The organism is Bradyrhizobium sp. S3.2.6 (assembly GCF_040546885.1).
Classification (GTDB): Bacteria; Pseudomonadota; Alphaproteobacteria; order Rhizobiales; family Xanthobacteraceae; genus Bradyrhizobium; species Bradyrhizobium cytisi.
The window spans coordinates 1-41231 of sequence record NZ_JBEPOS010000038.1 but is presented as its reverse complement, the minus strand read 5'-3'; the positions used below and the strand labels follow the sequence as shown (position 1 = coordinate 41231).

Below are 41231 nucleotides of genomic sequence, written 5' to 3'. Positions count from 1 at the left end.
GCGCACGACAATCATCGCGGCAATCATCACCTCGCCGCGACACCGACTCGCCATCCTGATTGTCGCGCGCTTCCCACCCAGATTGTCGCGCTATACATGGCGCCCCGACGGCCCTTCAAGAACCTCGAGCCGGCTCACCGCCCCCGCCGATGAGCCGTCCAAATGGACGTCCTTTTTGCTGTCCAATCCCATCCCGACCTCCCGACCTCCGTCCAAGCGTGACGCTTCTCGCACAGCTATCCAGATCCCGAAGCAAGGGTTCCGGCTAAGCGCTTACCGACATGATCGTTGTCGAGTGCTACGAGCCGGCTGTTGGCGATCGCGACGCGATGGGTGTAGCGGCCGAGATAGGCCAGCACCTGCGCGGGTCCGCCGAAGGGCCGCTTGGCGTAAACAATCCAGTTGACGCGCTGCATTGCGACCAGCGGATGACGCGGGTGCTGTCGATGTGATCCGCAGTCCCGCGACCTCGGAGGCTCTGAGCCTGACCGCATAGGCGGTGGTGAGCGCGGCGCGGCTCTTCAGGCTCGACACCGCCTCGAGGAACTGCACCACTTCGTCGGCGCTGAGAACGACCGGCAGCTTGCGGGGCTCTCGCGCATGGGGATGAGCGCCTCGCCGAGCGTGACGCCGTAGAAAAACCGTAGCGCACAGACAATCTGGTTCAGCGCCGGCCATGAGATGCCGGTCGAGACCAGATGCACCTGGAAGGCCCGGACGTCTTCCAGCTCTAACCGGTCAGGCGATCGGCCGAAATAGCGGCTGAACTTCGAAACCGCGCTGATGTAGGATCGCTGCGTCGCTGGCGACAGATTGCGGACTGTCATGTCCTCGATCATGCGGCGGCGAAGAGGGCTCAAATCGGCCATCTCAATACTCCTGTCTGAGGGGGGATCCAACACCCCCATCCTCTCAGCCAGGAGGCGATCTACGCCACCTCGCCACGCACGCCGCCACAGCGGCTTCGTTCAATCCAAAAGCGAAATTGCTGGGTTTGGCGGCCTCAACTCCCATTCCCTGCAATTTCAAACCGCCTCGAATCCGAAAAACAGACTCTTGCTCAATCGCTTATAACCTTGTTCACGGACGACTACCCGGCGTGAGTATGGCACCGCGTAGCACTCATCTGATGACGTTCAGGTAAGTCGTTTCGTGGCCGAATGGTAGAATTTAGCAATCACTGAGGCAGTTTGCGTCGTATCGTCAACCATTGGCCAATGACTGGCACCATAAAACTTTCGGTTCGCTATCCGATTTTCTGAGATCCATCTTGCCGTTTCCGTAGAGGTGTTTTCCGGGTTCCAGTAGAAAAGATAAGGATGCTCAAGCGCCAGAAGGGACAGCCCTGGATTGTCACCCTCGCTCGATCGGACGACATACTTCGCGAGATGCCATAGACTGTAAGCGTCGGCCTTCATAACAGCTTGCATATATCGACCTGTAACAGGATTGTCTTTGTGCATCTCGCTGAGTTCGCGCAAGAACGCGATCTTGGATTGTTCCGGATCACTACGGGCGGCCACCTTGCTGGTTAAGAATAGGTCGTACCGCGTCAGATTGCCTTCAATTGAGAATAAGCCGGAAAAGCAGTCACCTAGCCACCTGATTGCATCAATCGCGATAATCGATCCTACAGAGTGAGCAACAACACCGATCTGGCAACCAGAAAATAGCTCCCTAGCCAACTTCGTCAAATAGGCTCCATACTGCGCCGGTGGCAGAACCAGATTGCCAGTCGTGTTGGATCCGAAGCCTGGCAAATCAAAAAATACGAGCCTGAAATACTCCGCAAGTTGTGTCTCCACAAGATTCGAAAATGCCGTACTATCGTCACCAAATTCATGAACAAACAATGGTATCTTCGAGCCGGTTCCATAGATGTTGATGCCGGACTTCGAGTTGGACAAGCGCTTACCTCCGCGCAGCGAGTTCGGCTTTATACTCAGAACGAATGATCTGTGTGCCGTCGACCAGAGCTTTCATTTTAGCGAAGGCAACATCTTTCTGAACATGCCAGAACCCACCATCATTGGTTGGATGAAGGCGCTCTAAAGGAACAAACTTCAATGCGTCGCGAATGCGGGCGGCAATGTGCTCGGGAGTCTCGATCTCCGTCTTACCGAGGTTTAGCAGGCCCAAAACCACGTGCTTGTCACCGCAGGCAGTCAACATTTCGCCAGTGTATCCCGGCTCCTCATATTCGAGACTGATCGCATCAATGCCAACGATCTTCGACATGATGCTGAGGACTTGGCGATACCCATCATGTGGCCTCTTTTCAACCGAACCGTATGACGATCCATAATTCGTGTTGAGAATCAGTGGCACCGATATCCCGTCGGCCAGTTCCTCAATTGCCGCCATCCCAATCTTTTCGGCCTTCTCAGGAAAGAAGTGAAAGATCGGCTCGTCTACATGTAAAACTGAGGTACCTGCATCCTGAAGAGCTCGCAGTTCCTTGTTGAGTGCGCTTGCGAGCGCGTGAATCAGGCGCTTTTCGTCGCCATAGTATTCGTCGAGAATGCGCGACATGATTGTCAGAGGGCCAACGATCGTAGCCTTGAGCGGCCTAGATGTAAGTTTCTTGGCAAACTCCAGGTCACCAACTGTAATCGGCTCACGCCATTTCACCGGTGCTACCACGCGCGGTAGTTCAGTTTGTACCTTATTACGTTCCTCGACGGTATTGGCTCTCGTAGCCCGCCACACAGGATTCAGTGCCTGCGGCATCTCGCGTCGTCCTAAACTCTTAGAATCGATGCCGTCAAGTTTCGCATAAATATAACGATCATAAGCGACACGCCTGGCTTCCCCGTCCGTCAGCAGATCCAGCCCAGCCCGTTCCTGGTCAAAGACTGCCAGGCACACGGCGTCATCAAGAGCTTGGTCGCGAGCATCTCTTTCGACCCGCCATGCGGATTCATCGAATCGGAAAGCACGTTCATAGCGGATCAGCCATTTTGGCTTAGTGTAGCTGCCAACAATTTGCGTTGTGAGTGGAGCGAGCATGCTTATCTTCCAATTCAAGAGAGAGTCTAAATGTCAAAAGGGAATTCTTCCGCTCATTTGGCCAACAACTCGTTGGTCTCGGCGGCCATCGAAGAGAGCGCTTCATCCGGGCTCTTCCGCAACGTAACGACAGCCTGCAGATCCGTTTTGACGGCTTCTACTATCTTGGATGCATTCGGGCTGGCAAATGACTGCCATGCCGTCATTTTATCTATCTGATTGACACGTGTAATTTGCGCAAGCCGTTCCCGGCGGGCAGGATCGACGGATTTCATCGCCTGCTCATCCTGGAAGATTCTCGGGTCAATCGGCGCATTTCCAGTTTTATTGAGAACGATCAGCTGCCCCTCTTTACCCGTCGCAAACCGTATGAATCGCCATGTCGCATCCTGCTTTTTAAGATCCTTGGTAAGCATCACGATGCCTACGCCTCCAGCTGGCAACCGCCCGTCGGGTGAAGAAATAGGTGTGATCCCCAAAGCCAATTCAAATCTTCCCTTCGATTGGCTTGCGAAGGAATCATATAAAGAGTCGACACCCAAGTGAATGCCCACATTCCCGGCCGCGAAGTTCTGCCGAGCCTGATCCCGGGTCATATCAATCATACCGGCGTTTCCGAACTCCCGAAGGATCTCCAGGGCACGCAGGCCCTTGTCGTTATTGAATTCTACCGTGTTTCGGTCATCGTTCATCATTGAGCCACCAAAACTATCGATCAATGTTTGGTAGGTATAATTGCCTGATGAATCGTATTCGATGTGGCATCCGGCGATTTTTGGCTTGATATTGGCGATCTTGTTGCACAAGGCCAATAGATCTTTCCAACTGTTAGGAAGCTTCTGCGGATCGCCTCCCGCATCCTTGACTAAATCGACATTATAATAGGCGATGGGCATACTTACCGTAAACGGCAAGCCTACCGTTTGTCCGTTATAGGTCACCATGGAGCTTACCGATGGAAGAAGCTGATCGGGGCCCTTAAGTTCGGAGATGAATTTATTGAGTGGGACGGCCAAGCCTCTTTCAGCGAGGGTTGGAATGTTTTGCAAGCCTTGAAATGAAACATCTACAGTGTCACCGATGATTGCGCTTCGAAGGGTGTTTTGCAACAGTTCGGCGTGCTCACGAATTGGCGCATCTATCTTTAATCTTATGTCCGGGTTCTTCTGCATGAATGCTTCGGATATTGCTTCAACGGCTTTTTGATTAGTGCTTGGATCAGAGTAGCTAAGCCTAAGCGTTGTAATATCCGCAGAATACAGGGCAGCTGTCATCGGTAATAATGAGGCCGTCGCCCAGCACAATATTTTCAAGTGGTTCCTCATCGTAACTACTCCACGTTTAGGCGAGCCATGTCCAAACCTTGGATGGCAGGCAGTTTTCACGGTTGATGATTTATAGACAGCCGCATTGAGTGATTGTTCCAGCGGCATTCTTACTTGCACGGGAGGTGATCCATTTAACTCACGCACACCCACCCGCCTTCCAAGTATGTCGTACGCCCGACGCTTATTCGCCGCAGCTGTTGGCGATAGCCGTTTAGCCCCGTTTCAAACCGTTCAGGTGCTGCTAATGGGGATGATCGGCTTGTTTCGGAGTCGACCAACAATTCACGCAGAACCCGTCCAGTCATCCCACTTGGCGCAGGCAGTCCCATTAGTGAGAGAATGGTCGGGACAATGTCACAAACGCCTGAGGGGGTCAGGGAGGTATAATTACTTGTGTGGAAGGCGGACCCTGCCAGTATCCCGACAGAAGATAACTCTTTGGGATGCAAACCACCGTGGACTCCGAGCCCTGGACGCCGATCGTTGTCGTAGAATGTGCCGCCGACCAATCCGAATTCATCGATACTGTCGTCAGCGCGGAAACAGAAATACACATCAGGTGCGCGAGCGTGATCGGCAAAAACGATACTGCTGGCAAAACTTCCGGGAGCTACCCCTTCCACCTCGTTTCTACCCATCGTGAAGATTGGACCAACCCAAGAGTGCTCGATCAGCGCTTCAACAATTCGTTTTAGCTGCGTTGTGGATCGTTCACTCAGATACAACGCCCCAACCTGTCCTGGCACCACGACGACGTCCACACCTGATCCAGGAGCCGTTGCCGGGTTGAAGCCTACGCACTTCAAACTATCGGCGACCGAAACTCGCGTATGGGCGGTGATATGACCGTGATCCGAAAGCGCGACGATCTGCACGCCCGCAGCCCTGCCTTCGGCCTCCCACCAGTCGAGGACGCGCCCGAACTCCGCATCGCAATAGGCGATCGCCAGACGGGTCTTCGCACCGCCGGTCCCGTTGAAATGCGAGGCAGTGTCCGGCTCGCCATAGGACAGCACTGTGACGTCCGGCGCACACTTCGGCCAGATGTGCTCGAGGAAGACGGATGTAATGAGTGTCTGCGCTTCGATGTCCGGTTCACCCTGAGGGGGCACCGGGGGTAGAGGGCCGAAGCGATTTGTGATTTCCAAAAGGGCCGTTTCGGGGGTGCAAGCTTCCGGGAAGTGTCCGGAGATGCGGATATGGCCAAAGTCCTCCGCCTTGTGGTGGAAGAGGCGAGTTGTGCCCGGAGTGTTGGTCGCTAAAACCGCCACACTCTTGCCTGCACGGCCAAGGATTTCACCGAGGGTAGGAGCGGTCATCAGCATGCCGCCGCTGTCGCGATTTAGCCGGTCGAGAAGCGTGGCGTCCGCAGTGTCCACATAACGCTGTGGGTCGATGGCCCGGTCGACATACTTGTTGCCGACCATTCCGTGCCGGCTCGAAGTGGCACCGGCCACCAAGCTCGGGAAAGCCACCCGTGTTTCACTTGGATAGATCGTCCGCTGCGCGGCTAACGTTGATCCGAGCCTTTGCAACCGGGCTAGATTTGGTGTTTGGACGTCGTCAATCAAATCGGGGCGGAGGCCGTCGAAGCTGACAATCAAGAACTTATACTCGGGCAATGTCATCAAAGCCTTCCAAATCTGATGGCACGAAGCGGTTTGGATCAAGCAGGCTGATATCGCGCGGGGTGCGTTCCGATAGTGAAATTGTCGTCCCCGGCCTTTCCCGAAAAGCAGGCAGCAAACCGGGACGCCCCTTTGCCGCGAAGCGATGAGACCAGCTGCCCCATAAAATTAACCAGGCTCTCGACCTCGCCAAGCAGGGCCGCTCTTTCGAGATTATTTGGATCGCAGCTATTCCTGCAATTGAAGGCCATTTTAATGGCGTCTCACCGTTCAAGAATAGGAAAAGCATTGGCCGTCCTTCCTCCGTTATCTTCCAGCACCCACCGCGAATGGTGTTTGACTGAAAAGGCTGCAATCTGGTCATCTGGTTTCACCCAGACCTGGAACAGGCGCTCAGCTTTGATCGGAATCGTTTCCCCAGTGGAGGCTTCAACACCGTTTGACGTTGCTTCCAAGACATGATGGGCATATCGAAATGAAGCTCCGCCCCGTGCCGGACCGCCATCTCGATATGGGTGGCGACGGTTTTTCCAGTGGCATGATGGATTGGCTTTGCTCGAAGAAGTTCGCAGTGCCGGCTGGCGGGTACATGGTCGGCCAGCGCCTCGTTACCTCTGCCGGTCCAACACTTCATGGGATATTCCGTATCTCGTCGCGGTCGCAATTGAACTGCTCAGGGTTCGCTCGCCTGCCGCCGCGACGACGAGGCCGCCGATGTCGCGAAGCAGCTCGGCGCCGCTGTCCTTCTCCGGGCGACGACAGAGCTCATAAGAGTCCAGCACGAGCGGAGCATATTGCTCCTCCCGCACATAGGCCTTGCGGATCGCGCGTGTGTCTCCGTGGCTCGCCCCCCGATTATGGGCTCGCCAGTACTGTTCGAAGCCGATCACCCTGCAGCCGCGTCGCGCCAGAGTCGCCGCAGCAGCACTCCCCATGGCACGGAGACCAAGCACCGCTACGGTCATCTGGTTCATTGTCATTCCGATTATTCCTTCTCGTTGATCTCGATGACGGGGTCCTTTCCTTGGCTCCCTCTCAGCGCGTTGCGTTAACTATGTCGTCATGGCACTCGGCAATGATCCGTGTGGCGTTTTCGAGCTCTTCTTGGGACTTCGCGTGACCTATACCAATACGAATGGCTTGCGGGACGACTTCGCCGGGCAGCACGTAAGGATCGGCAGTCCCTACATTGACGCCCTGCGCACGGATGGCGGCGGCCAGCTCGGAGGCGTATGCCGATTGCGGTAGTCTGATCCAAACATGCAATGCGCCGTCTTTTGTCACGAAATCTGTTTTCGACAACAACGGCCGGACGATCTGGTGACGCGTGACCATCTCCTGACGAACCGCATCGATGATCCGCTTCGCTCCGCCAGTTTCAATCATTTGCGTCGAGACTGCCGCGCTGATCGGCGCAGCCATCCAGAATGTCGCGCGAACGCCGGGCCAGAACTGAGCTTCGCCCAAGGCCGCACTTGGGGCAACCAGATAGGCGATCTTCATACCCGCCGCTATTGTCTTGGCGACGCCCAGCATGTACCACGAACGCTCAGGCGCCAGCGCTGAGATCGGGGGCGGTAAATCTTGCGGCAAGAGGCTATAGATATCGTCTTCGAGGATCTGCAGGTCGTAACGGCGCGCTACATCGACGATGGCCTGACGACGGCCGAGCGACATTGTCGCAGTCGTCGGGTTCTGAAGCGTCGGGAGCAAATAAAGTGCCTTGGGGCGATCGCTGCGGCACAGCGCTTCGAGAGCTTCAGGAATGACTCCCTCTTCGTCCATCTCGACTCCTTTCGGTGTAAAACCGAAACGTTGTGCCAGAACAAGTATTGGCGGGTAGGTCAGGCTTTCGACGGCCAGCACATTACCTTGCCCCACCAGTCCGCCTAGCAGCATGTTAAAAGCACTCTGGGTCCCGTTGGTTACGATGACGCGGCCCGCATCTGGAATGCTTCCCAGCCGGTGACCGGTAACTACACCACCCGCCCGCCGATCTGCGTCGGTCCCCATCCAGCGATGCGCGCCTACCATTTCGCTGGGCGTATAACGCGAAAGCACACTCTGCATTGCGGAACGATATTCGGTGTCGAAAACCGCAGACACGAGCGGCGGGTGGGTTCGGCTCATCTCGATGATGGGACTGGCTGACTGGGTCATGACGGGGATTCACTTTCTCTTGCCTACCTGCGCTGACGCGATCGAATGCGGTCAAGCAGGTTCGCTGCAACTGGTTTTCTATGGTCAGCAATTAATCTGGCTCTGTCCAAGCATGGAGAAATTCGTCACATCCGCGACCACAGAAGCTGGAGGCCGTAGACCCTGTGCGAAAAGCGTCGGATCGACCCGACCGATGGCGATAGCGCGGGGCGGCGATCTCGGCATTGAGGGCGTCAGTGAGATCGACGGCCATACCGCGGTCCACGTAAAACCGGAGCGTGTTGTTGCCTTGGATGGAGATATCCGCCAGTTGGCCCGTGAGACTGTCCCGGAGCGTCGCTCGAATCAAAGCATTGCAATCTCGCTGGCTAGCGTCGATCTTGACGGAAACGCCAGGGTGCTTTGCCTCGAAAGCGCTAGCTAGCAGGCGGTACATGTCGGCCTCGGTCGAGGGTGACGCTGTCACGCGGAGTGCGATCCTGTCCTCGGCTCGAGCCGGCAATCGAGCGAAAGCGGCCGCAGAAGTCGCGGCGGCGCCCAGGAAAAGCCGGCGAGTGAAATTAGTCATGGGCCTACGTTCTTTAGAACTTGACGGCGGAACGGCGGCGTTTCACTTCACTGCCCCTCCGGTCATTCCCTCGACGAACCATTTCTGAGCGGCCAGGAAGGCGATGACGAGGGGCAGCACGACGAGGGTGGATGCGGCCATGAGGGGGCCGTAGTCGTTGCCGGCCTCCTCGGTCTTGAAGGCCATGATGCCGAGCGGGGGTGGCATGAGAGACTGGTCGCGCACCGCGATCAGCGGCCAGAAAAGATCGTTCCAGTGGCCAACCACGGAGAAAATTGAGAAAGCGATGACGGCCGGCAGCGCCATCGGCACCATGATCTTCCACACGACCGCGATTTCTGAGAGACCGTCGAGCCGCGCGGCATGGACCACGTCATCGGGAATGGTCTTGAAGAACTGGCGGAACAGGAAGATGCCGAAGGGCGAGACCACATAAGGGAAGATAAGCGCAGCATACGTGTTGAGAATGCCAAGCTGGTAACCGAGGACGAAGAGCGGCAGCGAGAGCACCTGGTGCGGCAGCAACAGACCGATCAACACCATGGCGAAGAGCAGGTCGCGGCCGGGAAAGCGAATCTTGGCGAGCGCATAGGCGCAAGGGGCGCAGACGAGGATCTGAAGGCCGAGGATTAGAGCACAAACGATCAGGCCATTGCCCATATAGCGCGGCAGCGGCGCTTCTGTGAGCGCCTTGGTGTAGTTCTCGACGCCATAGAATTGCGCCGGCCAGAAGGAGAAGGAGGCGCGGAAGATCTCGCCGGGTGGCTTGATCGACAGCGACACCATCCAGACGACAGGTACAAGAATGAGCGCGCCGGTGGTGAGTAGAACCGCATGGCGGACGATGGCGGACGGCTGCAACAAGCGGTTGGGGTGCATGTTGATGCTCATTGGTAATGCACCTTCCTATCCATGAGCCGGGCTTGAGCGAGGGTGAGGGTCACGACGATGGCGAGAAAGACGACCGCAACGGCGGCGCCATATCCGGTGCGCAGATACTCAAAGCTCTCCCGATATAGCGTGTAGAGCAGCATTTCAGATGCGTGGCCGGGCCCGCCTTGGGTAAGCACTTTCACGGTGTCGAAAGACTCGAATGCCCTCAGCGCCACGACGATGACAACGAACATCGAGACCGGCCCGAGCAGCGGCAAGGTGACGGTGCGAAATCGGTCGAGCCAAAGGTCAGCACCGTCGATATCGGCAGCATCGTAGAGATCCTGCGGGATGCTCTTCAGGCCCGCCAGAAACAGCACCATGGCGTAGCCGAGGTTCTGCCAGATACCGATGACGGCCAGCACCGGGAGGGCCCTATTCTCGTCGCGCAGCCAGTTGGCGGTCGGCAGGCCGATGGCGGCGAGCGTCTGGTTGACGAGGCCGATCGTGGGATGCAGCAATGCCTCCCAAGCGACCGCCATGGCCGTGAGCGTCGCCATGAAGGGCAGGAAGTGGATGGCGCGGTAAAAGGAGCGGCAGGACTTTCCGCTTTCGATCAGAAGCGCAATCAGAAGGCCAAAGACGAGGGTGCCCGGCACGACGATCAGAACGTAGACGATTGTGTTGACGAGCGAGGCCCTAAAACCATCGTCAGCGAAGACCTCGCGGAAGTTGGCGAGGCCGACAAAGGCGAGCGTCAGCGCGCCGAACTGCCAGTCGGTGAGCGCGATGACAAGGACGCCGATCACCGGCAGGAAGAACAGGGCGAGCAGAAAGAAGACCGCCGGCCCGGCCAGCGCCCAACCCGCCAGCGCTTCTGTAAAGGCCCGCCTGCGGGCCGGAGCCACGGCGGGGAATGGGAGTGCTCGAACGCTGCCCGTCGCAGATGGCTCGTTGGGAGCGCCGGTAAGAGCAAGAGGCTCGCTCATCGGGCTACCTCCCGGATCGGCGTGACCGATGCCCGGCCGGATTCGACTTCTTGGCGCAAACGCCGCCCATCATGATCAAACAGAAGCACGCGGTCTGGCCCGACGCCGACGTGTAGGGTCTGGCCGGGGGCGACATGAGGCGCCCGTTCGGCCAGCAGCCTTGCGATCAACGGATGATCGCCGCCCGCCAGATCGAGATGGACGAAGAGATCGGAGCCCATATGCTCGATCATGCGCACGGAACCGGTCAGTGCGCCCTGCCCGCCGCGTTCGGCGAGATGAAAAGCCTCGGGGCGAATGCCGAGGGTGAGATGCGCTCCGGCAAGCGCATCGGCCCCGATCGCAAGCGTCGATCCGGCCACATCGATCAGGCCACGTTCGCGCACCACACCGTCGAGCATGTTGATCTTGGGCGAACCGATGAATTCGGCGACGCGCCGGTCGTCCGGATCGGCATAGATCTCCTGCGGCGGAGCGACCTGCAACAACTCGCCGTCGAGCATCACAGCCACGCGGTCCGACAGCGTCATGGCCTCGGCTTGGTCATGAGTGACATAGACGAAGGTGACCCCGAGCCGCTGGTGCAGTTCCTTGATTTCGGCGCGCATCTGTACACGGAGCTTGGCGTCGAGGTTGGACAGCGGCTCGTCCATCAGGAAAACAGCCGGATGGCGCACCATCGCCCGGCCGACCGCCACACGCTGGCGCTGGCCGCCGGAGAGCTGCCCCGGTTTGCGAGCCAGGAGGTGGCCGATGCCGAGGGACTTGGCCGTACGGATGACTTCCGCGTCGATCTCGGCAGCGATCCGCGCCGTTCCCGGCAGCAGGCGGCCCAGAAGAGGAAGCCTCTGGAAGGTCGAGAGCCGGCGCATTCGAAGCGGCAGGCCCATGTTGGAGGCAACCGTCATATGGGGATAGAGCGCGTAAGACTGGAACACCATCGCTACGTCCCGGCACTTCGGCCTCAGGTTGTCGACCGCCCGCTCGCCGATCGAGAGCGAACCTGCATCCTGCACCTCGAGTCCCGCCAGGACACGCAGCAGCGTCGACTTCCCACACCCCGATGGTCCCAACAAGGTCAGGAACTCGCCATTCGCTATCGACAGCGAAACACCACGCAAGACGGACGTCGCGCCGTAATTCTTATGGATGCTGTCAATCGATACGGATGCCATTGCCGTTACCTCCACATCGTCATGAAAACTCCTGCGGAGCACGGCACCGAGATTATCCCGTTTGGACGTGTACGCTGGCGTGCCAGACCTTAGAAACTCGTACTGCTACAGTCGGATGACGCTCATCGAATACTTCGATATGTACATCCGCAGATGCGATGACGTGTTCCGCTCTTTGGAGAGCGACGGAAAGTAAGCGCAATCGGTGAGTGCGGTGCGCAACTTTCGTGGAAAGGTCTCGTGGGCGACGCGGGTGGCAAAGGCTCGGTATCAGCCGGAGTTTCGGCCAGCATCCTCGCTGTCGGGAAAACTATCTTGAGTCAAAGGTCGCCGAGTTGGGCAGCCGAACAGCGAATTGTCGGCCTCTGCCGACGCCCTCGCTAAGCGAGCGATCCTGTTAACTGCGGAGCGCATGCATCGGTGCGACAAAACGGAAGCGAACCGCACCGGCGTGCGCACCTATCACAATGTTTTTTCTAGGCGCGCTTGTTCAAATCTTCAGTCTCACTTGTCCGAGATGGGACGAGCCGTGACCAAAGTCATCAGTGTTCTGATCTTGCTCGCGGCTTCGACCGCTGGATGGCGCGCCTGCGAGAAAGGCATGTCGATGCGACAGGCGTAAAGGATCGTAGTTATCGATGCCTTCATTTGAAAACGCGATGGTCTGATTGGTTAACCCGTCAAGGAACGAGTAGAAGTCGTCGGGAATTTTTGCTTTGAACTTCGCAGGTATCCTATCTTGTCTCTCGTTGCAGAACGGCTCAATGCCGTCCGTCCCTCCGAAACCAAGGCCATGACGGCCCGCGCCGCCGAACTGAAAGATCAGGGCGCCGATGTGATCACGCTCAGCCAGGGCGAACCGGATTTCGACACGCCGTCTGCTGTCTGCGAAGCCGGTATCCGGGCGATCCGCGATGGGCGGACGAAATACACCGCGGTCGCCGGTATCAAGCCGCTGCGCAAAGTGATCCGCGAGAGCTTCCGCCGCGATCACGGGCTCGACTACGACATCGACCAAATTACGGTCGGCTGTGGGGCCAAGCAGGTCGTATTCAACGCACTGTTCGCCACCCTCGACCCGGGCGACGAGGTGGTGATCCCGACACCCTGCTGGGTCTCCTATCCCGATATGGTGGCGCTGGCTGGCGGCAAGCCGGTTCTCGTCGCCAGCGATGAATTCCGTGGCTTCAAGCTTCGCCCCGAGGCGCTGGAAGCTGCGATCACGCCGCGCACCAAGTGGCTCATGCTGAACTCGCCGTCCAATCCGACCGGTGCGGTGTACAGCGGAGGCGAATTGCTCGCGCTCGCTGCGGTGTTGCGCCGCCATGGCCATGTCCATGTGCTCTCCGACGATATTTATGAAAAGCTCACCTACAACGCCGACTTTGCTACCATGGCGGCGGTCGCGCCGGACCTCCACGAGCGCACGCTGACGGTCAACGGCGTGTCCAAGGCCGACGCGATGACTGGCTGGCGCGTCGGTTATGGCGCGGGGCCTCTGGCGCTGATCAAGGCCATGAACCTCATCCAGGGCCAGACCTCCTCGCACACCAGTTCGATTTCCCAATATGCCGCCATCGAGGCGCTGTCCGGCGGGCGGAAGCATATCCAGGAATTCGCGAGCGCCTTTCTGCAGCGCCGCGACCTCGTCGTTGCCAAGCTGAACCAGGCCACGGGGCTTTCATGTCGCGTGCCGGACGGCGCCTTCTACGTTTTTCCCTCTTGCGCGGGTGCTATCGGCAAGCGCACACCGGGCGGCAAGGTGATCGAAACCGACACCGATTTTGCCATGTACCTGCTCGAAGCATTCGCCGTAGCCGTCGTGCCCGGAAGCGGATTTATGGCCTCGCCCTATATCCGCATTTCCTACGCCTCATCGCTCGAGGACCTCACCCGCGCCTGCGACCGCATCATCGCCGCCTGCGCAGCCCTGTCCTGAAAGATCTCCAGATGTCCCCTGCCAAACGCCTTCGCGCTCGCATGGCCGAGACCAGCCTTGTCCACATCATGGCCGCCCACAGCCCGCTTTCGGCGATCGTCGCCGAAGAAGCCGGATTCGATGGCCTGTGGGCCTCCGGCTTCGAGTTGTCGGCGCTTTACGGCCTGCCGGACATGAGCCTGATCTCGATGACCCAGCATCTCGACATGCTGCGGGCGATCGCCGGACGCACGACGCTGCCGATCGTCGCCGATATCGATACCGGCTACGGCAACGCAATCAATGTCATCCATGCGATCGGCGAATACGAGCGGGCCGGTGCGAGTGCCGTCGTCATCGAAGACAAGACCTTTCCGAAAGTGACGAGCCTCGTTGCCGGTGGGCGCCAGGAACTGCTGCGCATTGAGGAGTTCAAGGGCAAAATCGCGGCCGCCGTCACGACAAGACGGGATCCGGATTTTCTCGTGATCGCCCGCACCGAAGCGCTGATCGCAGGCCTCGGCGAAACCGAAGCCCTGCAGCGTGCGCAAGCCTATGTGGATGCTGGCGCCGACATGATCTTGATCCATTCGAAAAAGAGGGATCCTTCCGAGATCGAAAGCTTTTCGCGCGCCTGGACCGGATCGGTGCCGCTGGCGATCGTGCCGAACGCGTACCCGGAACTTAATGCCGAGCGCGTCAAGGCGCTCGGCAATATTCGCATGACGATCTACGGCAACTACGGGATCCGCGCTGCTGCAACTGGCATGCAGGAAACCTTCCGCCGGATCATCGCCGATGGCGGCGTCCAGAACGTTCACAAGGACATTCTGCCGGTGGAGGAGATTTTTAGACTTCAGAGGATGGACGAGATTAAATCAGCCGAATCTCGCTTTCTTTGCTGATCCGTTCCAGCCGCGCCGCGAATGGCGAGGTTTTCCGCGCGATAGGCCATTACGCCGCTCATTTTGGCTTAGGCCGTTTTTGCGCGCGATATATCGTTTATAAGCAGTAATCCGGCGACAACCATCGAATAATGTGCTGGGAACTTTCATTTTGTCGTGGCCTGCTGCCAGTAAGAACTGGCGACAATTTTCTGGAATAGAAGATGGCCACCGAAGACAATGAAGTGCCCCTCAACGCGATCCGCGTGTTCGTGATGATCGCGCGAGAAGGAAGCGTCACGCGCGCGGCTCACGCATTGGGAATGACCCAGAGCTCCGTCAGCCGCTACCTGGCCGTGCTGCAGGACCATCTGGGCACAGACCTCATGCAACGACGCGGCAAGCGGAGCGAATTGACGGAATTCGGACGGCTCTTTGCGAACACAGTCGCCGAGCCGCTAGACACCGTGTGCTTCACCGCTAAGAGAATGCGCCGGCGGGATCGTCCAGACGTCAATCGGCTTGTGGTCCGCACGTCGCTTTCGACCTTCGCGTACTCTCTTCTGATTCCGAATCTCCAGGCATTTTCCGCTGAAATGGGCGGCGTCATCGTGGATGTGATCAGCTCACTGTCACTGCCCATATCCTCCGACGATTTCGACATCCTGATTACACGAGATCTTTCCATCGTCGAACCGGCCGACGATTGGGAAATCTACAACGAGCAACTGGTCTGTGTGGGCTCTCCAAATCACGTCGATGGTAAAGGCCTCTCGATTGTTCGCGCAATGCCGATTCTGAATATCACATCCCGGCCCGACATACTGCCCACATGGCTGCGGGCGATGAACCTGACCACTAAAGACATAAGCTCGGGGGCGCGTTATGATCACAATTACCTGGCTCTACCGGCGGTCATGACGGGAAAATGCCTTCTGGTAGCGCCCGAAATCATTGTCAGCGATCTGGTGCGCGGGGGCGCTCTACATGTGATACCAGGATCACGTGCGCCCAGCGGCATGCACTATCGGGCCTATGCGGTCGACCGCAGTGACAATCCCGAAATTTCTCGCGCTTTTTGCCGTTGGCTAGTCCGCCTTTGTAAAAAGGCCACGCTTCCGGAAGCCGCTTGATATCGCATGAGGTCTCCAGATGGTCATCTCCAATCCGACTTATTGGATGGCTGAAGAGCTGATTGCGCCACCAATCACGAGCTCGCCGCGCCAAGGCCCATCGACCGCTGGACTCTGATCTAGCTAGTCTAATCAGGTTTCGCAAAAGAGTGACGGAGCGCGCCGCTCCGACACGCGAATGGGACGAAGCCGGATCGCCGCGCAACGCGCAGGAAACGCTTCGGCGCGTGTATAGCGCGCGAGCGCCCTAGCGCTTCAGTCATGATGACGCAACATCGCCGGACTGGCGCAACGCGCAACGCCTCGTGTAATCGCGAAGGCCAAAACGCAGGAAGCGCGCATGCTCTCATCCTTGTCGGACTGATCTCCCGCGCTCAGATGCGAATTTTCGAGCGCGGTGGAAACTCCCTTGTTGGCGCAAGCCAAACCAAATAGGTGTGTCGGTTGTTGGCGCCTAGCTCGACGTGAGCGCGACAGCTCCGGCTATACCCGGATCAGCGCGTAACGTCGGACGGCGTGTCTCAAAGCATCCGCCCTGATCGATAGTTAGATTCACGATCTCGCATCGCGCAACAGACATCGAATAGTTTGATGAAACGCCCTGGTTTTGCGATGGATGACATCCGCCCTCGTTGGGCTCGGGCTACAATCTGAGCGCGTCTTGCAGCATGGCAGCGGCCGATGACGTAAGCCCGATGCAGGTCCGCGAGATGCCTTGAGCAACGACTGTCTCACAGTAACAGGGGAGCGCTTAGAGCTTCGCAAATGCATCACATCTCTCAAACATTTGTGCGTAGTCGGTCGATCATAAGCAGTGCATTGATCTCGACTGGAACCATCTTTCGCAATCCCGAATGTGAGCCTGTGCTGAGCATGCAAAGCCGGGGGGACCCGCGGTGGGTCATCTGGCTGGGCTCGGCCGCTGGCGGACCGTCCCACACAACTAAAAATCGTCACAATCCATGCGCACAGCTTCGCTACCTTCGATTAATTTGGTAAGTGTGCGATGGATGATCCAGGCTCGCGACTGTCTATCGAAGCACCTCGAATTCCGAACCTTGATCCTCGGCAACTTCGCTATGCTGTTATAGCCGCGGACTTCGGAAGTCTCCGACAGGCGGCTGACGTACCTCTTGTCAGGCAAACGACGCTTAGCCGCTCGATACGACAGCTCGAGCATCTCGTGGGTATTGCGATTTTTGAGCGGTCGAACGCTGGCATTCGTCGACAGCCGCAAGTCGTACTTTTTTCGTATCGCGCGGTTCATACTCGAAAACATGGAGGTCTCTCAGCGCCAGAAATCTGCGTGCGCCATGCTTGAATTCAGGTAACGATTCCCAAATCGACCTGATTACGGCTGAGCGATCAGGAACACTTCCGCGGGCCGAGACGCTCGAATTTTCTGCGCAATGGAGGCCAGATAACGAGATCCCTGCTCTGGAGAGGCTCATCGATTGCGCCTGCCCTCCATAGGGCTGACTGATTTAAACGGCCAAGAAAGGCAAGCCACCGTGGAAGTCCACTCAACTCGCGATAGGAGGCAATAGGTGGGCTGCGGCCTCAATCGACACATATGAGGAAAATGAAGGAGAGCAGCATGTCCAGTTTGAGGCTATCGGTTCGCAACCCACCTCTGAACACATCGAAAGAGAGGACTGAGAAAGCTCGATTGACGGCCACCATGAAAAGGCGGGCGCTCAAGCGCAAGATCAAAGCTTCCAAAATTTCGGTGGTGTCCTCGTCTGGGTCGACGCCGGAACCGGAATCCTAGCTATTCCGAATTGACCGCACCTCACAGTAGTCAACGAATTCGCTGGCACGGGTGCTGAAGAAGCGCAAGCAAATGGAGTGACCCATTCAAGAAACAATTTTGTCACCGGCAACTCGCCATAGGGCTTCGACCGCGCCTGTGGAATTTCGAGATCTACGCTGGGCGATCGCCGCATCCCAGCACCGAAGCCTGCGGCAAGCGGCGGAGACGCTCAACATCAAGCAGTCGACTCTTAGTCGCCACTTGCGCAATCTCGAATGCAAGTTGGGCAGCACTCTGTTCGAGCGCACAAATGGCGGTACGCGACCGACCATTGAAGGTCAGGAATTCCTTGATGCCGCCCGGCGCGTCGTGGGCGAAGCTGATGCAATGACCGCTCGTCTCAAGACCCGCTCGCGTGGCGAGAGCGGTCGGTTGACCATCGGCATCCACACCTCCCTCTCAGCCGGCAATCTCCGGGCCACTCTCCTCGAGCACCGGCACCGCTTCCCCGATGTCGATAGGCAACTGGTCGACGGCTCGAGAGACCATTTGATCTCGGATCTCGCCAGCTCCGCCGTTGACGTCACCTTCGTGGTCGAGCCCAACCCGAAATGGAGTGACAGGTCATTGTTGCTCTGGAGCGAGCGTGTCGTCGCCGCCCTCCCCGCGAACCATCCGTTGGCGGGCCGTGACGTAGTTCACTGGGGCGAACTGAGGCGCGAATCGCTTTTAATGTCACAGCGAGGCCCGGGACCGGAATTCCTGAAGCTCCTCATCAGCAAATTGGGATCCTCCGACCCTTGCCTGCTGCTTCGCCATGATGTCGTGCTCGACCGCCTCCTCTCCTTGGTCGGCGTGGGCTGGGGCATTCTACTGATATTGGAAAGTGCGACTGGCGCAGTCTATCCGGGTGTCACCTTCCGCGAGGTGCATGATGCCGAGGGTCCGACGCGGCTGAGCTTCCGCGCCTATTGGCGGCAGGCCAACTCCAATCCATCGCTGGGTCCATTCCTCGACCTACTTCGCGAGCGCTATCCGGATCTTTCCGGTGACGCAGGTGCGGGCTGAGCAGCATTTCGCCGCGCCTTCGCAAAGGCGCGGTCGGTCGCGATGAAACGCTCGATCATCGGCGCGATCAAATTGGCCAGCTCGATCGGGATTGTCGCGTTTCCGATACGCGTCAGAATCTCGGCATAGCTTTTGAGGTCCCTGAGGACCGCTGCTGGCAGCTCGATAGTGAGCTTGACCGGCTTGTCGTCTTCAAGGGGGCCCAAGCTTTAGGTTCGTCACGGTGTTCCTCCCTTGCGGTAGGGCGCCAGCACTAGGTCGCGCGTGACGATCACGCGGACCGGAAAACTTGGCCGGACGGTCAGCGATGGCTGGATGTTGAGCTGGCGCTGCACGATCTGCTGCCCGGTCTGGTTGATGCTGTTGGACGCGCCGCTGCGGATCGCTTGAACAAGGTTGTTCTCGTCCTGGCTCGTGCCCGCCTCGGCTCCGACGCTGAGCATGGTCGAGAGAACGGAGGCCTTGAACAGCATGCCCCAATGGTTGTCGACCTCGTCCTCGAGCCCAGCATAACCACCGGTGTCGGCGCCGGGCTGGCGCTCCAAGGCGATCGAGTTGCCGTCGGGCATGATGATGCGGGTCCAGACCAAGAGGATCCGGCTCTGGCCGAAAGCCACGGAGCTGTCGTATTGGCCGATTAGATTCGCACCCTGCGGGACCAGAAGATATTTGCCGGACGGACTGTCATAGACCGCCTCCGTGATCTGGGCGGTGATCCTGGCCCGGTGCCGTATAAACCTGCTATAGAGCGCCGCCGGAGAACGGATACACCTGGACCGCGTTGATGAAACCGGTGCGGACCGGCTGCACCCGTGCTGCGGCGGTTGGCCTGTTTGACGCGAACCTTCGGATCAGCAGCTTCCGGGATTCGTTTGCCGGCGGCGATCGGTTTCAAGGGCCCTGGTAGCGGCAGGGGTTTGGCAATTCCACGATCTTGACGGGCGACGGCGGATCGGCGGTGAGCGTTGCCGGCTCCGCGGTATCGTAGTTGATGTCGGCGGATGAGATTGTGCGCGCAGCCGCCGTGCGTCGCGACGGGCAGCAGCAAAGCCGTAAGTGCGGATTTACGGAAGCACGTATCCCTGTCTTTCCGGCTTTGCTGAACGATTGAGAGAGGCGAAGCCGGACCGCCGGCGCTTATGGAAATCGGCTGGGGTCATTGTCCCAGCTCCTTCGACCAGTTGATGGCGTTGACGTAGATGCCGAGCGGATTCTTGCGCAGCCGATCGGCGTCGGTTGGAGGCTGAATCGCGATGGCAAGGATCGCAGCCCAAAGTGTGGTGCCGGCGAGCGCCCCATCCTGTTAGCGGTGCTCGACCCAGGCGACGCGGAAGCTGTCGGGTGAAGCGCGAAAGACGCTGGAGACGTCGATCGCGACCTGCTGCTTGCCGAGACTGGCGAGGGGTCATTGGCGCGGGCGTAGTCGTTCAGCGCCAATGCGCGCGCCCTGGTCGTGAATCGTAGGCCTGCGGCCACTTCTGCCGCACGATGATCGGATCGGCTGGAAGCGAGCGCACCATCGTGATGAAGTGGGCGAGGTACCAGGCAATCTGCGGGCCGCTCGGCCTGTAGTCGGCCGCAGCCGGCGCCATGGCTTGCGCCTCGCCGAGCTTGTCGACCTGTACACCCAGGGAACGACGGTGCCGTGCGGGGACTGCCAGACGAGCCCGCCGGCGAGGCCGCAAGCCACGATCAGCGAACCGAATGCCATCGGCCGCCAGTTCTTGGCTTGCACGCGGGCCGAGCCGATGCGCTCATTCCAAACCTGCGCCGCGCGCTGGTACGGAGTTGCGGGTTCGGGTGTTCGGCGGTAGCGGCCGACGATCGCCGAAAGACTGACATTCGTTATTCTCCTCCCGAGAGGTCGACGGAGCGGCCGCCGCCATGGCTATCGCCGGATTTGAGGGCTTGCGCGGCGGACTGCGCGCCGTGAACAACCGCCTCATTGCGTTTCATGCGCTGGACCTAGGCGGGCAAACCTCGCTCGCTCCTTGGGAAGCGGCTCCGTCTTGCGGCCTCGGCACCCTCAACGACTCCCATAGTCGAGGAGCCACCCGTGTTGGCGAAACTGGCGCGGGCGCCTGAGGCGAAGCTCTCCTGCATTGCCCGGTTGCTTGCTCGGCGGCGCGCCTGACGCGTGCGGCGACAGCGCTGGCCGCCGCACGGCCCGCGCCGCTAAAGCCGGACGCAACGCGGCCCGCGCTGGACCGACCGGCCGAGGCGAGGCTGTAGGGGGAGGACACGCCTTCCGCCATCGCCGCACCACCACGCGGGGCGGCCGCCATTGCTCCCCTTCCGGCGAGAGCGAGCGAAGCGCCGCCCGCCATCGCCGCGCCGGCGACGGCGAGGCTAGTTCCGACAGCAGCGCCCGCGCCAAGCTGCGGCGCGCCGGAGAACAGACCGTTAGCGATGCCCGGCGCCGGGGCCGAGCATGGCGAGTGCGGCGAGCACGACAGAAAGCGCCTGCTCGATCGTCGGCTGGCAGCCGCCATAGGTGGTGGTGAACTGCGAGACAGTCCGGTGCCGATGCCGACGATGACAGCGAGCACCATCACCTTCACGGAGGCGACGACAACCCAGCACCTTCTCGGCGAGAAAGGCAGTCTTGTTGAAGAGGGCGAAAGGAAAGAGGATGAAGCCCGCGAGCGTTGTCTGCTTGAACTCGATCAACGTGACGAATAGCTTCACCGCCAGAATGAATAAGCGATCAGGACCAGGAGCCAGGACACCATCAGAACCGCAACCTGGACGAAGTTCGCAAAGAAGCTGGTGAAGCCCATCATCTGGCAGTGGGTGCCCCGCGTCGAGACCGACCTGCGCGAGCCGGCCGGGCCGCAGGAAATCGGCTGTCGAGATGGAGGAGCCGCCGGCCTTCAGGCCAAGGCCGGCGAAGCTATTGAAGATGACGCGACGCACAGAACTCTCTTCAGTCGCGGGATTCGGCTGGATATGTCTGCTGCGAATTTGGGTTCGCCTGACCTCCTTCCTTCGGGCCTTGGCTTACTGAGGGCCTTAGTGGCAAACCCAGGCCCGCAGTTTGCAGTCCTCGTCGCCGGTCTCATTGCATCCGGCCAGCGCGCCTTGTTGCGATAGCTCCTCTTCAAATTCACCAAGTGGGTGGGACCACCACCCACGTCCCAGCCGGCGTCCATTGCCTATGGCAACGGCGGCGCAAGCGTTGCTTTCGTAAGCTTCGATTTGGCAATCCGAGCCGCCCTTGCGGCGACAGTCGAACAGGGCCCACCGTTTAGCGTGTTTTTGTGATCTACACCCGTGCGAGACACCGACCACGTCATCTGGTTTGGAGTATGCGATGGCCCCGGAGCCGGCGAACGCGGTAGTGTTTGAAATGAACAGCGCGAGGACGCCGATTATTAGTTTACGCATTCACTTTTCTCCATTTGGATTTGAGCAATCGCACCGATTGGCGCCTATTGCCCTACGGCGAGATACAGCAAGGGCCGTGCCGGCGCTCCTCGCGCGCACTAAGCGCCTGATTGTGCTTTGAAACAGTTGGCGATGCGCGAACGGCGCACGGTGTTTTGAATCTCACAGCTTTGTGCACCGTTGTCAGAAGGCGGACAAGGATCGAGGGGCCAGACCTTGCCGCACGGACTTGATCCGGGTTGAAGGCAATTCCTTTTTGGCAATGCGCGCGGCGACCTGGAGACTTGCGGTGGGCTACCGCCAACAGCTGCAAAAGGATTTCACGGTCCACGCCGCGCTTACAGCAAACTAGGGTACAAACTCAATTGAGCCAATATGCGACGAGACCGGCGAGCTGAACAGCGGCCAAGAAATTCCGGGCGAGTTTGTCGTATCATGTGGCGATGCGGCGGAAGTCCTTGAGCCGGCAAAAGCAGCGTTCGATGACATTTCGGCGTCCGTAGGCGCGTTTGTTGAAACGATGAAAGACGACACGGTTGGATTTATTGGGAATGACGGGCTTGGCGCCGCGACCAGCGATTTCGGCCGAAGGTTGTCCCCGTCGTACCCTTTGTCTGCGAGAAGCGCGCTCATGGGCGGTGCGAGCGCCAGAACGTCGGGCGCGGCAGCGATGTCGGCATCCTGCTGGGGTCAGATGCAGGACGACCGGTGGGCAGAGCGGATCGCTCAGCGCATGGGATTTTTGTGGTACGGCCTCCCCGCGAGCGGCCGATTGCCTGATTGTGCTCCCCCTTTTCCGCCGGAGGCACACCGATGAGCTTTAATCGAAGTCGAGTCGAGCGACAGCACGACGGCATCTTTGTCAAGTTTGAGCAGTGCTTGAAAGATTGCGCACCATCGTTCGCGCTTGGCCCAGCGATTGAAGCGATTGTAGATCATCGTGTAAGGACCGTATTGGCGCGGACAATCACGCCATCGCGCACCCGATTGCAGCATGTGAACAATACCGCTGATGATGCGCCCGGTCGTCGTCCCGATCCGGTCCCGTCAGTCCCGTCGGCAGATGAGGTTCGATACGAGCCCATTGCCTGTCATTCAACCACAACAACCCCGCGCGCGTTCTCTCGCCCCCGAATCAAGAACACGGAGGCAAGAGAATCATGTGGCGCTATTTAGGTTCAGGCCCTAGCAGCGAGAGACAGCCGAGCGCCGAATGACGCTGATGATCCGCAGGCACGCTCGCGGACCGCATTTCCGGGTGGGAGATCTATATTCACAGACGCGCCTTTATCAGTCGCATAATTGAAACCATGACAACCGATGAGGTCTAGGCCAAGTGGGCCGGTCTATCGGCAGACCAGTCAGCTCGTTCATCGCGCGAGCTGACCCTCGGACGGAAGGACCTGGAACGATCAGCTGGCCCGGCGGTCGTAAGCCGCCTGGCCGGCACGATCACGCCGGTCAATTTCCGAAAATTGAATCATATCTCAGCGCTGGTGACCCAAGCCAATCCCCAAGGTACGTGCTTTCTGTCGTAGAGACCCCTCGGATCGCTTCATCAGCTTTGAAACCCTAGCTACAGGGGTGCGGGCCTTAGAGTGCCCTTTGAGCAGCTTGACGTCATCCTTACTATACTCTTTGCGCTTGGTGGTTTTTGCCACGTGATGTTCTCCGATTTCGCTTTGCACATTTGCCTGTAGCGCCTTGTTTTTGGCGTAGACGCAACCGCATCCCATTACCATATCAATCGTGATCGACAACTATTCAAGCGGGTTCTCTTCGAGATAAGAACTGGAACTACACGCGAATTTGTCCTCCCTCCATTTTCATCTGCGTGACAAACCCGATTTTCGACATGCACGTCACCCGGCTTCAACATGGAAGCAAGCCACAGAGAAGGGACGCTCGATGCGTCTTCGAAAGCAACTCGAAAATCGCTGCTTGCTTGAATGCTCCGACCTCAAGTCACCAAGATATTTCGTAGAATGATACTAGGCGCCAGTATTAAGTAGCGCTGGATCGGCCGGGACACTCGCACTGCCTTACTTGCGCGCGCATCATCAACCGGCCTCCACGGCGAGTGCACGGCATTACCGCGCGAAGAACAAACGTCTTGTCCGATTTTCAAGGAAGGCGGCTTTAAGTGAAAGATCTCACAAAGGCAAATCTTGCGATACCAGATCCTCGTCGGTGGATCGAGTGCACTGCTCGCCCCGTCCTAATTGATCTGCCGCAGTATTCTTGATCTAATTGGCAACGCTGAGATACCCAGGCAATTCCGCTGCGAGGAACGATCGCCGGCCCCTCATGGGCCCGACGAACAAGCGTCGTGATATTCCCCGGGCTGGTCACTACCGCATGGTAAACAACCCGCGGGCCTAGCCGTCCTGGGTAAGCTTGGCACCGGCAGGCGATGACTTGATCATGAGTTGCCAGAGCGCTTTGCCAGCACAATGCCGGTGGCACGCTGCGGATCATTCGTAATCTGTGCGCACTGACCGCCACCGTCGAGTAGATGCAGGTCGAACTGTCCAACGCGGCGGAACGGACTCTGCGTCATGTCAGAGGCCTCGCAACAAATCCAGGCGAGATGTGGAAATTTCTGCCGGAGCGTGAGGCAGGGCTCAGACGCTGTATCATTAGCGGCGAGCGTCTGCTCGATGTTCGTCAATTCGCCTGCAGCGAGCACCATCTCCATAATCCTTATTGCCAGAACAAACGTTCAGGGTCGGCGTTTAGAACCGCTGCCGCCAAGCCAAGCCGTTGATGGGTAGAATGCCACTCCCAGACGCCCTTGCCGTGATCCTTGCGGAACAGCTGCCATGCCGCCCCAGTCTTATCGTGGTGCAACAGCGCGACATCGACGAGGCCTCCCTCCGCATCGATATTGCCTGAGCAGCACAGGCTCTCGACAAGATAGCCGCCAGCAACCGGTGTCACCTTTGGCGAGACATATCGGTAGCGCTCGCGCCTCGTCAGCGCGCGCACGATCCGCCACCGGTCGAGCTCGTTGGGATGCGCAGGCAATCCGGAATGATGTTGTCTGTTGATGGCGGCGTTCATTGCGCGATGTCCTGGACTGCGGAGATCTCTGCCTCGAGGCAGCCAACCACCAACTGCTTGCCGAAGTCGACCATATAGATGGGTAGGTTCGCTTCCGTATGGAGACCGACCTGGACGATCTCGCCAACGTGTCCGACGCTGACCAGACACTCTTCCGCCGAGGCGTCGGGAAAGGAACCGTCGTTGAGCAGATCGATTGCCGCCTCGACACGTTGGCCTGAGCGGTATCTTGGCAACCTTGGTTCGATCATCAGGGTGCCCCTCCTGACAAGCAAGGCTCCTCGCCTCTGTGGCTTCGCGTGACTAGATCAAGCTCTTTGCGTTTCATGCCGACGCGATAGCCTGAAGCGAGGAATTCGACCCCATAGATATAAAATTGTTGCAGGAACGTACCGATCGAGACGACATAGCCAAGCTCGCCTTTCTTGACGAGAACCTCACCGATCTCCTTGCCCATATAGGTGCCGTCGTTTCGGATGGTGCGGTTGGCCCGCACCTTGTCGCCATAATCAAAGAAGGGCACGTCCGTCAACTCGACGATGTCATTATCACGGGCGATGTTGCTCATGCTGCCGTCTCTTTCCATGCTTCAACTGTGCGGCGCTTCGCGAGCGCCCGGCGTTACGGACCGCCCTATCATGATTTTCGATCAACTCCGTCGATTCCCGCACCGCCGCGCGGCTTGCGACCACGTATTGAATGAGCCGACGGGGATGACGATGCGTCAACATCAACGCCCGGCACCCCTAAAACGGATGCTTGAGATGGCGATCCGCGAGCCCATGATTGATGTTGAGGGCCGCCGATGCTGCACGCGAGTCCGTCGTTGACACGCAACGAGCTTGAGCCGGCAGCAGAAGTGCGGTTCAACGCGACACGCGCAGCCGGCACAATCGACCTGATTGCCCCGGCAACTGAGGGCATCGTGGATGACATCACTCATGGTCCCCTCATCCGCTCGAGCGTGCCTCACAAACCTTGGCGCCAATCTTGTGCGCAAGACTGCGCCCCAGCAGTCTCTCGACAACCGCCGTCCCCCCTCGAGCTGCCCGAGAGGCATCTCCAAGTGGGCAACAAGCCTTGAGCGAGAATAGCAAGACCCACGCGAGGTGCTCTCATAGCAGCCGAATTCGGGCTGGTGGCACGACCGCGCCGCTCGCAGCACAATCACATCCGCATCACGAACGCCTTGGCTTGACACAGGATGATTTTCTGCGCCTTCATCGAGGTGATAGGATAGCCCTGCCGCCCTGCAATGACGCTCGACCGGCTCGACACCGTGCGACCAACACAGGGCTCGGTGAGGACGCCCTCGTTTCGCTTGGATGACCGACTGAAGAAGGCCTCCGGCATGAATGTCGCCTGTTCAATGACGGCCTCAGGTGACTGGATTGATATCGCGGAAGACAGGTCCGCTCTTGGTGGACCCATCGGCGAAATCGATCCTCGACGCTCAAGACCGCAGCCTTCGGGCCGGAAGGCATAGCTTAGCGCGTTGCCCTCGACGTTCGCGTCGCCAGAATATGACTCGCCAACTGGCGAAAAAGTCGGCGACCAGGGCAAGCCGTCCACCCGGTTTGGGAAGGCGACAGCCGCAGTCGGCGCCTCGTCAAGCCGACGCATCAACCGCCCGAGTTTCTGAACCGTTCGTGTCGTGCTGACATCCATGTTGTGGTCCTCAAGAGGGCGCCCGATGGCGTGGCAGTGCGGTGTCGAGCACGCATGTGTTGTCAACCGGACAAATCAACACGCATTGCGGTTCGTCAAAGTGGCCGTCGCACTCGGTGCATTGCTCCGAATCGATCAGGAAAACGCCGGCTACTTCGGAAATAGCAAGATTTGGGCATTGCGTTTCGCACGCTGAACAGCCCGTGCATTGCGAGTCGATGATCTTGTACGGCATTGTCTGAACCCATCCTTCAGGCGGCGGAAATCAGCGCATTGTGGCGGGCCGGTTCGACCCGCTCAATGTGCTTGATCGTCCGCTCATTGACTTTATCGAGATAGAGTTTGAACCAGGCGATCGTCGAGGCATCGATGAACTCGCAGGCGTACTGATCGACCGGCTCGATGCCGGCCTTGATCAATTCGGCCTTCGGGCAGCCGCCGATCTTTGACACGAATACGGCGTGGCAATCCTTGATAGCGCCGACGGCGATTTCGAGCTTGCTGTCCTCGCCGTGGCCGCCCTGGCAATAGGGATGGATAGGACGATGACCAACGAATTTCGCGCCTGAAGTCGAGAGCTCGTAGATCTGGAACTCCTTGGCGTGACCGAAGTGCTGGTTGATCAATCCCGAGCCCTTGGTTGCGACCGCCACCAGCACCTTGATTTCGCTGGAAGCGCTGGCGAGCCCCGCAAGCTCCTCCTGCTTGGCCGCAAGCTTTGCGATGCGCGCTTTCTCGACTTTGGCCTGATACGCCTTTCGGGGCTGCTCGTCGTATTTGATGTCCATCGCCATGATCTTTTCCATGGTGAACTCCGAGCCGCGGTCCTCTCCGAGCAGTCCGACGGCGTCGGCCCGGCACTGACGACAATGACGCATCATGTTCATCTTGCTTTCGCAGCTATCCTGCAACGCTGTCACTTCCTGTGCGGTCGGGCCGCGTTGCCCCCTGAGACCGAACACGGTTCCGTGCTCGGGCGACGATATCAGCGGCATCACGTTATGCAGGAAGGCCCCGCGCGACTTCACAGCCTTGTTCACCTCAACCAGATGCTGATCGTTAATCCCGGGAATCATCACCGAGTTGACTTTGCACAGGATGCCGCGCGCGGTGAGCATCTCCACGCCCTGGAGCTGCCGATTGCTAAGGATGTTTGCGGCTTCAACGCCGGTGTAGCGCTTGTGACGGTAAAAGATCCAGGGATAGATCTTTGCACCAATTTCGGGATCGATCATGTTGATCGTGATCGTCACGTGATCGATCCTGAGTCTTGCGATCGTGTCGACATGATCGGCTAGCGCAAGACCGTTCGTCGAGAGGCACAGCTTGATACCTGGCGCGAGCTTGTTCACAAGCTCGAAGGTCTTGAATGTCTTGTCCGGATTCGCTAGCGGATCGCCAGGGCCGGCAACGCCGACCACGCTCATTTGAGGGATCGCTGAAGCGACCGCCAGCACCTTTTGGGCGGCCTGCTCCGGCGTCAACTTCTCGCTGACAATGCCGGGGCGCGATTCGTTGGCGCAATCGTATTTACGATTGCAGTAATTGCACTGGATATTGCAGGCGGGTGCGACCGCGACATGCATGCGGGCATAATGGTGGTGCGCCTCCTCGCTGTAGCAGGGATGGTTCTTCACCTTTTCCGAGATCTCATCTGGCAGATTGCTGATGCTGGTCTGAGATCCGCAGCTCGCCTTCCCGCTGCCGCGGATAGTATCGCAGCCCTTGTGCTTAGTGACCGCTTGCATAGTCTCGCTGATCTCGCCGCCGCCGCAGGATACCTGGTGTTGCGCTGAAGTACTCATTTTTCCAATTCTATTCGCAAGCCGAACCCTTCCGGCAAGCATCCACAGAGTCGTTTCTCAAAAGCTAAGAGCAACTGGCGTGCCATGCCTGCCACAAATGACCTTTGGGTTTTGCGTCAAGTAGTTAGGTAACGCTCGCTCGAATGTCAGTTTATCATCATGTTGGAAAGCTGACAGAGATTGCGATCACAAGAGCGCTGGCAGCGTTGTTCTGACGACGGGTTGGCTGCTTCACCTATGCCCTTGGTAAAACGAAAGTGCGGTGGCCGGTCACGCCAAGCCCAAGCCAGGGGAATGGTGTCGCGTTCCTCCCAGGTGCCGGAACGCCCCGCCAAGAATAGCTTCCGCATCCGCCGGTTGGCGAGGTTCTGTGGAACCGCAGCATTCATCATTCGGTTGCTTCGCCGCCGCGCTTCTTGGCGTTAACAGTGATTGGTAGGGTGGTGTCACTCGCCATCGCGGGTAGGTCGAGCACCCAGCCGTTCGCGATTCTGATCCAACCGCCCCACAGCGTCTCGTGCTCCCATTCGACGATCGGCTCCTCAAGATCCTTCTTGGGCACATAAATCGAAAGGCCCGTCTCTGGCGAACGGCGAATCATAACCTTCATGGGAGCTCCGCACGTTGTGAGCTCTCGCCCGCGCGCTCCTGACACGCGCGCCACAAGGCTCTCTGTTTGGCAGTGATGTCCGGCATGACTTGCAGGAGACGGTCGATCTCATCGGGCGCCGTCTCGCGCGACAGCGAGAAGCGAACCGCGCCGCGCAAAAAGGCCGGTGGTACTCTCATCGCGCGCAGGACATGGGATGGCTCCATCGAGCCGGACGCGCAGGCTGAACCGAGAGAGACGGCAATTCCGTTGTGGTTCAGGTGGTGGACGATGGCCTCTGCTTCGAGATGCTCGAAAGCAATGTTAGACGTATTTGGCAAGCGATTCTTGACATGGCCAAGCACGATGCAACAGCCGTGAGCGAGAATGCCCTGCTCCAGCCGGTCGCGAAGGGCGCCAATCTGCATCTGGTCTTTTATGAGGTTTGCCGCAGCGAGTTCCGCCGCCTTGCCGAGCCCAACAATACCCGGAACGTTTTGGGTACCAGCGCGGCGACGCCGCTCTTGTACGCCGCCGAAAAGCAGCGGCCGGAACTTGACGTCCTTGCGCACATACAGCGCACCGATCCCCTTCGGACCATGGAGCTTGTGCCCGGAGAGCGACAGCATGTCGATGTCCGTAGCCTTCAGGTCAATCGGAATTCGCCCGACCGCCTGGACTGCGTCGGTGTGAAAGAGCGCGCCGACTGAGTGCGCCATCTTGGCGAGGGACATCACCGGAAAGATCGTACCGGTCTCATTATTGGCCCACATGACCGAGGCGACTGACGTGCGCCTCGACAATGCGTTGCGATAAGTCTCGATGTCCAGTCGGCCGCTGGCATCTACCGGAATGACATGGGTTTTGATTCCTCGTCGACCCAACTCCTCGGCAAGGGACAGCACGGCCGGATGCTCAACGGCCGTTGTGACGATCTCGTCGCGCCCCTCCTGCACGGCGAGCGCAGACAGGATCGCTGTGTTGTCGGCTTCAGTCCCGCCCGAGGTGAAGACGATCTCATGATCGAATGTAGCGCCAATGAGGGACTGCAGGTTCCGGCGCGCCTGTTTCAATGCAGGTGCAACCTCGCTGCCGAATGCATGCGCGGATGACGCATTGCCGAATTGTGTAGAGAAGAACGGCAGCATCGCCGCAACGACCAACGGATGTGCGCGGGTCGTCGCGTTGTTATCCAGGTAGATCGGCCGCACGGACTGTCCGCTCTGCACTTAACATCGCCCTTTGGCAGCTCCGGGGAGCGGGATCAGGCGCACGAACTCGCCGAGCCGCTCGATCAGACGCGCCTGAATGGCCGCGGGCGTCGTGCCCGCAAGCTTGCATGACATGCAGGCGCCGGTGAGCCTGACGATCAGCTCACAATCTCCACGATCACGCCTGAGGCTCGCCCGATTCTCATTGAGCCCGGCACGGACAATTTGTTCGCGATCGGAAGGCTCAGAAATCGGAGACTGCTTCGTTGGTGCAGTCTTGATGCCCATGTTTCGAAGCCCTTCTGTTGCGGATGGCACGAGGACAGGCTCACCTGCACGATTTGTCGCAAGAGCAGCTCGACTTGGCATTTGGATTGTCGAATTGGAACCCTGATCCTTCGGGCGACACCACGAAGTCGATCGTGGTGCCGTTGAGATGCGCCTGGCTCGCGCTATCGACGAAGACTTTGACGCCGCCCTGCTCGATCACGGCATCATCGGAGCTCGGCCCATGGGCGAGATCCATCTTGTATGTGAACCCTTCGCAGCCGCCGCCATCGACCATGATCCGCAGACCGCTCGCCGGCTGCCCTGTCGTGGAGATTGCGGCCCTCAATGCATTGATGGCGCTATCCGTTAGGTTGATCATTTCTGACTCGCTTTCGGGTCTTGTCGCAAGGCACGTTTCGCAAATCCCATGCCAGTTGAGATGCAGCTGAAATGAAGGATTTGCAGGCGGCCATTGTTCCATTCGCGACCTGTGTGTCGGGTTTTCGACACGAGGCTTGCCGGCCGTGGCGCCATCCGGCCGAGACCTCGTGACGGAGCCTGAACGCATCCATGCACATAGCACCAAGCCGCTGCTTACGCCGCAGAGATAGCGTGACGGCAAGCAACTTGCATAACTGTAGCGGACACGTCGCTTTGCGCGACGCGTCACACCACGCATTGATGAGGAGCCTTTCCATGACGTCGATTGACAACACTGCTCTTGGCCCGTTGGACAAGGAGGGGCGGCTATTGAATGCGGTACTTAAGAGTGAAACAACGAAGTCGGGGCGATTTGGATTCCGGGGCGACATCGCGCTGAAGTTCCAAGCCCAGTTCGCCGACGAAAAACGACCGCCGGTCTATTCCATCGAACAAGTTCTTGCGATCGCGCAGGAAGGCGAACCGACTATCCCGGTCCTTGCCGGATATCTGCATTCCTTCGCGTATCTACCCGAGGCCGCAAAGGTGCTGGATGGCAGGCTGAGCCCCACAGGCAGCTATTTCATCTTCTGCAACAACATTGATCTGCTCGCGGAGTACCGCACCAAGGTCGGCGACATCACCTTCCGCATTCTGCCTTGCGACGAATCAACTGTGTGGAAGGAGATGATGGACCTCGCCGGCGTCGACAAGAATGACATCAAGAAGCTCGGTCCGGCCGGTAGGCTCGACTACTTGCTCGACGCGGCCAAGGATATCGGTGGATCATACACCGAGATCTCATACGAGGACGGCTTGGCCAAAATGGAGCCGGTGAAGAACAGAGGCGAAAACCGCCCGGTCTGAGGCATCGCCTCAGACCCCCCGCCTCGACGAGTCTGCCGCAGAGAGAGACACTGTACCCAGAGAGGGTCACTGTACCGCCTCGCCTGGGGCTGGCTCTGACAAACCCTCGTGATGGACTTCTCGGCCTACGTTTGGGAGATCACACGGCGGCTCTGCTAGTCGTGTGTTGGCCATGAGTACTGTCGTCAATTGCACCGAGGGGCGGCTGGCCGCGAGGGTCCGGCTGACTGCGTCCATCGGGGTCCGAACATTCAATGATGATCGGCTCCTATTTGCGGTCATATTTCAGAGGGCTGATCGACGGTGTATGGATCAGCTTTGGCGTTGTGCTCCAGGCCTTTGCCGGCCTGAGCGGCGCTGAGATGTTGCGCGAGGAGCGATCACCCTGATGTTCGAGGAACGACTGCCGGCGATCGGCACGCTCAGCGGCTCGGCGATCTCCGTGCTGCGGAAAGCCGACGCCATCCGCGAGTGCGAGGAGCACGGCTGGACGCAGAACCGCGCCGACCCGCATGCGCGCCAGCGCGTCTGGGAGATGGCTCGGCAAGATCCGCCGCAAGGAGTGTCGGAGGACGAAGCTGTCGCTTTACTGGTGGAGGTGCTAGTCCGTCCTATTCGTGAGAATGCGGTTTTTTGGTCCGATTGATGCGGCTGGAACACCTCCTTTGACGAGGCGCACAGGATTGCCTTCGGCTTTTCACCGCCTGACGACCCGTACTTTGCAACGCGCTTGAGGGATGGGTTGGGTAACGGGGGGCGGAGGCCCCGCCGGTCAAGGACCGAGCGGCAGCAGCACCTTTTCGAGATCGCGCCTGTTGGCTTTGCGGCGCGTGTAGGGTTGCTGACAAAGGTCTTCGAGGGATTGCGGCGGCCTTGCGTGTCTTCTTTATGGATTCCGCCGATGAAGCGTAAGGAACGCGGCGGCAAGCAATTTGCATAACATGTCTAAGCCGGCCGAAGTGCCGGTGATGAGCTTAGATCGGAAACCACTTACATGACGAAAACTGAACACGCTCCGGGGGTCTTTGTGGACAACATGTGCGCAGGAGGTGCGCCCATTCAGCTTCTTTTGCACAATGACGGCAAGACGACTCTCGGTTTCGTGGTACGCCTGCTGCGCGAGGTATTCGACAAACAGGAGCGGGATGCCATTGCGCTCGCCAAACTCGCCTTGCAGCATGGCAGGGCCGTCTGCGGACGCTATCCTCCCTCAGTCGCAAAGGCGCTCCTCGAGGCGGCGCAAGAGCGTATCCGAGCTGAAGGATGTCCCCTGCTGATCACGGGCGAAGCCGCGGGCGAAGCGAACGGCCCCGACCTGTCTGACGTGCAATTCGAATATGCCTTCGAAGCGCTTGAGTGGCACTTCACCAATATACCGCCGAGCGAACTCGCCACTACTGTGCGGCATTTCCCGGGCCACATGCAGGCCGATGTGCAGGTCGCGATCGATAAGCTATTCGCCGATCCGGTCCGCTTCTTCGGCGCCTATGAAGAACATAGGTACGAGACGCTTTCATTCGCTCGGATGAAACGGCGTGGACAGGATGCGATTTCGCTGGTGCCGCCGCAATATCACCAGGTTGATACTGGCGAGACGGCGCCGGTCAAATGCCTGTACAATGGACTGTGGCTTTGCCGGGCGAGCGAATTGTTCTATGCCGTCGTGCTCTCTACTGAGTTAGAGTTCGAGCAAGAGCCGAGGATCCGGATTGAAATCGTTGCCCCTGCGGGGTCTGGCGGCGAAGCCTTTGTTCAGCGCAGCTTTGACGAACTGGAACGGGCGGTACACGCGGCATGTTCTTATCGCGGCAAGATCCTCTCATTCGAGAAAGGTGCGGATTACAGCGGCCGCTCAAGAGGCATCATGGTGCATCGATTGGCACCAGTGAGGCGCGAGGACGTGATCCTGCGGGAACAGGCTATCAAATTGCTCGATCGCAACGTGTTGAGTTTTGTCGCCACGCGCGGCGCACTCCGCCGAGCCGGCCAGTCGACCCGCAAGGGCATCCTGCTCTATGGCCCGCCCGGCACCGGTAAGACCCACACCATCCGCTATCTCGCCACCAACCTACCGGGACACACCACGCTAATCATCACCGCCGAAGAGGTCGGTAAGCTGAGCGCCTATATGGCGCTCGCGCGCCTGCTGCAGCCTACCATGGTGGTGATCGAGGATGTCGATCTGATCGCCAGCAAGCGCGACGACTTGACAACATGTGAGGAGGCCGCGCTGAACAAGCTCCTAAATGAAATGGACGGCTTGAAGGAAGACGCTGACATCCTCTTCGTGCTCACCACCAACCGCCCCGAGCAACTCGAGGGCGCCCTGGCCGGTCGCCCCGGCCGCATCGACCAGGCGATCGAGATGCCGCTGCCTGATACGACCGGCCGCGACAAGCTGATCCGGCTTTACGGCATGGGCCTGCCGCTCGAGGCGGAGGTCGTAGCCGAGACGGTGCGCCGCACTGAGGGCGTCAGCGCCGCTTTCATTAAGGAGCTGATGCGACGCATTGCGCAATCATGCATCGCTCGTGACGGCGGAAACTCAGTGACCACAGCTGACATCGAGGAAGCGCTCGACGACATGCTGTTTACCGGCGGCCGCCTTAACGTGAAGCTCTTGGGTGGGGCCGGAGCGATGGCTGCGGGGTCTGAATGAAGCGAAGGGAGGAAGATCACCCGCCAAGGGCTGCGCCAACTCCCGCATGCGCCGGGTGTCGACGACGCGTCTACGATTGATGAGCAGCGAGGCGGTTCGTGAACGCGAACCGCCGCCGCAATCGCCCGCTCAACCGTCGCTCGCAATTCCTGTTCCATGCCGGCCTGCCCCCTACAGGCGGGCTTCGATATCACGAAGGCAACGGCTCGCCACAGCCGACATGCAATGAGCAGAGCAGATAAGCGGTAGCATGGAACTCTTTCGGAGAGCAGGCTGGAATGGCGCACTTGTCAGACGATCAATTGGAGCTTCGCCATCCGTCAAGGAACGAGAACGGCTGCGGGATTGCAGGCGAAAAGTCCTTCTGCGAAAGCGTCCACCTGGTAGTACATGCGCATGCAGTTTTCTCCGGCCGATGGCATCGGCTGACTCATACCTCATGATGGGTCCGACGAGCCGACAAGACGCGACACCAACTCCTTAGGGTCTGTACCTAATTAGCGATCTCTGATTCCCTCGCAACGAGTTGATTCGGGCTGGGGGGATTCCGATGCGAAGGACTGTTCTGGCTCAACGACAAGCAGTGGGCTCGGATAGAACCACATCTGCCAACGAACCAGACCGGACCGGCGCGCGATGACGATCGACGCATTATCAGCGGTATCATTCACATGCTTCAGTGCGGCGCGCGCTGGCTCGATTGCCCGCCCGACTACGGTCCTTGCACGACGGTCTACAATCGGTTCAATCGCTGGGCCAAGCGCGGACATTGGCAAGCGATCTCTGAGGCGCTCGCTCGCTGCGGCAAGGATAGCGTGACTTTGTCCATCGACTCCACCTCGATCAAGGCGCATCGTTCGGCGAGCGGCGGAAAAGGGGGAGCATGAACAGGCGATCGGCCGCTCGCGCGGTGGGCGGACCATGAAAATCCACGCACTGAGCGACCCTGACTGCAGACCTTGCGCATTCATCTCACTCCTGGCCAGGACGCAGATATTGGCGCAGCGCCAACCCTTTTGGAACTCGCGCCACCCATGTCTGCCCCCTTTGGCGACAAAGGATACGACGGCGATGGCTTTCGCGCCGAAATCGTCGATCGTGGCGCCAAGCCCGTCATTCCAAACAAATCTAACACGGTCACCCTCCACAGCTTCAGCAAACGCGCTTATAAGGGGCGCAACGTCATCGAGTGCTGTTTCTGCCGCCTCAAGGATTCAGGCGTGTCGCAACTCGCTACGACAAACTTGCCAGAAACTTCTTGGCTGCCGTCCACCTCGCCGCCATCGTCGCCTATTGGATCAATTGAGTCTAAACCCTAGCGCTATATCTGCCCATCATCGGGCGCGTGCGGTGTTCAGTATGTCGGTGGTACTGTCTCAGCTCCCGGAGCTTGATCGCGATTCGGCTCGGGGTCCGCGTTGGCCGCCATTTCGCGTAGCGCGCGCCGATACTCGACCGGCATCACCTTGCGGAATTTGGGCAGCCAGCCCTTCCAGTTGGCAAGGATGTCGGCGGCGCGCCTGGAGCCGGTCGCTTTGGCATGGCGCGAGATCAGGACGTGCAGCCGCTCGACGTCGGACGAGAGCAGGTCCTTGAACACGTCGACCCCGCCATGCGCCTCGGGGTCACCGGCGTGATGATAGGTACCGGCTTTGATCAGCTCTTTGGACAGCACCGGCTCGAGCTCGACCATCGCCATGTTGCAGAGCTTGTCGAAGTCGCCGGTCTCGTCGAGCACATAGGCGATGCCGCCGGACATGCCGGCCGCAAAATTGCGCCCGGTCTTGCCGAGCACGACCACGATGCCGCCGGTCATGTACTCGCAGCAATGATCGCCCGCACCTTCGACGACGGCGACCGCGCCGGAGTTGCGCACGGCAAAGCGTTCGCCGGCGACGCCGCGGAAGTAGCACTCGCCATCGGTCGCGCCGTACATCACGGTGTTGCCGACGATGATGCTCTCTTCCGGCACGATGGCGCTGTTCCTGGGCGGCTTGACGATGATCTTGCCGCCCGAGAGGCCCTTGCCGACATAGTCGTTGGCTTCGCCTTCGAGCTCGAAGGTGACGCCATGCGCGAGCCAGGCGCCGAAAGCCTGGCCCGCGGTGCCCTTGAGGCTGACCTGGATGGTGTCGTTCGGCAGGCCGGCATTGCCGTAGATCTTGGCGATCGCGCCCGACAGCATCGCGCCGGCGGAACGATTGGTGCTGTTGATCCCGGCCTCGATCTTCACCGGCGCGCCGCGGTCGAGCGCGGGCGTCGCCCGCTCGATCAGGGTGCGGTCGAGCACGGCTTCCAGATGATGGTTCTGGCGCTCGGAGTGATAGATCTTCTGGCCCTTCTCTTCCTTCTGCTTGACGAACAGTTTTGAGAAGTCGAGCCCCTTGGCCTTCCAGTGCGCGACGAGCCTGGTCTGGTCCAGCAGCTGCACCTGGCCGATCATCTCGTTGAAGCTGCGGAAGCCGAGCGAGGCCATGATCTCGCGGACTTCTTCGGCGACGAAGAAGAAGTAGTTGATCACGTGCTCGGGCTGGCCGGTGAAGCGCTTGCGCAGGACCGGGTCCTGGGTCGCGACGCCGACCGGGCAGGTGTTGAGATGGCACTTGCGCATCATGATGCAGCCGGCCGCAATCAGCGGCGCGGTCGCGAAGCCGAACTCGTCGGCCCCAAGCAGCGCGCCGATCACGACGTCACGGCCGGTGCGGAAACCGCCGTCGACCTGGACCACGATGCGGCTGCGCAGCCGCTCGCGCACCAGCGTCTGGTGAGTCTCGGCGAGGCCGATCTCCCACGGTGAGCCCGCGTGCTTGATCGAGGTCAGCGGCGAAGCGCCGGTGCCGCCCTCGAAGCCCGCGATGGTGACATGGTCGGCGCGCGCCTTGGCGACGCCGGCGGCCACCGTGCCGACGCCGATCTCGGAGACGAGCTTGACCGAGACGTCGCCCGTCGGGTTGACATTCTTGAGGTCGTAGATGAGCTGCGCCAGATCCTCGATCGAGTAGATGTCGTGGTGCGGCGGCGGCGAGATCAGCTCGACGCCCGGCGTCGAGTGCCGGACCTTGGCGATGGTCGCGTCGACCTTGTGGCCGGGCAGCTGGCCGCCTTCGCCGGGCTTGGCGCCCTGCGCCATCTTGATCTGCATCATGTCGGAGTTGACGAGATACTCCGTGGTGACGCCGAAGCGGCCCGAGGCAACCTGCTTGATCGCCGAGCGCATGCTGTCGCCGTTCGGCAGCGGCTTGAAGCGGTCGGCTTCCTCGCCGCCTTCGCCGGTGTTCGACTTGCCGCCGATCCGGTTCATGGCGATCGCGAGCGTCGTGTGCGCCTCGCGCGAGATCGAGCCGAAGCTCATGGCGCCGGTGGCGAAACGCTTGACGAGGTCCTTGGCCGGCTCGACCTGGTCGAGCGGCACGGGCTTGCGCTTCTCTTCGTCCGCGTTCTTGATCCGGAACAGGCCGCGCAGCGTCAAGAGACGCTCCGACTGCTCGTTCAGGATCTTGGCGAAGTCGCGATAGTCTTTCAGCGAATTGCCTCGCACGGCGTTCTGAAGCGGCCTCACCGACTTGGCGGTCCAGGCATGGTCCTCGCCGCGGCTGCGAGGGGCATATTCGCCGCCGACATCGAGCGCGGTCCTGTAGACCCGCGCCTCGCCGAACGCGTCGGCGTGGCGCCGCACGGCCTCTTCGGCGATCTCGGCAAGGCCAACGCCCTCGACGCGGGTATGCGTGCCGGCGAAGAACTTTCCGACGAAGTCCGCCTTGAGGCCGACCGCGTCGAATATCTGCGCGCCGCAATAGGACTGGTAGGTCGAGATGCCCATCTTGGACATCACCTTGAGCAGGCCCTTGCCGATCGACTTGATGTAGCGCTTGACGATCTCGTAGTCGTCGAGCGAGCCGGGCAGTCGGTCCTTCATCGCGATGATGGTTTCGAACGCGAGATAGGGATTGATCGCTTCCGCGCCGTAACCTGCGAGGCAGGCGAAATGATGCACTTCGCGCGGCTCGCCGGATTCGACGACGAGACCGACCGAGGTGCGCAGACCCGTGCGGATCAGATGATGATGCACGGACGCACAAGCCAGCAGCGAGGGGATCGGCACGCGGTCGGTATCGACCATGCGGTCGGACAGGATGATGATGTTGACGCCTTCGCGCACCGCAGCTTCGGCGCGCGCGCAAAGCTCGTCGAGTACCTGGTCCATGCCGGCAGCACCCAGACCGGCGTGGAAGGTGGTGTCGAGCGCGCGCGACTTGAAGTGGGTTTTGGCCAGGTCCGAGATCGAGCGGATCTTTTCGAGATTAGCATCGGTCAGGATCGGCTGTCGTGCTTCCAGACGCTTGGTCGTGGCAAGTCCTGGGAGGTCGAACAGGTTCGGCCGCGGTCCGATGATCGAGACGAGGCTCATCACCAACTCTTCGCGGATCGGGTCGATCGGCGGGTTGGTGACCTGCGCGAAGTTCTGCTTGAAGTAGGTGAACAGCGGCTTGGCCTTGTCCGACAGCGCCGAGATCGGCGTGTCGTTGCCCATCGAGCCGACCGCTTCCTCGCCAATGGACGCCATCGGCGTCATCAGGATCGCGATGTCGTCCTGGCTGTAGCCGAACGCCTGCTGGCGATCCAAAAGCGACAGGTTCGAGCGCACGCCGGTGGTCGGAACCTTCGGCAGCTCCTCGAGCACGATCTGGGTGCGCTCGAGCCACTCCTTGTAGGGATGGCTCCGGGCCAGCTCGGCCTTGATCTCGTCGTCGGGGATCAGGCGGCCCTGCTCGAGGTCGACCAGCAGCATCTTGCCGGGCTGGAGCCGCCACTTGGTGATGATCTGATCCTCGGGGATCGTCAGCACGCCCATTTCGGACGCCATCACGATGCGATCGTCCTTGGTGAGGAGATAGCGCGCCGGCCGCAAGCCGTTGCGGTCGAGCGTGGCGCCGATCTGGCGGCCGTCGGTGAACGCGATCGCGGCGGGGCCGTCCCACGGCTCCATCAGCGCGGCGTGATATTCGTAGAAGGCCCGGCGCTTTTCATCCATCAAGGGATTGCCGGCCCACGCCTCCGGAATCATCATCATGACGGCGTGCGGCAGCGAGTAGCCGCCCTGCACCAGGAATTCGAGCACGTTGTCGAAATAGGCGGTGTCCGACTGGCCTTCATAATAGATCGGCCAGAGCCGGTTGATGTCCTTGCCGTACAGCTCGGAGCTCGCCGAGGCCTGACGCGCCGCCATCCAGTTGGTGTTGCCGCGCAGCGTGTTGATCTCGCCGTTATGCGCGATCATGCGATAGGGATGCGCCCGCGGCCAGGTCGGCAAGGTGTTGGTCGAGAAGCGCTGATGCACCAGCGCCAGCGCGCTCTCGAAATCCTTCTCGTGCAAATCGGGATAGTACTTGCCGAGCTGGTCGGCGAGGAACATGCCCTTGTAGATCACGGTGCGGCACGACATCGAGCAGGGGTAATAGCCGGCGAGGCCGCGGTCGCGGCGCTGGTAGATCGCCTGCGAGATCGACTCGCGCAGGATGTAGAGCCGGCGCTCGAAATCGTCTTCGGTCTTGGCGGTGCCGTTGCGGCCGATGAACACCTGCATGCAGGCGGGTTCGGTCGGCTTCACGGTGACGCCGAGCGAGGAATTGTCGGTCGGCACGTCGCGCCAGCCGAGCGGCGTCAGGCCCTCTTCCTTGATCTGGTCGGCGATGATGCTCTTGATGACGTTGCGCCAGGCGATGTCGCGCGGCATGAACAGCGCGCCGATGGCGTATTCACCTGGATTGGGCAGCGCGAAGCCAAGCTCTTTCGCCTTGCGGATGAAGAAGGCGTGCGGGATCTGCACCAGGATGCCGGCACCGTCGCCGGCGCGCGGGTCGGCGCCGACAGCGCCGCGATGCTCGAGGTTGCAGAGGATGCTGAGCGCGTCCGCGACGATCTCGTGCGACTTGTTGCCCTTGATGTTGGCGATGAAGCCGACGCCGCAGGAATCCTTTTCCAGGCTCGGATCGTAGAGACCCACAGCAGGCGGACGCGAATTGTGTTCCTGAATCGGATCGGTCGTTTTCGAGGCGACCGTCGCCGACAGCTCTTCTGCCACGATGTTTGCGCGCTCGAATTGCGACCCGTTCATTGTTCCAATCCTCTCCGTGCGGCAAGGTGCCTCACCGCGATCTTCGGCGCACCTTGGGCGTTCCGCGGCACCCGCCCTCTGGGTCACCGCTCGTCCGCCGCGAGCCGCAGCTTCTTAAATTCAGGCCAAGAATTCAGACCAAGGCGTTCTTCGTCCCCGAGAACGGCTTTGCCTCCTCATCCTCGTACTTGGCCAAGGCCGTAAGCAACAGCCGCAGGTAGTGCGCCTTCTCTTCAGCCGCCATTGGCTTCGGGCCGTCCAGCGACTTCAACGCCGACTCAGCTAACTCGACCGCACGATCGTTGTCGCCAGTTTCGAAACAATACTGGGCGACCGCCACATAGGACATGAACTTGCGGCCGGCGCCGTCTTCTGGAGAGTCCAGCGCGAGGATGTGTTCGGCCAAGTCCTTGCCAATCGCAAAGCGATCAGAATGCGGGACATCAGAGTTCTTCTCCGCTGGATTAGAGAGTTGGCGGATCGCGTGCGCCCTCCACAACTCGGATTGTTTTTCGATCGCATCGCGAGCCAAATGACGCATAGCGGGTAATCCCGTCTGCATGTCATGGATTTTGTGCAGGGCTAGATCGTCATGAACTAGTTCAGCGTTTTCTTGGTTCGAATCATATCAGGCGGCGTCGGCGAGTTTGTAGGACCAGGTATGGATGACGGGATGGCGATTGATGTCGTC

Annotated in this window: 34 protein-coding genes and 7 pseudogenes; 10 read left to right on the top strand and 31 right to left on the bottom strand. The window is 59.6% G+C overall.

Going from position 1 to position 41231, the window contains the following annotated elements; genetic code table 11:
• Positions 1–290 precede the first annotated feature (290 nt).
• From ABID58_RS35930 to ABID58_RS35895, 8 genes and pseudogenes are all read right to left on the bottom strand, one after another.
• Positions 291–410: pseudogene (locus tag ABID58_RS35930) on the bottom strand (transposase); the annotation flags it as partial.
• Between the two features lie 40 nt (positions 411–450).
• Positions 451–869, bottom strand: a pseudogene (locus ABID58_RS35925) (tyrosine-type recombinase/integrase); the annotation flags it as partial.
• 267 nt (positions 870–1136) lie between these two features.
• A complete protein-coding gene (locus tag ABID58_RS35920; RefSeq protein ID WP_354037604.1) occupies positions 1137–1907 on the bottom strand; it encodes an alpha/beta fold hydrolase in 771 nt (256 codons plus the stop codon).
• Positions 1908–1911: 4 nt separating this feature from the next.
• Positions 1912–3009 (bottom strand): hypothetical protein, encoded by a 1098-nt coding sequence (locus tag ABID58_RS35915; RefSeq protein ID WP_354037603.1) that lies wholly within the window; start codon positions 3007–3009, stop codon positions 1912–1914.
• Between the two features lie 53 nt (positions 3010–3062).
• Complete coding sequence (locus ABID58_RS35910; RefSeq protein WP_354037602.1) at positions 3063–4442, bottom strand: extracellular solute-binding protein; 1380 nt, start codon at positions 4440–4442, stop codon at positions 3063–3065.
• Positions 4443–4468: 26 nt separating this feature from the next.
• Entirely contained in the window at positions 4469–5965 is a 1497-nt protein-coding gene (locus ABID58_RS35905; protein ID WP_354037601.1) for an alkaline phosphatase family protein, read from the bottom strand.
• A gap of 608 nt (positions 5966–6573) precedes the next feature.
• A complete protein-coding gene (locus ABID58_RS35900; protein ID WP_354037600.1) occupies positions 6574–6939 on the bottom strand; it encodes an FAD-dependent oxidoreductase in 366 nt (121 codons plus the stop codon).
• Positions 6940–7000: 61 nt separating this feature from the next.
• Positions 7001–8125, bottom strand: coding sequence for an aminotransferase-like domain-containing protein (locus ABID58_RS35895; RefSeq protein ID WP_354037599.1), 1125 nt, complete (start codon positions 8123–8125; stop codon positions 7001–7003).
• Between ABID58_RS35895 and ABID58_RS35890 the strand changes: the two genes are divergently transcribed.
• On the top strand, positions 8124–8549 hold the full coding sequence (locus tag ABID58_RS35890; protein ID WP_354037598.1) for a hypothetical protein: 426 nt from the start codon (positions 8124–8126) through the stop codon (positions 8547–8549). The genes ABID58_RS35895 and ABID58_RS35890 overlap by 2 nt on opposite strands.
• Before the next feature lie 186 nt (positions 8550–8735).
• Here the strand turns inward: ABID58_RS35890 and ABID58_RS35885 are convergent, their stop codons facing one another.
• From ABID58_RS35885 to ABID58_RS35875, 3 genes are read right to left on the bottom strand one after another with little or no spacing between them, the layout of a single operon-like run.
• On the bottom strand, positions 8736–9584 hold the full coding sequence (locus tag ABID58_RS35885; RefSeq protein ID WP_354037597.1) for a carbohydrate ABC transporter permease: 849 nt from the start codon (positions 9582–9584) through the stop codon (positions 8736–8738).
• Complete coding sequence (locus tag ABID58_RS35880) at positions 9581–10555, bottom strand: carbohydrate ABC transporter permease (protein ID WP_354037596.1); 975 nt, start codon at positions 10553–10555, stop codon at positions 9581–9583. Before ABID58_RS35880 ends, ABID58_RS35885 begins: the two co-directional genes overlap by 4 nt.
• Entirely contained in the window at positions 10552–11730 is a 1179-nt protein-coding gene (locus ABID58_RS35875) for an ABC transporter ATP-binding protein (protein ID WP_354037595.1), read from the bottom strand. Before ABID58_RS35875 ends, ABID58_RS35880 begins: the two co-directional genes overlap by 4 nt.
• Before the next feature lie 739 nt (positions 11731–12469).
• Here ABID58_RS35875 and ABID58_RS35870 point away from each other — a divergent pair.
• The 5 genes from ABID58_RS35870 (at position 12470) to ABID58_RS35850 (ending at position 18486) form a co-directional block, all read left to right on the top strand.
• Positions 12470–13669 (top strand): pyridoxal phosphate-dependent aminotransferase, encoded by a 1200-nt coding sequence (locus ABID58_RS35870; protein WP_354037594.1) that lies wholly within the window; start codon positions 12470–12472, stop codon positions 13667–13669.
• 41 nt (positions 13670–13710) lie between these two features.
• Entirely contained in the window at positions 13711–14553 is an 843-nt protein-coding gene (locus ABID58_RS35865) for an isocitrate lyase/phosphoenolpyruvate mutase family protein (RefSeq protein WP_354037593.1), read from the top strand.
• 203 nt (positions 14554–14756) lie between these two features.
• Positions 14757–15665 (top strand): LysR family transcriptional regulator, encoded by a 909-nt coding sequence (locus ABID58_RS35860; protein ID WP_354037592.1) that lies wholly within the window; start codon positions 14757–14759, stop codon positions 15663–15665.
• A gap of 1006 nt (positions 15666–16671) precedes the next feature.
• Positions 16672–16986 (top strand): helix-turn-helix domain-containing protein, encoded by a 315-nt coding sequence (locus tag ABID58_RS35855; protein WP_354037591.1) that lies wholly within the window; start codon positions 16672–16674, stop codon positions 16984–16986.
• Positions 16987–17574: 588 nt separating this feature from the next.
• The gene (locus ABID58_RS35850) at positions 17575–18486 is read left to right on the top strand and encodes a LysR family transcriptional regulator (RefSeq protein ID WP_354037590.1); all 912 of its coding nucleotides are present in this window, start codon (positions 17575–17577) and stop codon (positions 18484–18486) included.
• Here ABID58_RS35850 and ABID58_RS35845 read toward each other — a convergent pair.
• The 18 genes and pseudogenes from ABID58_RS35845 to ABID58_RS35760 form a co-directional block, all read right to left on the bottom strand.
• Positions 18450–18692 (bottom strand): DUF2274 domain-containing protein, encoded by a 243-nt coding sequence (locus tag ABID58_RS35845; RefSeq protein ID WP_354037589.1) that lies wholly within the window; start codon positions 18690–18692, stop codon positions 18450–18452. The genes ABID58_RS35850 and ABID58_RS35845 overlap by 37 nt on opposite strands.
• 12 nt (positions 18693–18704) lie before the next feature.
• Positions 18705–19205: pseudogene (locus ABID58_RS35840) on the bottom strand (TraB/TrbI/VirB10 family type IV secretion system protein); the annotation flags it as partial.
• Positions 19206–19230: 25 nt separating this feature from the next.
• Positions 19231–19594 (bottom strand): annotated as a pseudogene (locus ABID58_RS35835) (P-type conjugative transfer protein TrbG); the annotation flags it as partial.
• A gap of 48 nt (positions 19595–19642) precedes the next feature.
• A pseudogene (gene trbF, locus ABID58_RS35830) lies at positions 19643–20328 on the bottom strand (conjugal transfer protein TrbF).
• A 561-nt stretch (positions 20329–20889) separates the two neighbouring features.
• Entirely contained in the window at positions 20890–21402 is a 513-nt protein-coding gene (locus tag ABID58_RS35825) for a type IV secretion system protein (protein ID WP_354037588.1), read from the bottom strand.
• 96 nt (positions 21403–21498) lie between these two features.
• A complete protein-coding gene (locus ABID58_RS35820) occupies positions 21499–21873 on the bottom strand; it encodes a DUF4189 domain-containing protein (RefSeq protein WP_354037587.1) in 375 nt (124 codons plus the stop codon).
• 361 nt (positions 21874–22234) lie between these two features.
• Positions 22235–23012: pseudogene (locus ABID58_RS35815) on the bottom strand (IS5 family transposase).
• A gap of 1283 nt (positions 23013–24295) precedes the next feature.
• Positions 24296–24565 carry a DUF6129 family protein gene (locus ABID58_RS35810; RefSeq protein WP_354037586.1) on the bottom strand — a complete coding sequence of 90 codons (270 nt, stop codon included), beginning with the start codon at positions 24563–24565 and terminating at the stop codon, positions 24296–24298.
• 11 nt (positions 24566–24576) lie between these two features.
• A complete protein-coding gene (locus ABID58_RS35805) occupies positions 24577–24936 on the bottom strand; it encodes a DUF3024 domain-containing protein (protein WP_354037585.1) in 360 nt (119 codons plus the stop codon).
• Positions 24933–25187, bottom strand: coding sequence for a nitrogen fixation protein NifZ (locus ABID58_RS35800; protein WP_354037584.1), 255 nt, complete (start codon positions 25185–25187; stop codon positions 24933–24935). The genes ABID58_RS35805 and ABID58_RS35800 overlap by 4 nt, the downstream gene beginning before the upstream one ends.
• Complete coding sequence (locus tag ABID58_RS35795) at positions 25187–25504, bottom strand: nitrogen fixation protein NifZ (protein ID WP_354037583.1); 318 nt, start codon at positions 25502–25504, stop codon at positions 25187–25189. The genes ABID58_RS35800 and ABID58_RS35795 overlap by 1 nt, the downstream gene beginning before the upstream one ends.
• 599 nt (positions 25505–26103) lie before the next feature.
• Complete coding sequence (locus ABID58_RS35790) at positions 26104–26604, bottom strand: hypothetical protein (RefSeq protein WP_354037582.1); 501 nt, start codon at positions 26602–26604, stop codon at positions 26104–26106.
• A gap of 10 nt (positions 26605–26614) precedes the next feature.
• Complete coding sequence (locus ABID58_RS35785; RefSeq protein WP_354037581.1) at positions 26615–26839, bottom strand: 4Fe-4S binding protein; 225 nt, start codon at positions 26837–26839, stop codon at positions 26615–26617.
• Between the two features lie 16 nt (positions 26840–26855).
• Positions 26856–28409 (bottom strand): nitrogenase cofactor biosynthesis protein NifB, encoded by a 1554-nt coding sequence (gene nifB / locus ABID58_RS35780; RefSeq protein ID WP_354037580.1) that lies wholly within the window; start codon positions 28407–28409, stop codon positions 26856–26858.
• Between the two features lie 388 nt (positions 28410–28797).
• Positions 28798–29019, bottom strand: coding sequence for a putative nitrogen fixation protein NifT (gene nifT, locus ABID58_RS35775; protein WP_085399342.1), 222 nt, complete (start codon positions 29017–29019; stop codon positions 28798–28800).
• Positions 29016–30209, bottom strand: a complete 1194-nt coding sequence (gene nifS / locus ABID58_RS35770) for a cysteine desulfurase NifS (protein ID WP_354037579.1) — start codon at positions 30207–30209, stop codon at positions 29016–29018. The genes nifT and nifS overlap by 4 nt, the downstream gene beginning before the upstream one ends.
• 18 nt (positions 30210–30227) lie before the next feature.
• Positions 30228–30497, bottom strand: a complete 270-nt coding sequence (locus ABID58_RS35765) for a NifU family protein (protein ID WP_354037578.1) — start codon at positions 30495–30497, stop codon at positions 30228–30230.
• 40 nt (positions 30498–30537) lie between these two features.
• Positions 30538–30858: an iron-sulfur cluster assembly accessory protein gene (locus ABID58_RS35760; protein ID WP_354037577.1), complete on the bottom strand. Its 321-nt coding sequence runs from the start codon at positions 30856–30858 to the stop codon at positions 30538–30540.
• A gap of 317 nt (positions 30859–31175) precedes the next feature.
• On the opposite strand from ABID58_RS35760, the gene ABID58_RS35755 reads away from it, so the two are divergent.
• From ABID58_RS35755 to ABID58_RS35740, 4 genes and pseudogenes are all read left to right on the top strand, one after another.
• On the top strand, positions 31176–31766 hold the full coding sequence (locus ABID58_RS35755; RefSeq protein WP_354037576.1) for a hypothetical protein: 591 nt from the start codon (positions 31176–31178) through the stop codon (positions 31764–31766).
• Positions 31767–32154: 388 nt separating this feature from the next.
• Positions 32155–32412 (top strand): hypothetical protein, encoded by a 258-nt coding sequence (locus tag ABID58_RS35750; RefSeq protein WP_354037575.1) that lies wholly within the window; start codon positions 32155–32157, stop codon positions 32410–32412.
• 348 nt (positions 32413–32760) lie between these two features.
• The gene (locus ABID58_RS35745; protein ID WP_354037574.1) at positions 32761–34425 is read left to right on the top strand and encodes an ATP-dependent Clp protease adaptor ClpS; all 1665 of its coding nucleotides are present in this window, start codon (positions 32761–32763) and stop codon (positions 34423–34425) included.
• A 536-nt stretch (positions 34426–34961) separates the two neighbouring features.
• Positions 34962–35731 (top strand): annotated as a pseudogene (locus tag ABID58_RS35740) (IS5 family transposase).
• Between the two features lie 48 nt (positions 35732–35779).
• Here the strand turns inward: ABID58_RS35740 and gltB are convergent.
• Both gltB and ABID58_RS35730 read right to left on the bottom strand, forming a co-directional pair.
• A complete protein-coding gene (gltB, locus tag ABID58_RS35735; RefSeq protein WP_354037573.1) occupies positions 35780–40540 on the bottom strand; it encodes a glutamate synthase large subunit in 4761 nt (1586 codons plus the stop codon).
• A gap of 133 nt (positions 40541–40673) precedes the next feature.
• Positions 40674–41081, bottom strand: coding sequence for a hypothetical protein (locus ABID58_RS35730; RefSeq protein ID WP_354037572.1), 408 nt, complete (start codon positions 41079–41081; stop codon positions 40674–40676).
• Positions 41082–41231: the final 150 nt, after the last annotated feature.

Coding starts and splice junctions, on each gene's coding strand:
- ABID58_RS35800 (WP_354037584.1), bottom strand. CDS start 25,187: ATGATCGAACCAAGGTTGCCAAGATACCGCTCAGGCCAACGTGTCGAG.
- ABID58_RS35730 (WP_354037572.1), bottom strand. CDS start 41,081: ATGCGTCATTTGGCTCGCGATGCGATCGAAAAACAATCCGAGTTGTGG.
- ABID58_RS35880 (WP_354037596.1), bottom strand. CDS start 10,555: ATGAGCGAGCCTCTTGCTCTTACCGGCGCTCCCAACGAGCCATCTGCG.
- ABID58_RS35745 (WP_354037574.1), top strand. CDS start 32,761: ATGACGAAAACTGAACACGCTCCGGGGGTCTTTGTGGACAACATGTGC.
- ABID58_RS35810 (WP_354037586.1), bottom strand. CDS start 24,565: ATGGTGCTCGCTGCAGGCGAATTGACGAACATCGAGCAGACGCTCGCC.
- ABID58_RS35855 (WP_354037591.1), top strand. CDS start 16,672: ATGGATGATCCAGGCTCGCGACTGTCTATCGAAGCACCTCGAATTCCG.
- gltB (WP_354037573.1), bottom strand. CDS start 40,540: ATGAACGGGTCGCAATTCGAGCGCGCAAACATCGTGGCAGAAGAGCTG.
- ABID58_RS35765 (WP_354037578.1), bottom strand. CDS start 30,497: ATGGGCATCAAGACTGCACCAACGAAGCAGTCTCCGATTTCTGAGCCT.
- ABID58_RS35785 (WP_354037581.1), bottom strand. CDS start 26,839: ATGCCGTACAAGATCATCGACTCGCAATGCACGGGCTGTTCAGCGTGC.
- ABID58_RS35760 (WP_354037577.1), bottom strand. CDS start 30,858: ATGATCAACCTAACGGATAGCGCCATCAATGCATTGAGGGCCGCAATC.
- ABID58_RS35805 (WP_354037585.1), bottom strand. CDS start 24,936: ATGAACGCCGCCATCAACAGACAACATCATTCCGGATTGCCTGCGCAT.
- ABID58_RS35915 (WP_354037603.1), bottom strand. CDS start 3,009: ATGCTCGCTCCACTCACAACGCAAATTGTTGGCAGCTACACTAAGCCA.
- ABID58_RS35890 (WP_354037598.1), top strand. CDS start 8,124: ATGACGGGGATTCACTTTCTCTTGCCTACCTGCGCTGACGCGATCGAA.
- ABID58_RS35875 (WP_354037595.1), bottom strand. CDS start 11,730: ATGGCATCCGTATCGATTGACAGCATCCATAAGAATTACGGCGCGACG.
- ABID58_RS35865 (WP_354037593.1), top strand. CDS start 13,711: ATGGCCGAGACCAGCCTTGTCCACATCATGGCCGCCCACAGCCCGCTT.
- ABID58_RS35755 (WP_354037576.1), top strand. CDS start 31,176: ATGACGTCGATTGACAACACTGCTCTTGGCCCGTTGGACAAGGAGGGG.
- ABID58_RS35910 (WP_354037602.1), bottom strand. CDS start 4,442: ATGCCGCTGGAACAATCACTCAATGCGGCTGTCTATAAATCATCAACC.
- ABID58_RS35860 (WP_354037592.1), top strand. CDS start 14,757: ATGGCCACCGAAGACAATGAAGTGCCCCTCAACGCGATCCGCGTGTTC.
- ABID58_RS35900 (WP_354037600.1), bottom strand. CDS start 6,939: ATGAACCAGATGACCGTAGCGGTGCTTGGTCTCCGTGCCATGGGGAGT.
- ABID58_RS35795 (WP_354037583.1), bottom strand. CDS start 25,504: ATGAGCAACATCGCCCGTGATAATGACATCGTCGAGTTGACGGACGTG.
- nifB (WP_354037580.1), bottom strand. CDS start 28,409: ATGAGTACTTCAGCGCAACACCAGGTATCCTGCGGCGGCGGCGAGATC.
- ABID58_RS35750 (WP_354037575.1), top strand. CDS start 32,155: ATGTTCGAGGAACGACTGCCGGCGATCGGCACGCTCAGCGGCTCGGCG.
- ABID58_RS35790 (WP_354037582.1), bottom strand. CDS start 26,604: ATGGATGTCAGCACGACACGAACGGTTCAGAAACTCGGGCGGTTGATG.
- ABID58_RS35905 (WP_354037601.1), bottom strand. CDS start 5,965: ATGACATTGCCCGAGTATAAGTTCTTGATTGTCAGCTTCGACGGCCTC.
- ABID58_RS35885 (WP_354037597.1), bottom strand. CDS start 9,584: ATGAGCATCAACATGCACCCCAACCGCTTGTTGCAGCCGTCCGCCATC.
- ABID58_RS35895 (WP_354037599.1), bottom strand. CDS start 8,125: ATGACCCAGTCAGCCAGTCCCATCATCGAGATGAGCCGAACCCACCCG.
- nifT (WP_085399342.1), bottom strand. CDS start 29,019: ATGAAGGTTATGATTCGCCGTTCGCCAGAGACGGGCCTTTCGATTTAT.
- ABID58_RS35820 (WP_354037587.1), bottom strand. CDS start 21,873: ATGCGTAAACTAATAATCGGCGTCCTCGCGCTGTTCATTTCAAACACT.